Here is a 56,507-nt window from a genome sequence, read left to right as displayed (position 1 = left end):
CCTGGAGGACGGAGACGGCCCCGTAGGAGATGGTCAGTATCGCGATGACCCCTGCGACACCGAACCCGCGGCGCGGCGTGAGCGCGGCCATCACCAGGCCGAGTCCGCCGAAGAGGAGGGAGAGCACCGTCACCGACACGAGCCCCTGGCCGAACCCCTTGGTCTGCTCGACGAAGTCCATCGACGCCAGCAGAGAGCCGATGTAGAGGATGAGGATCGGTACGCCGGTCAGGATGAGCAGGGCGGAGGCCATCGCGCCGAACTTCGCGAGGACGTAGTCGCCGCGCTCGATGGGGCGCGAGAAGTAGAGCGGAATGGACTTGAAGCGCAGATCGCGGGAGACGGACTGGGGCGCCTGCGCGGCGAGAAAGAGACCGATCACCGCCTGGGTGAAGATCGCGTAGCGCGTGTAGTCCATGGGCAGGCTCTTGAGGTCCGTCGCGACGGCGACTGCCACGACGATCGCCGCGGGCAGGCACATCACCGCGAGGAGGATCATCGGCAGGACCTTGGACTTGGCCGACCGGCCGAGTCCGTACGCGCCGCGCAGGGACTGCGAGTAGAGGGAGCGGCGGGCGTAGGCGCGGCCGAGCCGGGACCCTTCGTACGCGCGGTATCCGATGTTGTGGATCCGGCTGGCACCGGTGTCGGTACCGCTGTGGGTGCCGGTGAGGGCGTCGGTCTCAGCGCTCATCGCGGGCGCCTCCCTTCTGCAGTGCGTACGCCGTCCGGTCGGCGCCCTGGGCCTGGCCGTGGCCCTGATCGGCGTCGTGGCCCTGGCCTTGGTGCGACTCGGCGGCGGAACGTGGGCGGAAGACCTCCGCGATGTGGTGGCGGCGCTGTTCCATCCGTACGAGGCCGAGGCCGAGCCCGGCGACGGTGTCGCGGACGATGTCGTACGTCTCCTCGCCCGTGGCCTCGATCAGCAGGATGTGACCCGCGCCCGGCAGCCCCTCCTCCGTGTCCGAGCGGAGCGTGACCCCGGCGGCGGTGAGGGAGTCGCGCAGCGCCCCCGTTCCATCGGGATGCGCGTCCGTGTCGGTGACCTCGACCGCGAGGGTCGTGGTGATCTGGGTGAAGTCGCTGGTGGAGCTGGAGCGCAGCAGCCGTCCGCCGTCGATGACGACGACGTGGTCACAGGTGCGTTCGAGTTCGCCCAGGAGATGCGAGGTGACCAGGACGGAGATGCCGAAGTCGGTGTGGACACGGCGGATCAGGCCCAGCATCTCGTCGCGGCCGACCGGGTCGAGGCCGTTGGTCGGTTCGTCGAGGAGGACGAGCTTCGGATCGTGGACGAGCGCCTGCGCGAGTTTGACGCGCTGCTTCATGCCGGTGGAGTAGCCGCCGATGGGGCGGTAGCGCTCTTCGTAGAGGCCGACATGGCGCAGGGTGTCGGCGGTCCGCTCGCGGGCCGCGGTCGGCGGCAGCCCGGACATGCGCGCCATGTGGACGACGAACTCGGTGGCCGAGACGTCCGGCGGCAGGCAGTCGTGTTCGGGCATGTATCCGACCTGCTCGCGGATGGCGCTGCCGCTGGTGGCGACGTCGAGCCCGAGCACGGTGGCCCGGCCCTCCGTCGCACGGGACAGGCCGAGCAGAATCTTGATCATGGTGGATTTACCGGCTCCGTTGGCACCCACGAGGCCGGTCACACCGGGCCCGATGTCCAGGGACAGCCGGTCGAGCGCGGTCACCCGGGGGTACCGCATGCTCAGGCTTTCGGTCGCGATCACAGTCGTCACCACTCGAAGGTAGTGGTGCGGGCCACAGCGGACGTCAGCCCTGGCGCCTGTATCCGTGTCCGTCTCCAGTCGTACGGACCCGTAGGGGCCCTGCCCGTAGGAGGAGAGACCGGAGAGGAAGGCCCCCCGGCCTCGTTGTCCACAGGGACGACAGGTCACTTGACGCGACCGCCGGTCCATTGCCACATTCATCGGTGTCACGGGACGAACACGTAGCGCACACGGGACGGAGGCGTGGCGGGGTGCCTATGCGCGAACAGGCCGCCGCGTCGCGGGGGTCCAAGAAGGTCCAGCGCCTGGTGTGCGCGTGCGCGGAGGAGGCCGTATGAAGGACGACGCCCCTGGGGGGAACGGGTACCGCGAGCGCTGGGTGCGCGCCCGCGAGGTCGACCTGTGCGTCGCCGAGCTGGGCGATCCGGCCCGTCCGACAGTGCTGTTCGTGCACGGCTATCCGGACAGCAAGGAGGTCTGGTCCGAGGTCGCCGAGCGGCTCCAGGACCGCTTCCACGTCGTGCTGTACGACGTACGGGGCCACGGCAGGTCCACGGCCCCGGCCCCGCTCCGCGGCGGCTTCACCCTGGAGAAGCTGACGGACGACTTCCTGGCGGTCGCCGACGCGGTGAGCCCGGACCGGCCGGTCCATCTCGTGGGCCACGACTGGGGGTCCGTGCAGTCCTGGGAGTTCGTCACCGTGGCCGGGACCGAAGGCCGTATCGCCTCGTTCACCTCGATGTCGGGTCCCTCCCTGGACCATCTCGGGCACTGGTTCAAGGAGCGGGCGGCGCACCCCACCCCGCGCCGGGTGGGGCAGCTCCTCGGCCAGAGCGCCAAGTCCTGGTACGTCTACGCGCTGCACACCCCGGTCCTGCCGGAGCTGGCCTGGCGCGGGCCGCTCGGCAGGCGGTGGCCGGGGGTGCTCCGGCGCACCGAGGGGCTGTCCGGGGAGGGCTACCCGACCTCCTCGCTGCCGCGGGACGCGGCACACGGGGCCTGGCTCTACCGGGACAACGTACGCCCCCGGCTGCGCCGGCCGCGTACGGACGCCTACGCGCACGCGCCGGTCCAGCTCATCACACCGACCGGGGACGCCTTCCTCTCCGAGCGGCTGTACGACGATCTGGAACGGTGGGCACCCGGACTCGTACGACGCTCACTGCCCGCCAAGCACTGGGTGCCCCGCACCCGCCCCGACCAACTGGCCTCATGGATCGGTTCCTTCGTCCTCGCCCAGGAGGAGGGTGTACCGCGGGCCGCGGCCGGCGCGCCGAGCGGCCCGTACGCCCAGCGTTTCGGCGGACAGCTCGTCCTGGTCACGGGCGCGGCCGGCGGCATCGGCCGGGCGGTGGCCTTCGCGTTCGCCGAGGCGGGCGCCCGGGTCGTGGCGGTGGACCGGGACGGGGACGGCGCGGCGAGAACGGCGGAGCTGGCCGGCCAGATCGGCGCACCGGACGCCTGGAGCGAGACCGTCGACGTCGGCGACGGACCGGCCATGGAGCGACTCGCCGCGAAGGTCGCGACGGAGTACGGCACGGTCGACGTCCTGGTCAACAACGCGGGAATCGGGCTGTCGGGAGCCTTCCTCGACACCACCGCCGAGGAGTGGAAGAGCGTTCTGGACACCCATCTGTGGGGGGTGATCCATGGCTGCCGGCTCTTCGGCGGACAGATGGTGGAGCGCGGCCAGGGCGGCCATATCGTCAACACCGCCTCCGCCGCGGCCTATCAGCCCTCCCGTGCGCTGAGCGCGTACGCCACGTCCAAGGCGGCCGTGCTGATGCTCAGCGAGTGCCTGCGCGCCGAACTGGCCGGGAGTTCCATCGGGGTGTCGGCCGTCTGTCCCGGCTTCGTCCATACCGGCATCGCCTCCACGGCGCACTTCACCGGTGTCTCCGCCGCGGAGGAGGACCGTCTCCGGAAGAAGACCGCCCGGCTGTACGGAATGCGCGGCTACCCGCCCGAGAAGGTCGCCGACGCCGTGCTGCGCGCCGTCGTCCGCAACCAGGCCGTCGTGCCCGTCACCGCGGAGGCGCGCGGCGCGTGGGTCCTGTCGCGGATCGCCTCGCGGGCGCGTCGTGCCGTCGCCCGGGTGGAGCCTCCGCTGTGAACGCCGGGTGCGAGGACATGCGGCTCCGCACAAGGGCCTTGCACGCCCTCACTTCAACATAAGGACGAGCGTGACAATGTGACCAAATGACGAGAAAATGCTTGACACTTGTCCACAGAATCGCCAAATAGCCTGTGGATAAGTCAAGTTGACTGTGGATCAAACCTATGTGCAACGACGAGTTCGAAATCCGGTGGCGACATTCCGCCACCTCCCGGCACTCTGGCCGGATGCACCACGACACCGACCGGACAGACCGACCCGAGCAACCCGAGCAACCCGACCAGCAGGACCGACCCGGCCCGCCCCACGCGCCCGAGCCGCCTCGCGCACCGGACGGGCGACGCACCCTGAAGGTGTCGAAGTACCTCTCCCGGCACCTGCGCCACCAGCCCGAACGGATCGGACTCGCCCTCGACCCGAACGGTTGGGTGACGGTCGACGAACTGCTCCGCGCGGCCTGTGCCCACGGCTTCCGGATCAGCCGCGCCGAACTCGACCATGTGGTCGCCGTCAACGACAAACGCCGTTTCACCATCGACAGCGGGCGCGGCCGGATACGGGCCAACCAGGGCCACACCGTCACCGTCGACCTGGAGCTGGCGGAGCCTCCCCGTACCTCTACCACGGCACCGTGGCCCGCGCCCTGGACGCGATCCGGACCGAGGGGCTGCGCCCCATGGCCCGGCACCACGTACATCTCTCACCGGACCGCGCGACCGCGACCCGGGTGGGGGCCCGCCGCGGCCGGCCCGTCGTGCTGTCGGTGGACGCGGGGGCGATGCACCACGCCGGACTGGTCTTCCACGTCAGCGCGAACGGCGTCTGGCTCACCGACTCCGTACCCCCACGCTACCTGCGCTTCCCCGGCTGACACGTCACGGACGGAGCTGGGCGAGCGCCTCCGCGCCGATCCGCTCGAAGACCCGCTGGTCGACGGCGAAGTCCGAGTCCGGGATGGGCGCGTGCACCGCGATCTCGGTGATCCCCAGCTCGAAGTGGCGGCCCGCGAAGTCCACGAACGCGTCCAGCGACTCCATCGGGCCGTTCCGGTCCGGCGTGAAGCCGGTCAGCAGGACTTTCTCCACCTCCGACACCTTCCGCCCGATCTCCGCGCACGCCGCGCCGAGCCGGTCGATCTGCCCGCTGATGGCCGCACGCGACTCCTCGGGCGTACCCGTCTCGAACAGCTTCGGGTCCCCCGTCGTCACCCACGCCTGCCCGTGCCGGGCGGCGAGCCTCAGCCCGCGCGGCCCGGTCGCCGCCACGGCGAACGGCAGCCGGGGCCGCTGCACGCACCCCGGGATGCCCCGGGCCTCGACCGCCGAGTAGAACGTCCCCTCGTACGTCACGGAGTCCTCGGTCAGCAACCGGTCCAGCAGCGGCACGAACTCCGCGAACCGGTCGGCACGCTCACGCGGCGACCACGCCTCCTGGCCCAGCGCCGTGGCGTCGAACCCCGTTCCGCCCGCGCCGATCCCCAGCGTGATCCGGCCGTCCGACACATCGTCGAGCGTGAGCAGATCCTTGGCGAGCGTCACCGGATGACGGAAGTTCGGCGAGGTCACGAGCGTGCCGAGGCGGATCCGTTCGGTCGCGGCGGCAGCGGCCGTCAGGGTCGGGACCGCCCCGAACCACGGGCCGTCACGGAAGGTCCGCCAGGACAGGTGGTCATAGGTGTACGCGGTGTGGAAGCCCAGCCGTTCGGCGCGCAGCCACTCGTCGCGACCACCGTCGTGCCAGCGACGGACAGGAAGAATCACGGTACTCAGACGCATGACCGCGACGATACGGGTACGGGCCCGCCCGGCGGACACCCGCGGACGGGGACGGGTGAGCGGCCGCCCCCAGTGACACCCGCGCCGGCACGCTGATACCCGCAGGCGGGCACGCCTATCCACGGGGCGGGCACGGGCACACCCCCGCAGATACCGGCGGGCGGCTCAAACGTGCGCCCCTCCGCCCGCCCGTGCGCGCCCGTACGTGAGAATGGGCCCGTGACCTCGCCCCGTGGATCCGTTCCCGCCCCCGACGCCTCTCCGCTCCCCGCCAGGCCCCGGCTGATCGCCACGGATCTGGACGGCACTCTGCTGCACGACGACAAGTCCGTCTCGGACCGTACGATCGCCGCGCTCGAACGCGCCGAGGAGGCCGGCATCGAGGTCTTCTTCGTCACCGGGCGCCCGGCCCGCTGGATGGAGGTCGTCAGCGCCCATGTGCACGGCCACGGCATGGCGATCTGCGCCAACGGCGCCGCGGTGGTCGATCTGCACTCCGGCGGCAAGCTGCTCATGGCCCGCCCGCTGGACCGGGCGGTCGCCCTGGACGTCGTGGGGGCGCTGCGCGCCGCCGCGCCCGGGACGACCTTCGCGGTCGAGCAGACCACCGGCATCAACTACGAGCCGGCGTATCCGGCCTTCGTCCAGGACCCGGGCGCGACCATCGCCACCGCCGAGAAGCTCCTCCGTACCGAGGAGACAGGGGAGACGGGGGAGGCGGACGACGGCACCCCTGCCCCCGTACTGAAGCTGCTCGCCCACCACCCCGAGCTGACCCCGGACGGCTTCCTCGCCCTGGCCCGTACGGTGGCGGGAGACCGCGCCACCCTCACCCGCTCCAGCCCGACCGCGCTCCTGGAGATCAGCGGCCTGGGAGTGAGCAAGGCGAGCACGCTCGCCCTCTGCTGCGCCGAACGCTCCATCTCCTCCGACGAGGTCGTCGCCTTCGGCGACATGCCCAACGACCTGGAGATGCTGACCTGGGCGGGCACGTCGTACGCGATGGGCAACGCCCACCCGGACGTACTGGCCGCCGCGTCCGGCCGCACCGTCACCAACAACGAGGACGGCGTCGCGGTCGTCATGGAAGAGATCCTGGCGCGGCTGTAGACCGCACGGGACGGCCCGCTCTCACAGCGGCACCTCCCAGATCACCGCCGCGCCTCCGGTGCTCTCCGCCGTTCCCGCGTCGCCGCCGAGCCCTGGTTCCGACCAGCTCGCGCCGCCCAGCGCCTCGGCCCGCCGCCGGAGGTTGCGCAGCCCGCTGCGCCGCCCGCCGGCCGGAATGCCCACCCCGTCGTCCGCGACGGTCAGCCGCACCGCCCTCCGGCCGTCGGCGAGCCGTACGGTCGCGTCCACCACCACCTCGATTCGGGACGCGCGCGCGTGCCGGAAGGCGTTGGACAGCGCCTCCCGGAGCGCGGCGATCAGGTTCTTCCCGTACGGCTCGCCCACGGCCGCGTCGACCGGGCCGACGAAGCGGTACGTGGGGGTGAAACCCAGCGGCACCGCCGCCATGTTGATCTCCCGCAGAACCCGCGTCCGTACCCCCGACGGGGCCTCGGCCGGCCCCTGCTGGAGCGCGAAGATGGCCGCCCGGATCTCCTGGATCGTCACGTCCAGCGCGTCGACGGCCTTGTCGATGCCCTGGTGGACCTCGGGCGCGGCCGTGCCGCGCTGGGCGCTCTCCAGCATCATCCCGGTGGCGTGCAGCCGCTGGATCACCAGGTCGTGGAGGTCGCGGGCGATCCGGTCGCGGTCCTCCAGAACGGCCAGCCGCTCCCGGTCGTGCTGCGCTCCGGCCATCATCAGCGCCAGCGCGGCCTGCGCGGCGAACTGTCCCGCCAGGGTGCGCTCCCGGTCCCCGAAGGCCCGGGCGCCCCGCTCGCGCGGCATGACCAGCGCGCCGAGCACCCGGCCGTCGGTACGCAGCGGCAGCAGCATGATCGGGCCGTACAGCGAGGCCATCTCGGTGATCACACGCGAGTCGGTGCGGGCGTCCTCCACGATGACGGCCTCGCCGGCCAGCAGGGCCGCGGCGGCGGGGCTCTCGGCGGGGATGAGATAGCCGGGGGCGATGCGGGGGTGGTCGGCGGAGACGGCGACGATCTCCAGTTCGCCGTTGGGTGTACGGAGCATCACCGAGGCCATCGCCGAGTCCGAGAGGCGGCGTGCCTGTTCCGCGACGACGCTGAGCGCGTCCTCGGTGGAGCCGCCGGAGAGGAGCGCGGTGGTGACGGCGACGGAGCCGTCGATCCACCGTTCGCGCTGCCGGGCCGCCTCGTACAGCCGGGCGTTGCCGATGGCGGCACCCGCCTCGGTGGCCAGGACGCGCACCATCTGCAGGTCGTGGTCACCGAAGGGCGTGCCGGCGGTCTTCTCCGCGAGATAGAAGTTGCCGACGATCTCGCCCTGGCCCGGCACCGGGACGCCGAGGAACGTACGCATCGGGGGGTGCCCCGGCGGGAATCCGGCCGCGCGCGGGTCGGTCGTCAGGTCGGTGAGCAGGATCGGGCCGGGGTGCCGGATCAGCGCGCCGAGGAGACCGGTGCGCCCGTCGGGCCGGTGGCCGATCCGCCGGGCCGTGTCCTCGTCGACCCCGTACGTGACGAAGTCGGAGAGGCCGTCGCCCTGTTCGTCGACGACACCGATCGCGGCGTACCGGGCGCCGACGAGTTCGGCGGCGGTCACGCAGATCCGGTCGAGCGTGGCACGCAGCCCGCGCCCCGCGCCGACGGAGCACATCGCCTCCAGGAGCTGGGGGACCCGCGCGGTGGTCTCGACGGAGAGCCCTTCCAGGCTGCCGGCCGCGAGGGTGGCCGCTTCCAGCGGATCGAGGGGATCCAACGGGTCCAGAGGTTCGGGCTCTTCCATGAATCCGAGAGTAGTAAGGGCTGTTTCACACCGAAAGTCGGATTCAGTCCTTCAAGAGGACGGCGGCGGGTGCCGTCGCCGCCGCGCCGAGCAGGTCGCCGGCCCGTTCCCGCTCCAGCATCCGCCGCAGCGGCCCTTCGGCGACGGCGAGTTCGGCGTACGGGCCACGCTGTACGGTGCGGCCCTCGTCGAGCACGATCACCTCGTCGACCGTGTCCACTCCCCGCAGCCGATGGGTGATGAGCAGCGTCGTCCGCCCCTCGGTCGCCGCCAGCAGATCGGCGGTCAGCGCGTCGGCGGTCGCCAGATCAAGGTGTTCGGCGGGCTCGTCCAGGATCAGCACGGGGAAGTCCGCGAGGAGCGCGCGGGCCAGCGCGAGCCGCTGGCGCTGGCCGCCGGAGAGCCGCGCGCCGTGCTCGCCGACGAGGGTGTCGAGCCCGTCGGGCAGCGCGTCGACCCAGTCGAGCAGCCGGGCCCGGCGCAGCGCGTCACGCAGCGCGTCCTCGTCGGCGTCCGTACGGGCGAGCCGCAGGTTCTCGCGTACGGAGCTGTCGAAGAGGTGGGCGTCCTGGGCACAGAGCCCGATGAGGCGCCGTACGGTGTCGCCGTCGAGGGCTGCGAGGTCCGTACCGCTCTCCGTACCCCCGACGCGGCAGCTTCCCTCGCGGGCGTCCAGGAAGCGCAGCAGCACCTGGGCGAGCGTGGTCTTGCCCGAGCCCGAGGGACCGACGACGGCGACGCGCTTCCCTGCGGTCAGTGTCAGGTCGAAGCCCGCGAGCGCGTCCCGGCGCTGCCCCGGATAGCGGGCGGACAGCCCGCGCACCTCCAACGGGAACGGCGACACGGGCGCCGGCGCGGGCCGCTCCGGCTCCTGTACGGGGACGGGCGCGTCCAGCACCTCGCACACCCGCTCGGCGCTGCGGCGGGCCCGCTGCCGGTGGAGCACGGCGAGCGGCAGCCCGGTGACTGCCTCGAACGCGGCGAGCGGGGTCAGCACGATCACGGCCAGTTCGATGCCCGCGAGCCGTCCCTCGTGCACGGCCTGGACACCCAGGAACGCGGCGACGGCCACGGTCATGCCGCAGATCAGGGCGGTGAGCCCGGCACCCAGCGCCTGGGCGGCCGCGCTGCGCGAGGCGATCGACGTCAGCGTCGCGTCGGCCGCCCGCACCCGGCGCAGCCGGCCGCGCAGCGCGCCCGCGACGGTCAGTTCGGCGGTACCCCTGAACAGATCGACGACCCGCGTGGCCAGCAGCCCGCGCGCCGGCGCCAGGTGTCGCTCGGCGTGGCGGGCGCACACACCGCTCACCAGCGGTACGCCCACTCCGGCGGCGAGCAGACCGACGGCCAGTGCGGCGCCCGCCTCCGGGAGCAGCCAGGCGGTGAAGCCGACGGCGCCCAGGGAGACGAGCAGCGCGGTGCCGGCCGGGAGCAGCCACCGGAGCCAGTAGTCCTGGAGTTCGTCCACGTCCGCGACGAGCCGTGAGAGCAGATCCCCGCGCCGTGCCGTGCGCAGCCCGGCGGGCGCGACGCGCTCCAGCCTCCGGTACACGGAGACCCTGAGGTCCGCGAGCATCCTGAGCACCGCGTCGTGCGAGACGAGCCGCTCGGCGTACCGGAACACGGCCCGGCCGATGCCGAAGGCGCGGGTCGCGGTGACCGCGATCATCAGATAGAGCACCGGGGGCTGCTCGGAGGCCCGGGAGATCAGCCAGCCCGAGACGGCCATGAGGCCGACGGCCGAGCCGAGGGCGCAGCTTCCGAGGACCAGAGCGAGGAGGAAACGCCCGCGCAGCGTCCCGGCGGCCTCCCGCATCCGCGCGAGCGGGCTCCGGGGCGCCGGGACGGTGCCCCCGCCGGCCGTCCCGGCGCGGTCGCCCCGGTCGGTCCCCCCGTCGGGAGGGGCGATCAGGGTGGCCTGCTCCGCTTCCACGAGCACCACCGTTCCCGTACGTTCCGATGTCCCCGTACGCTCCCGCGCTCCCGTACGTTCCGCCGCTTCCGTGCGCGCTTCCGTCGTCCGCTCAGGAAGCGCGATCACCCGGTCAGCCACCGCGAGGAGCGCCGGCCGGTGGACGACCAGCAGGACCGTACGGCCTGCCGCAAGTCGCCGTACCGCCTCGACGACGCCCGCCTCCGTCTCGCCGTCGAGCGCCGCGGTGGGCTCGTCCAGGAGCAGCAGCGGCCGGTCCGCGAGGAAGGCGCGGGCCAGCGCGAGCCGCTGGCGCTGACCGGCCGAGAGCCCGGCGCCGTCCTCGCCGAGCAGGGTGTCCGTGCCGTGCGGGAGGGCCGTCACGAAGTCGTACGCGCCCGCCTCGCGCAGCGCGGCGCCCAGGGCTGTGTCGTCCGCGTCGGGGCGGGCCAGCCGTACGTTCTCGGCGATCGTCCCGGCGAAGAGGTACGGCTGCTGGGGGACCCAGGCGATGGTCTCGTGCCAGCGCTCGCGGTCGAGGGAGGCGAGGTCCCGGCCGTCGATCCGTACCCGGCCCTCGTCCGGTACGGCGAATCCGAGCACCGTGTGGAGCAGCGTGGTCTTCCCGACGCCGCTCGGGCCGACCAGGGCGACGGTCTCCCCCGGCTCGACCGTCAGGGTGACCGCGTCCAGCGAGGGCTCCGCACGGCCCTCGTGGCGGACCGTCACTGCCTCCAGTTCCAGCCGGGGCCGGCCAGGCACCTCTCCGGTGCCGCGCTCCGCGGGCTCCGTCTCCAGGACCGCGAAGACCTCCTCGGCGGCGGAGAGTCCCTCGGCCGCCGCGTGGTACTGCGCTCCGACCTGCCGGATCGGCAGATATGCCTCGGGCGCGAGGACGAGGACCACCAGCCCGGTGTAGAGATCGAGATCCCCGTGGACGAGCCGCATCCCGATACCGACGGCGACGAGCGCCACCGAAAGCGTCGAGAGCAGTTCCAGCGCGAACGACGACAGGAAGGCGATCCGCAGGGTGCGCAGGGTGGCCTGGCGGTACTCGGAGGTGATCGTACGGATCGCCTCGGCCTGAGCCTTGGCCCGGCCGAAGACCTTGAGGGTCGGCAGCCCGGCGACCACGTCCAGGAAGTGGCCGGACAGCCGGGACAGCAGCCGCCACTGCCGGTCCATCCGGGACTGTGTGGCCCAGCCGATGAGGATCATGAACATCGGGATGAGCGGCAGGGTCACCACGATCACCGCGGCCGAGATCCAGTCCTCGGTGACGATCCGCGCGAGCACCGCCACGGGCACCACCACCGCGAGCCCGAGCTGTGGCAGATAGCGGGCGAAGTAGTCGTCCAGCGCGTCGACCCCCCGCGTGGCCAGCGCGACCAGCGAACCGGTACGCCGGCCGCCGAGCCAGCCGGGCCCCAGCTCGGCCGCCCGCTCCAGCAGCCGCCCGCGCAGTTCGGACTTGACCGCCGCGCTCGCCCGGTGCGCGGCCAGTTCGGTCAGCCAGGAGACCAGGGCGCGTCCGACGGCGACCGCGGCGAGCAGCAGCAGGGGGTGACGCAGGTCGGAGCCGTCGTACCCACGCTGGAACGCACCGACCACCACTTCGGCGATCAGCATCGCCTGGGCGATCACCAGTGCCGCTCCCGTCACCCCGAGCACCACCACGGCCACCAGGAAGAGACGGGTGGCGCGGGCGTACCGGAGCAGACGCGGATCGATTGGTTTCACGTGAAACACCCATTCCTGCCGCTACGGCCTACGGTCTACGACCACTGCTGCTGTGCGCTGCCGAACCGCAACATCCGAATCCGCTCCATCCGGATCCGCTACGCGTCGGCGATGTGCTGAGTCCCGATCCGCTTGCGGAACACCCAGTACGTCCAGCCCTGGTAGAGCAGCACGACGGGGGTCGCGATCCCCGCGCACCAGGTCATGATCGTCAAGGTGTACGGGGTGGAGGAGGCGTTCGTCACCGTGAGGTTCCACGCCTCGTTCAGCGAGGATGGCATGACGTTCGGGAACAGCGTCAGGAAGAGCATCGCGACCACGGCGACGACGGTCACCCCGGAGAAGACGAAGGACCAGCCCTCGCGTCCTGCCGCGACGGCCACGATCGCGACCAGCAGCGCGGCCACAGCGACGATCGCCGCGACCAGGCTCGCCCCATCACCGTTGTCGGCCTGGGTCCAGGCCAGGAACCCGAGGGCCAGCACGGCGGTGACGGCTCCCAGGGCGAGCGCCGTCCTCCGGGCCCTGGTCCGGATGTCCCCCACCGTCTTGAGCGCGGCGAAGACCGCGCCGTGGAAGGTGAAGAGGGCCAGCGTCACCAGCGCGCCGAGCAGCGCGTACGGGTTCAGCAGATCCGCGAGGCTGCCCACGTACTCCATTTCCGCGTCGATCTTCACCCCGTGCACGATGTTGGCGAAGACGAAGCCCCACATGAGGGCGGGGATCAGGGAGGTCCAGAAGATGGTGTGTTCCCAGTTGCGCTGCCACTTCTCCTCGGGCCGCTTGGAGCGGTACTCGAAGGCGACCCCGCGCAGGATCAGACAGACGAGGATGAGCAGGAACGGCAGGTAGAAGCCGGAGAAGAGCGTGGCGTACCAGTCGGGGAACGCCGCGAAGGTGGCTCCGGCGGCGCTCAGCAGCCAGACCTCGTTACCGTCCCAGACGGGCCCGATGGTGTTGATGAGGACCCGGCGCTCCTTGCGGTCGCGGGCCAGCAGCTTGGTCAGGACCCCGATGCCGAAGTCGAAGCCTTCGAGGAAGAAGTAGCCGGTCCAGAGAACGGCGATCAGCACGAACCAGACGTCGTGAAGGTGCATAGCTCCTCAACTCCTCAGTACGAGAAGGCCATCGGCCGGTCGGCGTCCGCATGGTCGCCGCCGATCTTGGTGGGCGGGTTGAGGTCGTCCTCGGTGAGCTCCGGCGGGCCGGCCTTCACGTACTTCAGGAGCAGCTTGACCTCGACGACCGCGAGGACCGCGTACAGCAGGGTGAAGACGATCATCGAAGCGATCACCTCGCCCTGGGAGACGCCGGGGGAAACGGCGTCGGCCGTGCGCAGCACTCCGTACACCACCCAGGGCTGGCGGCCCGTCTCGGTGAAGATCCAGCCCCAGGAGCTGGCGATCAGCGGGAAGAGCAGCGTCCAGAGGGCGGTGATCCAGTACCACCGGGCGAACTTGGGGCTGAGCGCCTTGTTACGGAAGAGGACGAGGTGCGGGACTTCGTCCTCGCCGGTCCGTAGGGCGGGCGGCAGCAGGAACTTCTTGCGAGTGAGCCAGAGTCCGAGCAGGCCGATGCCGAACGAGGCCATGCCGAAGCCGATCATCCAGCGGAAGGACCAGTAGGCGACGGGGATGTTGGGCCGGTAGTCGCCGGGGCCGTACTTCTCCTGTTCGGCCTTGTTCACGTCGTTGATGCCGGGGACGTGCGAGGTGAAGTCGTTGTTGGCGAGGAAGGAGAGGAGTCCGGGGATCTCGATGGCGACGTCGTTGTGGCCCTTGTCGACGTCCCCGTAGGCGAAGACGGAGAAAGGTGCGGGCCCCTCGCCGTCCCACAGGGCCTCGGCGGCGGCCATCTTCATCGGCTGCTGCTTGAACATGACCTTGCCGAGGGTGTCGCCGCTGACGGCGGTGAGCAGGCCCGCGACGACGACGGTGATCAGGCCGAGGCGCAGCGAGGTGCGCATCACGGGGATGTGCTTCTTGCGCAGAAGGTGGAAGGCCGCGATGCCGACCATGAAGGCGCCGCCGACGAGGAAGGCGGCGGTCAGGGTGTGGAAGAACTGGGTGAGCGCGGTGTCCTGGGTGAGAACCCGCCAGAAGTCGGTGAGCTCGGCCCGTCCCGCTTCCTTGTTGATCCGGTAGCCGACCGGGTGCTGCATCCAGGAATTGGCCGCCAGGATGAAGTACGCGGAGAGGATCGTGCCGATCGAGACCATCCAGATACAGGCCAGATGGATCTTCTTCGGCAGCTTGTCCCAGCCGAAGATCCACAGTCCGATGAAGGTGGACTCGAAGAAGAAGGCGATCAGCGCCTCGAAGGCGAGGGGGGCGCCGAAGACATCACCGACGAAGCGCGAGTAGTCGGACCAGTTCATGCCGAACTGGAACTCCTGCACGATGCCGGTGACCACACCCATCGCGATGTTGATCAGAAAAAGCTTGCCCCAGAACTTGGTGGCCCTGAGGTACTTCGGGTTCTCCGTGCGGACCCACGCGGTCTGCAACCCGGCGGTCAGCGCGGCGAGCGAGATCGTCAGGGGGACGAAGAGGAAGTGGTAGACGGTCGTGATGCCGAACTGCCAGCGCGCCAGGGTCTCCGGCGCCAGAGCGAGATCCACGTCTTCTCTCCTTACATCAAGCCTGTCCCTGCGACTGGGACGTAACGCCCGGTTTGACCGGGGCGTAACATCTGGAACCGGACTAGCTTGTGAACGCGTTCACATTCACAAGCATTATGTCGCACAAGACTTCCGGATCTTCGCGGGGGGGGTGCCTCATCGGAGCCATCCCCGGAACAGGGCCACGAAGCACGGCCCCGGCACCGGGTCGGGACATGCGTCAGGGGTGACCACACGGGGCCACCCCTGAAACGGACGTACGAATTGAACGAGAAAGCCCTGCGACTCCCTACAGCTCCTTGCGGAACGCCGCCGCGGCCTGGAGGAAGAGGTCATTGGCCTCGTGCTCGCCGATCGTGACCCGTACTCCCTCGCCCGCGAAGGGCCGTACGACCACACCCGCCGCCTCGCACGCCGCCGCGAAGTCCAGCGTGCGCTCCCCGAGCCGCAGCCAGACGAAGTTGGCCTGCGACACGGGCACGGTCCACCCCTGGTCGGCCAGGCCCCCGTACACCCGCTCGCGCTCGGCGACCAGCGAGCCGACGCGCCCCAGCAGCTCGTCCTCGGCGCGCAGCGAGGCGACCGCCGCCTCCTGTGCGATCTGGCTCACACCGAAGGGGACCGCCGTCTTGCGCAGCGCGGCGGCGACCGGCTCGTGCGCGACGGCGAACCCGATCCGCAGCCCGGCCAGCCCGTACGCCTTCGAGAAGGTGCGCAGCACGGCCACGTTCGGGCGGTCCCGATACAGCTCGACACCGTCCGGTACGGCCGCGTCCCGGATGAACTCGCGATACGCCTCGTCGAGCACCACCAGGACATCGCCCGGCACCCGGTCGAGGAATCGTTCCAGCTCGGCCCGGCGCACCACCGTGCCGGTCGGGTTGTTCGGGTTGCAGACGAAGATCAGCCGGGTCCGGTCGGTGATCGCCTCGGCCATCGCGTCCAGATCGTGCACCTCGCCCGCCGTCAGCGGCACCTGGACGGCTGTCGCCCCTGAGATCTGTGTGATGATCGGGTATGCCTCGAAGGAGCGCCAGGCGTAGATGACCTCGTCCCCAGGGCCCGCGGTGGCCTGAAGAAGCTGCTGGGCGACGCCCACGGAACCGGTCCCGGTCGCCAGGTGCGAGACGGGCACGCCGAACCGGTCGGCCAGCTCGTTCATCAGCCCGGTGCAGGCCATGTCGGGGTAGCGGTTGAAGACCCCGGCCGCCGAGATCGCCTGCTCCATCACCCCGGGCAGCGGGGGGTAGGGGTTCTCGTTGGAGGACAGCTTGTACGCGACGGGCCCGCCCGACGCGGCCGGCCTGCCCGGCTTGTACGTCGGAATGCCGTCCAGCTCGGCACGCAGCTTGGGGCTCGTCTCGCTCACCGCGGGTCCTCCTCGGCCGTTCGTCGGTCGGTCGCCCGGTCCGGCACCGTCCATGCCGTCCCCGCGCCGTCAATCCCGCTCACCCTACGAGGACGGACGGTCGGCGCGTACTCCGGGCGTCGCGAAAAAATAGGGGGGAGCACTTCCGTTCCTGGCGTGCGCCGGTGGCTCGCGCCGTGGCGCGCATCCCTCGTAGAGGTGAGTTGAGACCTCTTCGAAACATGGACCTCTCAACAGGTCCAGACCGCTCCTTGCACAGGAGACCATGGCAGAAACGATTAACTCCCTCTCCTTCCAAGGAGTTTGACCCCGATCCAGCTTGCAGAAACGTGCCTGCTGCCGGGTGCATATGCGACCGGCCACACCGCCCGCCCGAGCCCTACTATCGGCTCGCCATGACAGCAGCAGGGAAACACCAGGTGAGCCGGACGGACACAACCCGCCGGGGAAGCCGGCAGAGTCGGGCGGGCATCCGGGACGTCGCCGCCGCAGCCGGTGTCTCCATCACGACTGTCTCGGACGCGCTCAACGGCAAGGGCCGGTTACCCGACGCCACCCGAAGCCATGTCCGAGAAGTAGCGGAGCGCCTCGGCTACCGGCCGTCCGCCGCCGCCCGAACCCTCCGTACCGGCAAGTCAGGGCTCATCGGCCTGACCGTGACCACGTACGGGGATGAACCTTTCACCTTCACCGAGTTCGCCTACTTCGCCGAGATGGCCAGGGCCGCCACCTCCGCCGCGCTCGCCCGCGGCTACGCCCTCGTCATCCTCCCCGCCACCTCCCGCCACGACGTCTGGGCGAACGTCGCCCTCGACGGCACCGTGGTCATCGACCCCTCCGACCAGGATCCCGTCGTCGCCGAACTCGTCCGCCAGGGCCTTCCCGTCGTCTCCGACGGCCGGCCCGCGGGCACCCTCCCCGTCACCGCCTGGGTCGACAACGACCACGAGGCGGCCGTCCTCGACCTGCTCGACCATCTCGCCGACGCCGGGGCCCGCCGTATCGGGCTGCTCACCGGCACCACCACGGACACGTACACCCGGCTCTCCACCACGGCGTACCTGCGCTGGTGCGAGCGCGTCGGCCAGGATCCGGTCTACGAGTCCTACCCCGCCCACGACCCGTGCGCCGGGGCCGTCGCCGCCGACCGGCTGCTGGCCCGCCCGGACCGCCCCGACGCCGTCTACGGCCTCTTCGACCCCAACGGCACCGATCTGCTCGCCGCCGCCCGTCGGTACGGGCTGCGGGTCCCGGAGGACCTGCTGATCGTCTGCTGCAGCGAGTCCACGGTGTACGCCTCCACCGAACCTCCCGTCACCACGCTCTCGCTGAAGCCGCGCCGTATCGGCACCGCCGTCATCCAGCTCCTCATCGACGCCATCGAGGGGATCGAGACGGATGGGCCGGTCGAGCAGGTGATACCGACCGAGCTGATCATCCGGACCTCCTCGCAGCGCCGCCCGCCGCGCACCACGGTCAGCGCGCCCCGCTCCCCGGCGGGCGACTGAACGGCGCCGTACGCGACGCGGATCCGGGGCCGTACACGACGGCGGGTTCCGTACGGGACGCTCCACCGGTTCCGTACGGGGCGCTCCACCAGTTCCCCGTACGGGGCCCGGTTCCGCACAGAACCGGCCGGTCGGCCGGAACGCCTCCGTACCAGCGCCGTGCGGAACCGGTACGGAGGCGGTACGAAAGCGGGACGCGCCCGCCGACGGCCCCGAGTTCGCGGCCGTCCGACGCCACGTGACCCGCGGATCCCCGCGACCGGCCGAACGGCCGGACCTTCCGCATTTCGGGCGATCAGCGAGAAAACAGCCGCCGAACCGGCGGTACGATCGGATTCACCACCCCTGGTGCGTCACAGAGGCCCGAGGTCATTCCTATGATGGGCGCACGACACCACGGACCTTCCCTTTTCCACCGACGGGCTCGACCCGTCCGGCGGCGCGGCGGGGCCGAGAGGTGTACGGCGGCACGATGGTGGTGGAGGGGTCGATGACACAGGGGGCCGGTCAGGGACCCGCGGTGCGGACGGCGACGTTGCGCGACTTCCGCGTACCGCCGTACGCGCAGGTTCCCGTGCAGTCCGGAGAGCCGGGACAGCCCGCACCGGCCGGCCCCGCGCCGGGCAGCCCCTCGGGGCCCCCCGGTGGCGCACCGGAGCAGCCCGGCACCGTCCGGGACCGGCCGAGCGCCGTACGGGACCAGTCGGGCACCGTCCCCGCGCAGGGGACCGCAAGCCCTGACGCCTTCGCCGCGACCGCGGCGCAGACCGCGGAACACCCGCCCGGTGCCCCCGGGCGCCCCGCGGCCGACGCCTCTGTGCACCCCGGCGACGCGGTACCCGCCGACGACATGCCGGAGGGGTACACCCCCACCGAGCGCGACCTCCCGGTGATCACCAGGGTCAACCGGGGCGACACCGCGCAGGTCGGCGTCGCCCCCGCCGAGGACACCGAATCCGACGGGCCGGGCCCGCTCTACGTCGTCGGTGACGTGCACGGCTACCTCGACGAACTCGTCGCCGCACTCGCCGAACAGGGCCTCATCGACACCGAGGGCCGGTGGGCGGCCGACAACGCCCGCCTCTGGTTCCTCGGCGACTTCACCGACCGGGGCCCCGACGGCATCGGCGTCATCGACCTCGTCATGCGGCTCTCCGCGGAGGCCGCGGCGGCCGGCGGTTACTGCAAGGCCCTGATGGGCAATCACGAACTGCTCCTCATCGGCGCCAGGCGCTTCGGCGACACGCCCGTCAACTCCGGTGCGGGCACCGCCACCTTCCAGGCCGCCTGGATCCTCAACGGCGGCCAGCGCACCGACATGGAGCGCCTCCAGGACGTCCACCTCCAGTGGATGTCCCGGCTCGACGCGGTCGTCGAGGAGGACGGGCATCTGCTGATGCACTCCGACACCACGGCCTATCTCGACTACGGCTCCTCCATCGACGACGTCAACGACACCGTCCACCAGATCCTCACGCGCAATGACGCCGACGAATGCTGGGACCTCTTCCGCAAACTCACCAAACGCTTCGCGTTCCGTGACGAAGGCGGCCCCGAGGCGGTCCAGGAACTCCTCTCCCAGTACGGCGGAGGACGTGTCGTCCACGGACACAGCCCGATTCCCTATCTGCTCGGCGAAGTCGGCACAGAAGACGCGTCGGACGACGAAGACGACACCGGACCGGTGGTGGAAGGGCCACACGTATATGCCGACGGTCTGGCGATCGCCATGGACGGCGGAGTGACGATGGCAGGAAAACTGCTGGTCGTACAGCTTCCATTGGCCAACTCTTCAATGTAGGACAGGTGTTTTCCGGAAACCCCCTGTCACGCCACGCCAAAACCGCTCTACCATCGGCTTATCCGTAGCAGGCTCTCCTCCGTTTCCGCCGACTGCGGCTCGTTCCACACGGGCGCTACGGCCCCACGGAGTATCGGGGGATGCACATGAAAAGCGCTCCGCACCTGCTGAGCGAGGATCGCGCGGATTTCGAGCGGATCCTTGGCGATGTGCTGCGCAATGCGCACGAACGTCCGGACCTCGCCACGGTCGGGCAGCGGCTCAACGCTGAGCAGTTGCGCACCATGGCGCTGAACGCGACGGAACGGATCACCACGCCGGCGGCGGCCGAGTACGAGCACTACGCCAAGATCCGCGGGGAGTTCCGCTCGCCGAGCACCGCCGCGTCGGTACGCGACTCGGTGCTCGACCCGGCGGAGGACGACACGACGGACTCCGGCGCCGGGATCACGGCGGTCATCACGGTCCTGGTCCCGGTCCTCGGCGGCACCGCGGCGGTGATCTTCCTGCTGGTGGGCTTCCTCCTCAAGGCGCTCGACCCGGCACCCGCTTTCGCGGACAGCATGCTCGCCGTGGGCTGGTTCTTCGCGGCCGTCACCGCGCTGGGGATCGTGGCCGCCGCGGTAGGTCTGGTGGTCACCGCGCTGCGCAACAGCTCGACGCAGCTCCCCGCCGACGAGACGGCCGGCCGAGAGCTGCCCGACGAGGTCGCCCGCGCGCGCGAGGCCTGGCGCCACGCCCTGCTGGAGCGCGGCATCCTGCCCTTCCTGCGGGCGGCCCTGGCCGACCCGAGCGCGGACCCGGCGGCGCCGAGCCCGCCCCGTTCGGTCAAGCAGCTCCCCAAGATCGGCTACAGCAGGCCGGACTTCAGCAGCCCCCACGAAGGCTCCACCGCCGGGCAGCGGCCGAACTTCAGCAGCCCGGACTTCAGCGGCCCCGACTTCACCAGCCCCGACTTCGGCGGCCCGGAGCACCGGCCGGAATGACCCGGCCGGGCGCCCCGGGCCTGCCGGCGCCCGCCGTCGGGCCGCCCCCGGGACCGTGGGGGCCTCGGGTGGGTCCGTAACAGGCGAGCGGCCCCGGCGCCGTAACGGTCAGTCGACCAGCGGCAGATAGACCCGGTTGCCGGCCGCGGCGAACTCCTTGGACTTCTCCGCCATGCCCGCCTCGATCTCGTCGGCCGGCACCCCGTCCGAGCCATCCGCAACGGCCTCGCCCGCACCGTCCGAGCCAGCGCCGGCCTCGCCCGCGCCGCCCGTCATCTCGCCGCCGTGCCTGCGCCGGATGTCCTGCGAGATCTTCATCGAGCAGAATTTGGGGCCGCACATCGAGCAGAAGTGCGCCGTCTTCGCGGGTTCCGCCGGCAGCGTCTCGTCGTGGAACTCCCGTGCCGTGTCCGGATCGAGCGCCAGATTGAACTGGTCCTCCCACCGGAACTCGAACCGGGCGTCCGACAGCGCGTCGTCCCACTCCTGCGCCCCCGGGTGCCCCTTGGCGAGATCCGCCGCATGAGCCGCGATCTTGTACGTGATCACGCCCGTCTTCACGTCGTCGCGGTCCGGGAGGCCGAGGTGTTCCTTGGGGGTGACGTAGCAGAGCATCGCCGTACCCCACCACGCGATCATCGCCGCGCCGATCCCGGAGGTGATGTGGTCGTACGCCGGGGCCACATCGGTGGTCAGCGGGCCGAGCGTGTAGAACGGCGCCTCCTCGCAGATCTCCTGCTGGAGGTCGATGTTCTCCTTGATCTTGTGCATCGGGACATGGCCCGGGCCCTCGATCATCGTCTGTACGTGGTGGCTCTTGGCGATCGTGTTCAGCTCGCCCAGCGTGCGCAACTCGGCGAACTGCGCCTCGTCGTTGGCGTCCGCGATGGAGCCCGGCCGCAGGCCGTCGCCGAGGGAGTACGTCACGTCGTACGCGGCGAGGATCTCGCACAGCTCGTCGAAGTTCTCGTACAGGAACGACTCCTTGTGGTGCGCGAGGCACCAGGCGGCCATGATCGAGCCGCCGCGCGAGACGATGCCGGTCTTGCGACGGGCGGTGAGCGGTACATAGCGCAGCAGGACACCGGCGTGGACCGTCATGTAGTCGACGCCCTGCTCGGCCTGTTCGATCACCGTGTCCTTGTAGATCTCCCAGGTCAGCTCCTCGGCCTTGCCGTCGACCTTTTCGAGCGCCTGGTAGAGCGGCACGGTGCCGATGGGCACGGGGGAGTTGCGCAGCACCCACTCGCGGGTGGTGTGGATGTTGCGGCCGGTGGAGAGATCCATGACGGTGTCCGCGCCCCAGCGGGTCGCCCATGTCATCTTCTCCACCTCCTCCTCGATGGAGGAGGTGACCGCGGAGTTGCCGATGTTGGCGTTGACCTTCACCAGGAACCGCTTGCCGATGATCATCGGCTCGATCTCCGGGTGATTGACATTGGCCGGCAGCACGGCGCGGCCGGCGGCGATCTCCTCGCGGACGACCTCGGGGGAGACGTTCTCGCGGATCGCGACGTACTCCATCTCCGGGGAGATCTCCCCCCGGCGGGCGTACGCGAGCTGGGTGACCGCCCGGCCCTCGCGGCCCCGGCGCGGCTGGCGTGGCCGCCCCGGGAAGACCGCGTCGAGACCCCGCAGATCGGCCGCCCCGCTCCGGAGCAGCCCCCCGCGCGGGGAGGTGTGCTTGAGCCCGTCGTCCTCGGGGCGTGGCGGACGACCCGCGTACTCCTCGGTGTCGCCGCGGCCGATGATCCAGTTCTCCCGCAGCGGCGCGAGGCCGCGGCGCACGTCGGTGTCGACGGTGGGGTCGGTGTACGGCCCCGAGGTGTCGTACAGCGTGACGTCCTCGCCGTTGGTGAGGTGGACCTGGCGGACCGGCACCCGGAGATCGGGGCGGGAGCCCTCGATGTATCCCTTGTGCCAGCCGATGGACCGCCCGTCCGCGGTCCCGCCCGAAGGGGCCGGGTCCGCGCTGGTGTCCTCCGAGCCGGAGGCAGGCGTGTGTGCGTCCTGAATGGTCATGAGACCTACTCCCTACGCCGGCATTACCCGGTAACAGGTTCAGCGGTCGGCGCAGCGCAGGTGTCCGGGGAATCGTCCCCGGGACTACACGTCAGCGCCCTCTCAGCCCGGTGCTCCGAGCTCCCGCGTGTGCAAAGGTGGCTCCACGCTAGCGTCATATCGGGCACGCTGAACAGAGGGCCCCCCGCTTCCTCCGGCTTCTTGGGATGATCGGTCGGTGACCCCACCCACACAGACTCACGAGCCGCACGGCCACTCGCACAGTCATGGCCCCGCCATGCCGGTCTCCCGGCACCTCCGCAAGGTGATCGCGGCGGTGCTGATTCCGTTCGCGGCCGCTGTGGTGGTCGGGCTTGCCGTGCTCTGGCCGGGCGGTGCGCCCGCGCACGAGCGGACCGGTGTGGGCTTCGACCGGCAGACCTTCGAGGGCCAGGTCGTCCAGATCGAGCGGGTCGCCTGCAAGGACGTGAACGCCTCCCAGGTGCCGTCGACAGGTGACACCTCGACGCCCCAGGGCCGCGAGGCGGTGCGGGAGGAGACCGGCGAGTGCAAGAAGGCGACGGTTGAGCTGAAGAACGGCAAGGAGAAGGGTCACACTTTCGTCGAGATCGTCCAGCCGGACGCGCCGCGGCAGTTTCACGTGAAACAGGGCGTTGTGGTCGCCTATGCGCCGGACGCGCCCCGGGATCTTCAGTACTCGGTGTCCGATGTGGACCGCCAGTTCCCGTTGACGCTGCTGGCCGGGATTTTCGCGCTCGCGGTGATCGTGGTGGGACGGATGCGGGGGGTCATGGCGCTGGTCGCGCTCGTCGTCTCGTTCGCGATCCTGACGCTGTTCATCCTGCCGGCGATCCTCCAGGGCTCGAATCCGCTGGTGGTAGCGGTGGTGGGGGCGAGCGCGATCATGCTGGTCGCGCTGTATCTGTGCCACGGCCTGACGGCCCGTACCTCGGTGGCGGTGCTCGGCACCCTGATCTCGCTGCTGCTGATCGGCTTGCTGGGGTCGCTCTTCATCGGCTGGGCGAGCCTGACCGGGAACACCGATGACAACACGGGGCTGATCCATGGCCTCTACCCGGAGATCGACATGAGCGGCCTCCTGCTGGCCGGGGTGATCATCGGCTCGCTCGGTGTGCTCGACGATGTGACGGTGACGCAGACCTCGGCGGTGTGGGAGCTGCGCCAGGCGGATCCGACGATGGGCCCGCGGGCGCTGTACCGGGCGGGCATCCGGATCGGCCGGGACCACATCGCGTCCGTGGTCAATACGCTCGTGCTGGCGTACGCGGGTGCCGCGCTGCCGCTTCTGCTGCTCTTCTCGATCGCGCAGTCGAGCGTGGGGTCGGTCGCCAACAGTGAGCTGGTGGCGGAGGAGATCGTACGGACGCTGGTCGGGTCGATCGGTCTGGTCGCGTCGGTGCCGGTGACGACGGCACTGGCGGCGCTGGTGGTCTCCGCAGACCGGTCCGCGCCGGAGAATCCCGCGGCCCCGACCTCGCCGCCCGCCCCGCCCGGACCGGGGGCGGGGCCCGGGACGGGGCCGGGCTGGGAGCCTCAGGAGTCCCCTGGGCTGCTGGTGACGACCCCGCCGGTGCGCGGACCGGGCGGCCGGGGCCGCCGCCGCAAGAAGTAGCCCGCGCGGGACGGGGAGGATCCGGGACCGCCCGGCACACCAGAATCACCCGGACGGCCCCCTCGACGGGCCGTCAGCCGGCGTTCTCCTCGGCGAGGATGCGGCCCAGCTCCTCCTCAAGACTGCCTTCGAAGTCACTGAGCGTGCACTCCTGGCCGAGCGGAACCAACCGGTCCGTACGGTCCAGGAAGGCCACCAGCGGCGCGGCGCTGACGCGGAAGAGCGCATGGTCGTCGCCGACCTGGAGCCGCATATGGACGTCCGAGAGGTCCTCGGGCGTCGTCGGGGAGATGTGCACATCACCGTCCCCGCTGGGTGTGTTGATGCCGTCGAGCAGCAGTTCGCGACCGAAAGTCCAGGTCACAGGCGCATCGCCGGGCAAATGGAATGTCATCCGTACCGCGTAGGGATCCGCCACCTTGTAGTGGAGTTCGACCGGGATACGGAACGACAGCTCCTCGGAGACGAGGAAGCTCATCAGGACCTCGGCCTGGACCGACTCGCGCATCGTTGTACTCCGGAGTAGATGGAACAGTGGCTGGTAATGATCCCCGTTGACCCTCTTGACGCAATCGTCCTGTAAGCGCTAGCAGATCACAAGGAGTAATTTTTCAGATACTGATAGAGAGGATTTGCGAGGTCAGTAGCGATCCAATCTCTCTGCGTAACCGTTCGACCGTCGGAAGCAGTCGTTTCTGTTGACAGAGCGGTATAGAAATGGCCACGGCGGCCGCCGTGGAGCCGACCGTGATCGGTACGGCGGCGCAGACCGTGCCGAGCCGGTACTCCTGGCGGGAGAGGACCGGTTCCATCCGCCCCAGCGCGTCGAGGCGCTCCAGCAGGGTGCTCCGGTCCGGCACCGAGTGCGGCGTGAGCGGACGGACGGGATAGCGGTCCAGATGATCGCGGCGGGACGCCTCGTCGAGCTGGCTCAGCAGGCACTGGCCGATCGCGTGGGCATGGGCCGTCGCGCGGAAGTCGGCCCTCATGTCGACCGCCGGGCACCCGGGGCTCTCGGCAACGGAGACCAGGTCCAGCTCGCCCTCGTGATAGACCGCGAAGTACACGGGGACGCCCAGCGCGTCGCGCAGTCGAGCGAGGATGTCGGTGAGGCCGGCGCGGCGGCCGCGGACGGCTCCGACGTGCACCAGCCGCTGGGCGGCGTCCCCGAGAACGAAGACGCCCCTCTCCCGGCGGAGATAGCCCTCGTAGGTGAGGGTGCGCAGCAGGTGGTAGGCCGTGGGGAGAGGGAGCCCCGTCTCGCGTGCGAGCTGCTTGGCGGTGGCTCCGTCGGGATGCGACCCCACCGACTCCAGCAACCGCAGCGCCCGCCGCACCGATCCGATCAGCGTGGGAGCCGCGGCGGATGTAGCTGTGACCAAAGATCACCCCCAGGCGTGCGGACGGGCCCAAGCCCGCCGGGTGCGGCAGAGGTGAGTCACTCTAGAGGCAGGTCACAGCGAGGGTTGGTTTCCTCTTCACCTTTCCCTCTGGCGGGCTAACAGCCCTATGGACTGACAGCCCTACCAGTCACCCCGCGAGGACGACGAGGACGCCGTGAACTTCCGGACGACGTAGATCAGTCCGCCGACCAGCGCGACGAATATCAGCACCTTGAACAGCACACCGATCACGAAGGCGAGCACGCTGATGATCAGTCCGCCGAAGACCACGATGGCGATCGCGGGAACCGCGATCCACTTCACCCACCACGGCAACCCCGTGAAAATCTCCTGAACCGCCATCGTCCTTACCTCGCTTCACCGAGTTCCTGATGTGACCGCTGTACGCCTTCGATGCTAGAGCCGCGCCGACCTCCGTGGTGGCCCCGCAGCCCCCGCTCTCCCCTGATCCGACCCTGAGACGCGCCTGAGGGTCAGCCCTCGGGCGGCGAGAACACGACCATCACCCGCAGATCCTCCGTGATGTGGTGGAACTTGTGCGCGGCCCCGGCCGGTACGTAGACCACACTGCCGCGACCGACCTGCGTCGTCTCCGTCCCGACCGTGATCGACGCCCGGCCGCTCACGACGAAGTACACCTCGTCCTGCCGGTGCGGCTGCTGCGGGTCGCTCGCGCCGGCGTCCAGCGCGTAAAGCCCCACAGACATGGCGCGTTCCCGTACAAACTGCAGATACGCGCCGTCGTTGGCGGCACGCTCCGCCTCCAGCTCATCCAGTCGAAATGCCTTCATGCCACGATCAGACCATGAAGAATTTCCTAGTCAAGACGATCGCCAACGCAGCCGCCCTGGCGGTGGCGATCTGGCTGATCCAGAACATCACCTTGACCGGCGAGAACACCGGCAAGAAGGCGCTCACGCTGGTCCTGGTGGCGCTGCTCTTCGGGCTGGTCAACTTCCTCGTCAAGCCGTTGCTGAAGCTGCTGACCCTGCCGTTGTTCATCCTCACCCTCGGGCTGTTCACCCTGGTGGTCAACGCCCTGATGCTGCTGCTGACCTCCTGGCTCGCGGACAAACTGAGCCTGAGCTTCCACGTCGAGGGCTTCTGGACGGCCGTGCTCGGCGGTCTGGTCATCTCCGTGGTGTCATGGGCACTGAACGTCGCGCTCCCCGACGACAACGACTGAGGCCGGCGATGAACCACTCCCCGGACATCGGTGACGGCACCCGCGCCGTACGGGCCGGGCTGCCCGAACCGGTGAAGCACGAACCGACCCTCCCCGGGCCGGTCTTCGCCGCCCACTTCCACCTGCCGGGCGACCCGACCGGACCGTACACCTACGGCCGTGACGAGAACCCGACCTGGACCCGCCTCGAACAGGCCATCAGCGAGCTGGAAGCACCTGGCAGGACCGTCGAGACCGTCGCCTTCGCCTCCGGGATGGCCGCGATCTCCGCGGTGGCCTTCTCCCAGCTCCGGGCAGGCGACGCGGTGGTCCTGCCCGACGACGGCTACCAGGCACTCCCCCTGCTGCGCGAACGGCTGGAGGCGTACGGCGTGGAGGTGCGGACCGCGCCCACCGGCGGGGACGCCCAGCTCCGCGTCCTGGCCGGGGCGCGCCTCCTGTGGATCGAGACGCCGTCCAACCCCGGACTCGACGTCTGCGACATCCGCCGACTCGTGCGCGAGGCGCACGCCGGCGGCACCCTTGTCGCCGTCGACAACACCCTCGCCACCCCGCTCGGCCAGCGCCCGATCGAACTCGGCGCGGACTTCTCGGTGGCCAGCGACACCAAGGGCATGACCGGCCACGGCGACCTGCTCCTCGGCCATGTGACCAGCAGCGACCCGGAACTCGCGGCCGGGGTACGGCGCTGGCGCAAGGTCGTCGGAGCGATCCCGGGGCCGATGGAGGCATGGCTCGCGCACCGCTCGCTGGCCACCCTCCACCTCCGTATCGAGCGCCAGTGCGCCAACGCGCTGGTCCTCGCCCGCGCGCTCGCGGAACGCGACGACGTGAGCGGGTTGCGCCACCCCGGGCTGCCCGACGACCCCTCGCACGCCGTCGCCGCACGCCAGATGCGCCGCTTCGGCTCCGTGGTCTCCTTCGTCCTGCCCGACCGTGACAAGGCGGAACGTTTCCTCAGCGAGCTGCGATTCGTGGAGGACGCGACGAGCTTCGGCAGCGTACGGTCCACCGCCGAGCGGCGCGGACGCTGGGGCGGCGACGCCGTACCGGAAGGCTTCATCCGCTTCTCCGTAGGCGCCGAGGACCCCGAGGACCTGCTCACGGACGTCCTGCACGCCCTCGACACGGTGCGCTGACCACCCACCGGCGGCGGCCCTCAACGGCCGGCACACCGACCGGCGCCGTATACGGAAGGGACGGTCCGAGCCTCCCCCCTCGTGGCTCGGACCGTCCTAGGTTCCACGCGCGGAGAACCATTCAACCAAGGCTAGTTGACTCTGCGTCAGTGTCCAATCACAGTAGCGACAGCGGCCTATCGACTTATTTATAGTTGGCATCACGGGGTGCCGCGGGGCGAGACCCCGTCCGGACAGGGCGCGGGCGCGGTTCAAGACGGGAGAGCGGGACATGGACCTGGCTCTGCTGCGCACGTTCGTCACCGTGCACCGCGCCGGATCCTTCACCCGCGCCGCAGCCCTCCTCGGCCTCTCCCAGCCCGCCGTGACCGGCCAGATCAGAACCCTGGAACGGCAGCTCGGACGCCCCCTCTTCCTCCGCCAGGCCCGCGGCGTCACCCCCACCACCATCGGCGACGAACTCGCGCACCGCGCCGCACCCCACCTCGACGCGCTGGTGGAGATCGCCGAGACCGGACTCGACGAGGAATCCGGCGTACGCACCCTCCATCTCGCCGGACCCCCCGAATTCACCTCCCTGCGCGCCCTGCCCGCGCTCACCCCGCTCACCGCCCAAGGCCTCGCACTACGCACCTCGTTCTTCGGAAACTCCGAGGAAACCTTGGAGGGACTGGCCGCCGGACATCATGATCTGGCCATCACCACCGCCCAGCCACGCGGCGGACTGCTCACCGCGACTCCGCTCTGCGACGAGGAACATGTCCTGATCGCGGCCCCCCGCTGGGCGTCCCGCCTCGGCCACGAGGTGCTGCGCGAAGGGGTCGTGGTGCTCGAACAGCTCCCGGTGGTCGAGGTGCACGAATCCCTGCCGTTCGTCTCCCGCTACTGGGCCACCGTGTTCGAGACCCGGCCCGCGGCGGCGGGCACCGTGATCGCCCCCGACCTGCGGGCCGTCCTGGAGTGCGCGGCGGCGGGCGCCGGACTCGCCGTCCTGCCCCGCTACCTCTGCGAGGCGGCCCTGGAGCGCGGCGAGGTCATCGCCCTGCTCGACCCTCCCGTACCCCCGCTGCGCACCTACTTCCTGGCCGTACGCACCGGCACGCTCGCCCTCCCGCCGGTCGCACGGGCACACGAGTGGCTGCTGCGGGCCGCCGTGGAGTGGTGACCGGAGAAGACCGACCGGGGACAGACGCGACCGGGAGCCGATGGGCCGCCAGGAGTTTCAGAAGGGGCAGGACGGGCGAACCTCTTCCCATGACCGAACGGCCCGTGGTCAAGCGCACCGCCCGCGCCATCCTGCTGGACGGCGACGACCTGATCCTGATCAAACGGACCAAGCCAGGCGTGGACCCGTACTGGCTCACACCCGGTGGCGGGGTCGAGAGAACGGACGCCACCGTCGTCGACGCCCTCCACCGCGAAGTGGACGAGGAACTCGGCGCCAAGATCATCGACGTGGTGCCGTGCTTCGTCGACACCGTGGAGCACATCGCCGACGGCGGCGTCACCGGCGTGAAGGTGCAGCACTTCTTCGTCTGCCGACTCGACTCGATGGACACCTCCCTGCGCCACGGCCCCGAGATCGACGAACCGTCCGGGGAGTACGAGATCGTCCGGGTGCCGTTCAGCCGGGTCGGCATCGCCGCCGTCCATCTCGTACCCCTGTCCCTGCGCCACTACCTGGACGGCAACATCGAGGGCGTACGCGCGATGCACGCCCCCGACCTGGGATGACGCCGGGGTGCCGGCCAACACTCCCCGGCCGGCACCCCGGCAGACGCCACACGGCGGCCGCGACCGCCGACGCTACGTGGCGGCCGCGACCAGCGCGTCCAGGGAGTCGTGGCGGATCCGCTCCGAGGGGATCCCAGAGCCCCGCAGCGCGTCCAGGCTGCTGCGGATCATCCCGGGCGGCCCCGACAGATACGCGTCGAACTCATGCCACGGACCGTGGTCGCGCACTGCCTCGGGGAGCTGCCCCGCCAGCCCCGCCGTAGGGCCTTCCGCGACCACCGGACGCACCGACAGCCACGGATGGGCGCTCTCCAGCTCCAGCATCGTCTCCATGTCGTACAGATCGTGGTCGCTGCGCGCGCCGTAGAACACCTCCACCGGACGCCGGTGACCGTGCTCGGCGACATCCTCGATGAGCGCCTTGATCGGCGCGATACCGGTGCCCCCGCCCAGACAGAGCAGACCGTTGTCCGTGCTGTGGTCGACGGTCATCGAACCGGCCGGGGGCCCCAGGCGCAGGACATCACCGGGGCGGGCGTGGTGGACCAGCGCGTTGGACACCCAGCCGGCCGGCACCGCCTTGACGTGGAACGACAGCAGACCGTCCGGCCGAGGCGCCGACGCGAAGGAGTAATGCCGCCAGACCCGCGGCCACCACGGCGTCTCCAGACTCGTGTACTGACCCGCGAGGAAGGGGTACGGCTGGTCGGGACGGACCGTGACCACCGCGATGTCCGAGGTCCGCGACTCGTGCGAGACCACCTCGGCCTGCCACCACGCCGGAGCGTGCTGCTCGTTCTCGGCCGCCGCGTCGATCATGATCTGGGAGATGGTCGTGTACGTCCGTACCCAGGCACCCTCGGTGTCCTCGTCCCAACTGGCCGAGGCATAACGCGCCAGCGCACCCATGAGCGCCTCACCGACAGCGGGGTAGTGCACGGACTGGGTGCCGTACTTGCGGTGCCCCCGACCGAGCTGCCGCAGATAGTCCGTGAGAACGGCCGGCGAGTCCATGTGCTCGGCGGCCGTCAGCAGCGCCTTGAGCAGCCGGTCGCGCTGCGCGTCCATCGCCACGGGAAACAGCCCGCGCAGCTCGGGATGGCGCACGAAGAGCAGCGAGTAGAAGTACGAGGTGAGCTGTTTCGACACCGGGCCGATCTCGGCCAGCGTGCGGCGGACGAGGATCGCGTCCGGCGAGGCGTTCGGATCGGGCGCGGCGGGAGCGGGCGGCACGACGGACGGCTGCCCCGCCGGGGCCGCCTGGGCGACGACCGGCGCCTCGGGCGGCAGCGCCGCCGACACCGGCGCCTGCGGCGGCAGTGCGCCCCCCGAGCGCTGCTCACCACCGGGCCACTCGGCGGCCTGCTCAGCGACGGCAGGCGACCCACCGGCGCCCTCCGCGCCCGGAGCCCGCTCGTACTCCGGCTGAACGGGGTGGTGCCGTACGGCGTCCACCGAGTCCGGCGGTACGGGACCGGGGCGCGCGGCGGCCGACCGTACGGCTGCCTCCGCGGCGACTGCGGAATCGGGCCCGACGGGCCCGCTGCCCGCCGTCTCCGGCCCCTCGGACACCTGCGGATGCGCCGCGGGCCCCTCTGCTGCGCGCGCCCCCTTGGCGCGCGGCCGGAACGCGTCGGGAACACCGTCGTCCACGGGCGACGGCGCTACAGGAACAGGGTGCTCCGCACCCGGCCCCTGCCCCGGGGCCGTGGGGCCCTCACGGCGCGGCGGTGCGGAGCGGGTCCCACCGGGTCCCACCGGGCGTATCGAGGCAAAGGTGCGGCCCTGGACCGGTATTCGGTCCCGGCCCGCTTCCCCGGCATCACCCGAAGCCTCCGGGTCCGGCCGGCCCTCACCGCTCGGTGCCCGGCGCGGGGCGAACCAGCCGCCGCCCGCGGGCTCTCCGGGGCCACCGCCGTCCCCGGAAGTGCCGTTATCAGCCGACGTGGTGGTCGGAGCGTCCATGATGTGCCTCGCCTCGAACATCTTTCGGTCGGGCTGCGCACTTCCGCTGATCCGGAATACGCAAGCGATTCCCCGTTCTGACTCGAACTGCCACAGCCCGCCTCAACCCCCGCCACAACCCCCACGGGGACACGAGGCGCAGGAATGCGACATAGCGCGCAACGCCCGTCGTCGCAGCATGGCAGGCCATGCCACCGCGGCGGACAAAGAGCGCGAAGACCGGGCATCCGTACTGGATTTACCGTTAGGGTGCATCGCTCCCGCACTCAATCGCCCGGATCCCTGCCGCGTTTCCACGGCGCCTCCGGGTCAGAGTATTACTGCTGGAGGCGCACCAGTTCATAGACCTCACGCAGATCGCCTCCCGAGTACGTGTGCGTGGCGAGCCCCGCCAGGTGATGATCGGCATTCACGGCCACCGCACAGGGCACCACCGCGAAGATCTCCGCATCGGACATCGAATCACCATAGGCAACACAGCGGTCCAGCCCCACCCCGAACTCCGCACACAGCCGGTTCGCGATCTTCACCTTCGCAGCCGGATTGAGAATGCCGGCCCGGTCCACCGGCTCAGCGAAAGGCGGAGCCGGCCACCGCGAACCATGAGCGGCGTGCACACCCCACTCCAGCAGCCGCGAAACAAAGAAATCAGGCGAGAGGGAGATAACAGCACAGTAATCACCTCTCTTCCGGATCTCCGCCCAGACCTCACGGATTCCCGACAGCCACGGAGCACTCTCGAAAGCCGCCGTCACCTGCTCCACCGTCAGCTCGGCCCACAACTCCCTTGCCCGCACCGCGAACTCGTCCGGCGCCAGCCCCCGCGAGATGTACCTCCGCTCCAGCTCCGCGATCTCACGGTCCAGCCCCAACTGCCGGGAGATCTCCACCGCGGCGGCCGAACCACGGATGAGCGTGCCGTCGAGGTCGAAGAGATGAAGCCTGTGTCCGCTCACCGTGCTCGCCATACTCGCCATGTTCACCGAGGTTAGTACGCCCCGTCACTCCCGGGGCAGACGCCCACCGGCCGCCCGGCGGCACCATGTTTCACGTGAAACAACTCCAGCGGCCCACACGTCGGCCCTCCTCGTCCTCCACACCACCGGCTCCGCGAGTTGGCTGAGACTCGCCCACGCCACGCTCGCCCTCGGCCCCCTGAAATCCGGCACGCCACCACCAGACCCGGATCAAGCCCCGGCCGGCCCTCGCCTCGCCTCGCCTCGCCTAAAGCGCTGGACGGACGAGCACCGAGTCGGACAGCCTGCCTCTCATGCCGACACCGCTCTCCGCACTGCCCATCCGACGCCTGACCATGAGAGACCTCACCGACTGCGCGGACCTCGCCGAAGACCGTGACTGGGCACGCGAAGAACACCGATGGAGCCTGCTCCTGTCGGCCGGCACCGGACACGGCATCGACGACCCGGACGGCAAAGGCCTGGCCGCCACCTGCGTCGTCACCTCCTACGGCAGAGCTCCCCACGGCGGAGAACTCTCCGCCGTCGGCATGCTCCTCATCGCCGGACGACACGCCCGCCAGGGCCTCGGACGACGCCTGATGACCCACGTCCTGCACGAGGCAGGCACCACCCCGCTCGTCCTCCACGCCACACCCCAGGGCAGGCCGCTTTACGAACGGCTCGGCTTCACCGGCACCGGCACCACCGAGACCGTCCTCGGCGCCCTACGGCTCCCGGACCCCACCGCGTCTCCCGTGGCCACGAGGCCCGCGACCGCGGCCGACCTGCCCGCCATCGTCCGCCTCGACAACGAAGTCTTCGGTGCGGACCGCACCCACATCCTCACTCGTCTCCCCGCCTTCGCCGACCGCCTCAGAGTCGCCGAGGAAGCCTCCACGATCACCGGCTACGCCGCCGCCTGGCCCACCCCTGCGACCGACGTCATCGGTCCCCTCGTCGCCCGCGACACCGACACCGCGAAAGCCCTGGTCACCGCCCTCGCTCCCGGACCGGACCGACCGCTGCGCACCTCCGTCGACGTACGCCATGAAGAGTTGCTGAGCTGGCTCAAGGAGCACGGTCTGGAACCGTCCGCCCTCACCACACTCATGACCTACGGCATCCCCGAACTGCCAGGTGACCGGACCCGGCAGTTCGCACCACTGAGCCTGGCCACGGACTGACCCGCTGCCCCTCCGGCCCCGTGCGCCCGCAGCGCCCCCGCGGCGTACTCTGCCGATCATGAGCGACCTGGAGATACGGCCCGCGGTCCCCGACGACATCCCCGCCATCGTGGCCCTGCTGGCGGACGACGCGCTCGGCGCACAGCGCGAGTCCCCCGACGATCTCGCCCCCTACACCGCGGCCTTCGAGCGTCTGGCCACCGATCCGAACCAGCACCTCGTCGTGGCCGTACGCGACCACCGGGTGGTCGGAACGCTCCAGCTCACCATCGTCCCCGGGCTCTCCCGCCGGGGCGCCACCCGCTCCCTCATCGAAGGCGTACGGGTCCACTCCGACGAACGCGGCAGCGGCCTCGGCACCCGGTTCATCGAATGGGCGATCGACGCATCACGCCGCCAGGGCTGCCAACTGGTCCAACTGACCTCCGACGCCACCCGCACCGACGCCCACCGCTTCTACGAGCGGCTCGGCTTCACCGCCTCCCACGTCGGATTCAAACTGAGTATCTGAAGAACCGCATCCTTATCCGATCCGGCTCGTTGCCCCCGGCAAGGGGGCAGGACGTATGCCCATCAGGATTCCGCCCCCACCCACGGACCACACGGCCCCCGGAGGAGACGGATCACATGCTCGACGAGATAGTTCTGCTGGAGTCCAGTTCCCTGCGCGCGAGCGTCGCCGAACGCGACGAAGTCCTCGACAAGGTCAAAGAGCTGGCCCTGTCACCGGACGGCCTCCACGCCACGACCAAGGACGTCGCCGCCTACTTCGAGGTGAGCGAGTCGGTCATCCGCGCTGTCATTCACGACCACCGGAGCGAACTCCAGTCGAACGGATACCGCGTTCTCAGCGGCGAGGAACTGAGTTGCTTCAAGCAACTCAGTGGCATCCAGTCCCGCAGTCGCTCGATCGGGATCTTCTCCCGACGCGCCGTCCTGAACACCGCGATGCTGCTCCGTGACAGCATCGTCGCACGTCAGGTGCGTACATACCTGCTCGACAGCGAGCGGAAACAGTCCATCGAGCCTGTGGATAACTTAATCCACAGGCTGAAGGAATGGATCGACACCCGCATCACCGACGCCCTCGCCCAGCACCCCGCCACGCTCGCTGACGCGGCGCGCATCGCCGAGGACATCATCCGCACCACCATCGGCACAGCCGTCGTCCCGTTGCTCAACACCGCCATCCGCAACGACGACGACCAGCGCGCCCGGATCGAAGGCCTCGAAAGCGAGGTGACCCGCCTCAAACGCATCCTGCGCGAGCGCGAGGCAGCCGGCTCGATGGGCGCACTCGACGTCATGAACGCGCGCCAGTTCGAGCAGCCCATCGCCTGGCTCTGCCGCCGCGACGGATGCGATCCGGTCACCGTGACCCGTGGCCACGACGACACCGGAGCCGACATCGTCGCCTACACCCCCGACGGGCGCCGTGTTGTCGTCCAGTGCACAGCTCGCACCTCTGCGGCGACCATCACCAGCGGCGACGTACAGCAGTTCATCGACATGGCCAAGCTCGATCACAAGGCCGACATCGCCCTGCTCGTCGCCACCTGTCCCTTCACCCGCGACGCCCTGCTGCTCGCCGCGCGGCACGACATGACGGCGGTCCACCGCGGCCTGCTGGAGGCGTGGAACGGAGGCGTGAAGCTCCAGGCGTTCCGCCACTGATCCGCCCCTGGCCAGAGATCCGCCCCAACAGACGGGCCTGAAGCCGCAATTCACGCTTGCGGCTTCAGGCCCAGTCGCACTTTACCGCCCGTCGGTCATCGCGCCCGGTTTCACGTGAAACATCACCACCGGTCCTACTCCCCGAGCCCGCGCCAGCCCGCCTCGTCCACCCCGCCGGGAACCGCCTCCCCCGGCTCGTACGGCCCCCGGGTGAGGACGAACGAGCCGAGGTCAAGATGGCTCACAGCTCCGTCCGGCCGCCGCACCACCCGCAGGGTCTCCCCCGCGTAGTAACCGTCGAGCCCCGTCCAGCCGCCGTCCGCCGCCGCGGCAAAGGCCGAGCCCCGCCCGCCGCCGCGCAACGGGCGCAGCTCCAGCCCGCCGTCCGCCGTCAGCTTCAGCACCAGGGGCTGTGTCCCCCAGTACCACGGCCCGGTGAGCGCCAGCAGGTCCTGGTCCACCTCGGGCAGCGGCTTCCAGGGCTCCGGGATCCGCGGCTCCGCGTCCGCCACGATCCCCACCAACTCCGCCGCGACCGATCCAGCTGCCAGCCCCGACGTGACATTGGCCAGCACCGCCGCCGCCACTCCATCCTCCACGCTCACCCACAGGCCGGCGACAAAGCCAGGCAGTGACCCCGTATGGCCCACAAGCGTCCGGCCGCTTTGGCGGATCACCTGCGTTCCGAAGCCGTAGACGCCATCCCACTGTCCCGACTCAGGCGCCGCCGCCGGCGTCCTCAGCTCCGCCACGGACGCCGCGCTCAGGACATTCTCGTCGCCTTCCACGAGAAAGCCCCCGAATCGGCAGAGGTCGGCGGCGGTCGACCAGAGCTGCCCCGCCGGCGCCATCAGCCCGAGGTCCTCGACCGGCTCCGGCAGCAGAGCGTCGGCCCACGGATGCACGGCCCAGCCATCGGCAGCCGGCGCGACCGGCCGCGCCGTCGTACGGTCCATCGCCAGCGGCTCAAGAACCTCGCGCCGCAGCACCTCCTCCCAGGACGCGCCCCGTACCGCCTCGATCAGCGAACCCAGCAGGGTGAAACCCGGGTTGGAGTAGTGGTGCCGCCTCCCCGTGGGGTGCAGCACCGGCCGCTCTCCCAGCACGTCCACGAGCTCCGGGCGCAGCGCAGCCGGCGTCCGCTCCCACCACGGCGCCGGACTCTCCGCGGCGAGCCCCGCGCTGTGACCGAGAAGCTGCGCGACGGTGACCTCACCGACGCCCGTCCCCGGAAGATGCTTCTCCAGCGGATCCGAGAGGTCGATCAGCCCCTCGTCGCGCAGTCGCAACACCAGCACGGCGGTGAACGTCTTCGTGATCGACCCGATCCGGTACTGCGTATCGGCATCCGGAGCCGGCCCGTTCCCGCCGCTCCGCGCTCCCGACCACACCGTCCGCCCCTCACGCGCCACCGCCGCGACCACCGAAGGCACCCGCGCCTCCGCCTGCGCGACAGCAATACGGTGGAACAGGGCCCGTCGCGTACCGGGCAGCAAGTCTTCCCAAGGTTCGGTCATGAACCACATCTACCCACACGGCACCACGCCGTCGACCGCATTTCACGCTGCGCCGAAACCCCCGCCCTCTCCACGCAGCCAGGAACCCGACACCGCGTCAAAATCCGCTGGACAAGAACCGCCGCCGGTCACCACTGTGACCCGCATGACCTCTCTCGTGCACCACATATCGATCGATTGCAGCGACACCTATGCTCTCGGCACCTTCTGGGGCAAGGTCCTCGGCGCCTCCCTCGCCGACGACGACCTGCCCGGGGACTCGGAAGCCCTCCTCGAAGCGCGAGGCGTCACGCTGCTGTTCATCGCCGTCCCTGACGAAAAGATCACAAAGAACCGGGTCCACTTCGACCTCCAGCCCCAGGAACGCACCCGTAACGAAGAGGTGGAACGCATCCTCGCCCTGGGCGCCACCCTGGTGGCGGACCGCCGCCGCCCCGACGGCGGGGGCTGGGTGACCCTCGCAGACCCCGAGGGCAACGAATTCTGCGTGGAACGCAACGCGGCCGAACGAGCGGCCTGACCACCGGCGGGCCGCGGGCGTCCGAAGAACTCCTCCCCGCCTGCCCGACCGATCTCGAACCTGATCCCCACCTCTAACGAGGGGTGCCGCTCCCGCACGCGTACTCAGGGGCGCTCCGTCGCGTGGGGAAGCAGGGGGAACAGCCGGGTGATGAGGGCCACCGGTCGCGCCCCGTCCGGCCGCGCCAGGGGGCGCTGTTCGCGGTCCTGGTAGGGCGCGAGCGCCCGCCGGATCGTGTCCGCGACCCGGCCCATCTCCTCAGGGGTCAGATAGGCGACGGCGCTGAAGGCTTCATCGTGACGCCACTCGGCCGGCGCTTGGTCGCGCCGGGCCAGCCACCGCTGCCAGCTCTCGTCCTCCAGCCCCCGGGCCAAGTCGCCGAAGGATTCCTCCGAAGGCGCTCCAGCAGCGGTGTTGTGCCGGATCAGCCGCCAGGGGCGTGCGCGGCCCCCGCCACGGGGGGCTTCTTCGATGTACCCGTGGCGTGCGAGCTGCCGCAGGTGAAATGAGCAGAGACCGGAGCTGTGACCCAGCCGGAAGGCGGCTTCGGTCGCCGTGACCGTGCCCACTTCGGCGAGCAGGTCCAGCAGGGCCGTGCGGACCTCGTGCTCGCGCAGTCCGCCGCCGCTGTCGCGTGCCCGGTCGCGGGGGGTGTTGACGTCATCTTCAGTCACTTTGCAAACTCTGCTACTTTGCAAAGAACTTGGCAAGTGGCCCTCGCGGCACACACCGGACCGCGGCGGCGTCCGCGGCGCCCGTGGCCCGCGCGGAAGCAGAAGGAGAGACAGTGATGTCTGTTCGTCACGAGCGGTCCCGACCCGTCGACCGGCGAGTCCGTGTACAGGGCCGCCCCGTCGACGCCTGTCCGGCCTGGTCACCGGAGGCGGAACGAGGATCGGTACGGCGGGTCACGGTGGTGGGTGAGGAGATCCTGAGCCGCCCCTGCCAGGAGGTGACCGAATTCGGCACCCCCGAGCTGTCGGCGCTGATCGACGACATGTTCGTGACGATGTACGTGGCCGACGGCGCCGGCCTGGCCGCCAACCAGGTGGATGTCGACCTCCGGCTGTTCGTGTACGACTGCCTCGACGACCACGGGGTCCGGCATGTCGGCCATCTCGTCAACCCGGTTCTGAAACTCCCCCCTCCACCCAGCCGCAGCCTCCTGGACGACCTCGAAGGCTGCCTGTCCGTGCCCGGCGCCACCATGGAAGTCCCCCGTACCGATCGTGCCGTCGTTCGCGGACTCGACAAGGACGGCAACCCCCTCGTCATCGAAGGAACGGGCTACTTCGCGCGCTGCCTCCAGCACGAAACCGACCACCTCCTCGGTCACACGTATCTCGACCGGCTCTCCACACGGGACCGCAGGGAAGCGCTGCGCACGATGGCAGAGCGCCGCGAGGACGTCCTCGCCCAACGCGCTGCCAAAGCCGCACACCTGGGCAGAGTCCACTGACCGGTTCGCCACCCGAGACGGCGAAAACACCACGTCAGAGGTGAGACCCGAGATCACCCCCACATCACCTGTCTGCGAAGCCGCTTGGAATATTCGCTCCGTACGGGAAGTTCCGAAGGTGTGCCCCGCGCAGGCCGGCGCGCCCCACCGGACGCCGGCCGACCGATCCCCAGGGGCCAGCGAAAGACAGGTGAAAGATGAAGTCCGTCGTCCGGACGGCCGCCGGCGGCCCCGAGGTCCTCCAGTTCGTCGAACGCCCGATGCCCGAGCCCGGCCCGGGCGAGGTACGGGTCCGCGTGTACGTCTCGGGCGTCAACCCCACCGACTGGCGCAGCCGCAGACGAGCGCTGCCGCCGGCCATGGACGAACAGGTGCCCCACCAGGACGGCGCCGGGGTGATCGACGCTGTCGGCCCGCAGGTCGACCCGGCACGGGTCGAACAGCGGGTGTGGCTCTGGGAGGCCGCGTGGGAGCGCCCCTGGGGAACCGCACAGGAGTACACGCTCGTACGCGACCATCATGCCGTCGCCCTGCCCGACCACGCTTCGTTCGAACTCGGCGCCGCCCTGGGCATCCCTGCCCTCACCGCCCACCGCGCGCTGACCGTTCACGACGGCGGACCGGGGCGTATCGCACCCGGCACCCTGCGGGACACAACCGTACTGGTGGCGGGCGGCGCAGGCGCGGTCGGCAACGCGGCCATTCAACTCGCCCGCTGGGCCGGGGCGCGCGTGGTGACCACCGTCAGCAGCCCCGCAAAGGCCGCGCTGGCGAGCGCGGCCGGCGCCCACCGGGTGGTCGACTACCGCACGCAGGACGCGACAGCGAAGATCCTGGCCTTCGCTCCCGAGGGCGTCGACATCGTCGTGGAGGTCGCACCGGGCACCAACGCCGCCCTCGACATCGCAGTCGCCGCTCCGGGAGCCGTGGTGGCCTACTACTCGGGCGGCGAGGACGAGCACCTCTCCGTCCCGGTGCTCTCCTCGCTGCAGTCGAACCTGCGCTGGCAGAGCGTCTTCGTCTACACCGTGCCGGCCAAGGCGAAGCAGCAGGCGGTCACCGACATCGCGGCAGCCGTCAACGTGGGCGCGCTGCGCGTGGGCGAGGAGGCCGGCCTGCCGTTGCACCGCTTCACGCTGGAACGCGCCGCCGACGCCCACACCGCGCTCGAACACGGCCTGATCGGGAAGGTCCTGCTCGACATCCCGTGACCGGGCCGCCGCTCAGGTCTGCGCCATGTCCACGAAACGCGAGTAGTGCCCCTGGAACGCCACCGTGATCGTCGCCGTCGGACCGTTACGGTGCTTCGCCACGATGAGGTCCGCCTCGCCCGCGCGCGGCGACTCCTTCTCGTACGCGTCCTCGCGGTGCAGCAGGATGACCATGTCCGCGTCCTGCTCGATCGAGCCCGACTCACGCAGGTCCGAGACCATCGGCTTCTTGTCCGTACGCTGCTCAGGACCACGGTTGAGCTGTGACAGCGCGATCACCGGCAGCTCCAACTCCTTGGCCAGCAGCTTCAGGTTTCGCGACATGTCCGAGACCTCCTGCTGACGGCTCTCGGCACGCTTCGAACCACCCGACTGCATGAGCTGCAAGTAGTCGATGACCACCAGTCGGATGTCATTGCGCTGCTTGAGACGACGGCACTTCGCCCGGATCTCCATCATCGACAGGTTCGGCGAATCGTCGATGTACAGCGGCGCCTGCGAGATGTCCGGCATCCGGCGGGCCAGCCGCGTCCAGTCCTCGTCCGTCATGGTGCCCGACCGCATGTGGTGCAGCGCCACCCGCGCCTCCGCCGACAGCAGTCGCATCGCGATCTCGTTCCGCCCCATCTCCAGGGAGAAGATCACGCTCGGCAGATTGTTCTTGATGGACGCCGCACGCGCGAAGTCCAGCGCCAGCGTGGACTTACCCATGGCAGGGCGGGCCGCGATGACGATCATCTGGCCAGGGTGAAGACCGTTCGTGAGCGAGTCGAAGTCCGTGAAGCCGGTCGGCACACCCGTCATCTCGCCGCTGCGCGAACCGATCGCCTCGATCTCGTCGAGCGCGCCCTCCATGATGTCGCCCAGCGGCAGATAGTCCTCGCTCGTCCGCTGCTCCGTGACGGCGTAGATCTCGGCCTGCGCGGAGTTGACGATGTCATCGACGTCCCCGTCGGCGGCATACCCCATCTGTGTGATCTTCGTACCCGCCTCGACGAGCCGGCGCAGCACCGCCCGCTCGTGCACGATCTCCGCGTAGTACGACGCGTTCGCCGCCGTGGGCACCGACTGGACGAGGGTGTGCAGATACGAGGCCCCGCCGACCCGGCCGATCTCACCGCGCTTGACCAGCTCGGCCGCCACCGTGATCGGGTCGGCCGGCTCGCCCTTGGCGTAGAGGTCGAGAATCGCCTGAAAGACCGTCTCGTGGGCCGGCCGGTAGAAGTCATGGCCCTTGATGATCTCCACGACGTCGGCGATCGCGTCCTTCGACAGCAGCATGCCGCCGAGAACCGACTGCTCCGCGTCGAGATCCTGCGGGGGCACCCGCTCGAACCCCCCGGAGCCGCCGTCCCAGGGGCCGCTCTCGCTGCCCCGCTCGTGCTGCTCCTCACGGCCCCTGCCTTCGCCACGGCGCTGCCGGGAGACAGGCAGACGGTCACTGGGACCGGTATCGGTCCAGGGGTCGTCCAACGGCTCGGGAATGCTCACCGGCCACCTCCTCATGTCCGCCCAGCGGACCTCGCCGTGCCACTCTTTGTACGGCACGACACTGACAAAACGAGAGGCCTGACTCCGGTTCCGGCGCGTCGGACGCCGGTCCACGGTAGGCCCGCCGGCGACGTCAGCCAATCTTGTTATCCACAGGCCATGTGGACGAGAGACCAGATGCTGTGGAGAACATGGGCGAACCTGTGCACGGACCGGGGGACAGCGCTGTGGACAAAGTCATACTGCCCTCCGTGCACCACCATTGACCTGGCCTTTCTCCGTCCACCGGCTGTGGGGGAGAAAAACTTTCCGGACTGGGTCAAGATCAACGGAACCGGCGCACAACCGATCCTTCATCGACGTCGAAAGTAAGGATCACACCACTCTTGCATCACTTACCTGTGGAAGATTAGGTTGACCGCATGACACAGGCCCCTTCGGCATCCAGGACAGGACGGCGACGGCACGATCGCGAGATCGTCGCACTTGCCGTTCCGGCCTTCGGCGCCCTCGTGGCCGAGCCGCTCTTCGTGATGTTCGACAGCGCGGTCGTCGGCCATCTCGGCACTCCCCAACTCGCCGGACTGGGCATCGCGGCGGCCCTGCTGACAACCGCCGTCTCCGTCTTCGTCTTTCTCGCCTACGCCACCACCGCGGCCGTCGCCCGGCGGGTCGGCTCGGGCGATCTCCCGGCCGCCATCCGCCAGGGCATGGACGGCATCTGGCTGGCTCTGCTGCTCGGCGCCGTCGTCGTCGCGGTGGCCCTGCCCACCGCGCCGTGGCTCGTCGGCCTCTTCGGCGCGTCGGACACCGCCGCTCCGTACGCCATCACCTATCTGCGGATCTCCAGCCTCGGCATCCCGGCCATGCTGGTGGTTCTGGCCGCCACCGGCGTGCTGCGCGGGCTCCAGGACACGCGTACGCCGCTGTACGTCGCCATCGGCGGGTTCGGCGCCAACGCGGCGCTCAATGTCGCACTCGTCTACGGCGCCGGCCTCGGCATCGCCGGCTCCGCCTGGGGCACGGTGATCGCCCAGTGCGCCATGGCCGCCGTCTACCTGGTCGTCGTCGTGCGAGGGGCGCGTCGGCACGGCGCGTCGTTGCGGCCCGACGCGGCGGGGATACGGGCCAGCGCGCGGGCCGGTGCGCCGCTGCTGGTCCGTACGCTCTCGCTGCGGGCGGTTCTGATGATCGCCACGGCGGTCGCCGCGCGACTGGGGGACGCGGACATCGCCGCGCATCAGATCCTTCTGTCGCTGTGGAGTCTGATGGCTTTCGCGCTCGACGCGATCGCCATCGCGGGGCAGGCCATCATCGGCCGCTATCTCGGCGCGGGGGACATCAAGGGGGCCCGGGAGGTGTGCCGGCGCATGGTGCAGTGGGGGATCGCGTCAGGTGTGCTGCTGGGCGTGCTGATCGTGGTCGCGCGCCCATTGTTCATTCCGCTGTTCACGGGGGACCCGGTGGTGCGGGAGACGCTGTTGCCGGCTCTGCTGGTGGTGGCGGTGACGCAGCCGCTCGCGGGGATCGTCTTCGTGCTGGACGGTGTGCTGATGGGCGCGGGGGACGGTCCGTATCTCGCCGGGGCCATGTTGGTGACGTTGGTGGTCTTCGCACCGGTCGCTCTGCTGGTGCCGGTTCTGGGGGGCGGGTTGACGGCACTCTGGTGGGCGATGGGGCTGATGATGGCGGTCCGCATGTTGACTCTCTGGCTGCGGTCCCGTTCGGGTCAGTGGCTGGTCACCGGCGCCACGCGCTGACGTGCAGCCACACTGACACACCCATGTCCCGAGTTGCCGTTTCACGTGAAACACCCGGTGTGCCCGTTTCACGTGAAACGTGGTCGTGGAGACCAAGCCGTGGTGACAGGGAAGAGGGCCGCATCCCGGTGGGGATACGGCCCTCTTCCTGCTTGCTCTGCTGAGCGTGTCGCCTAGGCGGCGACGACCTCGATGCCGAGCTTCGCGGCGACCTCGGGGTGCAGACGCACAGACACCTGGTGCGAGCCCAGGGTCTTGATCGGCGAACCGAGCTCGATGCGGCGCTTGTCGACCTCCGGGCCACCGGCGGACTTGATCGCCGAGGCGAGGTCGGCCGGGGTGACGGAGCCGAAGAGGCGGCCGGCGTCGCCGGAGCGAACGGCCAGACTCACCTTCACGCCTTCGAGGCGGGCCTTGATCTCGTTGGCCTGCTCGATGGTCGCGATCTCGTGGATCTTGCGGGCGCGGCGGATCTGCGCCACGTCCTTCTCGCCGCCCTTGGTCCAGCGGATCGCGAAACCGCGCGGGACCAGGTAGTTGCGAGCGTAGCCGTCCTTGACGTCGACGACGTCGCCGGCGGCGCCGAGGCCGGAGACCTCGTGAGTGAGGATGATCTTCATGATTCGGTCACCCTCCCTTTATCGCGCGGTGGACGTGTAGGGCAGCAGCGCCATCTCACGGCTGTTCTTGACTGCCGTGGCGACGTCACGCTGGTGCTGAGTGCAGTTGCCGGTGACGCGGCGGGCACGGATCTTGCCACGGTCGGAAATGAACTTCCGCAGCATGTTCGTGTCCTTGTAGTCCACGTACTGGGTCTTGTCCTTGCAGAATGCGCAGACCTTCTTCTTAGGCTTGCGCACAGGCGGCTTCGCCATGGTGTTTCTCCTGTGTGATCAAGAAGTGGGGTACGAGCCGCCCTTAGAAGGGCGGCTCGTCCGAGTAGCCGCCGCCGGAGCTTCCGCCGGAGCTTCCGCCCCAGCTGCCACCGCTGCCCCCGCCGCTCTGCGGCTGCTGGCCGCCGGCCGGCGCGCTGGTCGCCCACGGGTCGTCGGCGGGAGCACCGCCGCCGCCCTGCTGGCCACCACCACCGGGGCCGCCGCCCCAGTTTCCGCCGCCGCCCTGCTGGCCGCCGCCGCCGTAGCCACCCTGGCCACCGCGACCGGTGGTCTTGGTGACCTTGGCCGTGGCGTTCTTCAGGCTGGGGCCGACTTCCTCGACATCCAGCTCGTAGACCGTGCGCTTGACGCCCTCGCGGTCGTCGTAGGACCGCTGCTTCAGCCGGCCCTGCACGACGACGCGCATGCCGCGCTGGAGCGACTCGGCGACGTTCTCCGCCGCCTGCCGCCAGACCGAGCAGGTGAGGAACAGGCTTTCGCCGTCCTTCCACTCATTGGTCTGCCGGTCGAAGGTGCGGGGAGTGGACGCGACGCGGAACTTCGCGACCGCCGCACCGGACGGGGTGAAGCGCAGCTCGGGGTCGTCGACGAGATTGCCGACGACCGTGATGACGGTCTCGCCTGCCATGGGTGAACCTCTCGGCGGGGATTGCTTCTGGCTGCTTGCTGCTACTCGGACCCGATGACGCTGAGCCGGTGGCTCAGTGGGTCTCGGGGCGGAGGACCTTGGTCCGGAGGACCGACTCGTTCAGGTTCATCTGTCGGTCGAGCTCCTTGACGACCGCAGGCTCGGCCTGGAGGTCGATGACCGAGTAGATGCCCTCGGGCTTCTTCTTGATCTCGTAAGAGAGACGACGACGGCCCCAGGTGTCGACCTTCTCAACCTTTCCGTTGCCCTCACGGACGACGGAGAGGAAGTTCTCGATCAGCGGGGAGACAGCGCGCTCCTCGAGATCGGGGTCGAGGATGACCATCACCTCGTAGTGACGCATGTGGAACCCACCTCCTTTGGACTCAGCGGCCACGGTCGTTCCGTGGCAGGAGGGTCGTGATGCGTGAGCAACGGTATCGGCCGCCACTGACAATCCGGCTCGTCGGACGAGGGGATCGCGTTCTGGCCAGGGCAGACACCGGTGCAGACCGTACAGACTACCCGCATGGTGGCTTCCTGTTGAAATCCTGCTGGCTGCGGGCGCAATCTGTACACATCGGGTGTGCGCGGCGCTACGATGCGCCGCCTCCGGCAAGGCCAGGAGGTGCCAGATGGCACAGGCAATGCGACCGAACCCCTCCACGTCCCTTTTCTCGACGGACGGGAAGTCCCATCCGCTTCAGGACACGCTGATGGTGGTGACGCTGGCACTGGGGCTTCTCGCGTTCGTCACGGCGTTCTTCCACCAGTTGCATCTGATCAGTTCGTGGGCGGGGCTGGTGGGGATCCTGACGGGTGCGTACGGGCAGTTCGTCTCCGTGACGACACGCGAGCGGTTCCTGATCATCATCGGGCTGGGCGCCTCGGCGGTCGGCTTCTTCCTCGGCATGGCGCACGGCGGCCTGTTCGGCGGGGTGATCGGTTAGAGCCGCCCGCTCGGATCCGGCGTGCATCCCGCGCGATCCGGACGAGCGGCGCCGGGGCCCGTCCAGCGGGTCGGGCCCCGGACATCCCCGTCGGCTCGCCCGACGGCCAGACGGGGCGCTCCATCGGCGCAGTAGGCTTCGGCGCGAGAGCCGGAGCCCCTGTATCGATGGGGACACACCTGCCGAGGAGCGCCCCGTATGAGTCTGACCCTGAGGACCATCAGCCGTGAGCAGCATCTGGCGTATATCCAGAGCCTGCCCGCGGCGAGTCATTGCCAGGTCCCGGCGTGGGCTGATGTGAAGACGGAGTGGCGCTCCGAGAACCTGGGCTGGTTCGACAAGAACGATGAGCTGGTCGGTGCGGGGCTGGTGCTGTACCGCCAGTTGCCGAAGATCAAGCGCTATCTGGCGTATCTGCCCGAGGGGCCGGTGCTGAATTGGTATGCGCCGAATCTGGACGAGTGGATGCAGCCGATGCTGGCGCATCTGAAGCATCAGGGTGCTTTCTCGGTGAAGATGGGGCCTCCGGTGGTGATCCGGCGGTGGAATGCGACGGCGATCAAGTCGGGTATTCAGGATCCGGATGTGAAGCGGCTGCGTGATGTCGAGGCGTCGCACATCGAGCCGCGCGCTTTCGAGGTGTCGGACCGGCTGCGCAAGATGGGGTGGCAGCAGGGGGAGGACGGCGGCGCGGGTTTCGGTGACGTCCAGCCGCGTTATGTCTTCCAAGTGCCTTTGGCCAATCGTTCCCTGGATGACGTGCTGAAGGGTTTCAATCAGCTTTGGCGGCGTAACATCAAGAAGGCCGAGAAGGCCGGCGTCGATGTGGTGCAGGGGAGTTACGGGGATCTCGCGGAGTGGCAGCGGTTGTACGAGATCACGGCGGAGCGGGATCATTTCCGGCCGCGACCGTTGTCGTACTTCGAGCGTATGTGGAGTGTGCTGAACGCCGAGGACCCGAATCGGATGCGGTTGTATTTCGCGCGTCATGAGGGTGAGAACGTGGCGGCGGCGACGATGCTGATCGTCGGTGGTCATGTCTGGTATTCGTACGGCGCTTCGGCGAATCACAAGCGCGAGGTGCGGCCTTCGAACGCGATGCAGTGGCGGATGCTGCGCGACGCGTATGCCATGGGTGCGACGGTGTACGACCTCCGGGGTATCTCCGATTCACTCGACGAGACCGATCACCTTTTCGGCCTGATTCAGTTCAAGGTGGGTACGGGTGGCGAGGCCGTCGAGTACATCGGCGAGTGGGATTTCCCGCTGAACAAGCTGCTCCACAAGGCGCTGGACATGTACATGTCGCGCCGCTGACCGATTGGCGGGCCGCCGGAGGTTTCCGGCGGCGGCACGGGGTGGATCCTTTCGGTAAGGCCGTCCCGATCCGCAAGCAATTCATATTCTTATACAACGCAGCACTCTGATACACCGCAGCCGAGAGAAAGGTTCCGGACCGGCAATGGCGCTCTCCCTCTACGTCGACACCGCGCGCTGGCGGGCGCACCAGAAGTCGGTCATCGAGCAGTTCCCGGGGCTTGTCCCGGTCTGCAAGGGCAATGGGTACGGCTTCAGTCATGAACGGCTCTCCGACGAGACCACGCGTTTCGGTTCCGACATGCTGGCTGTGGGCACGATTTATGAGGCCGCGCGCATAAAGGACTGGTTCAGCGGTGATCTGCTGGTGCTCACTCCGTTCCGGCGGGGCGAGGAGCCGGTGCCGCTGCCGGACCGGGTGGTGCGCTCGGTGTCGTCCGTCGACGGCGTGTACGCCCTGGTGGGCGCCCGGGTCGTCATCGAGTGCATGAGCTCGATGAAGCGGCACGGGGTGAAGGAGGAGGAGCTGGGCCAGCTCCACGCCGCCATAGAGGACGTGCGGCTGGAGGGCTTCGCCCTGCACCTTCCGCTGGACCGTACGGACGGTTCCGACGCGGTCGAGGAAGTCATCGCGTGGATGGACCGGCTGCGCGCGGCGCGGCTTCCGCTGCACACGATGTTCGTGAGCCATCTCGCCGCGTCCGAGCTGGCGCGGCTCCAGCAGCAGTTCCCGCAGACCCGGTTCCGGGCGCGGATCGGCACACGGCTGTGGCTGGGTGACCACGAGGCGACCGAGTACCGGGGTTCGGTGCTGGACGTGACACGGGTCGCCAAGAACGACCGGTTCGGTTACCGGCAGCAGAAGGCCGCCTCTGACGGCTGGCTGGTGGTCGTGGCGGGCGGTACGTCCCACGGTGTGGGGCTGGAGGCCCCGAAGGCGCTGCACGGGGTGATGCCGCGGGCGAAGGGGGTCGCGCGGGCGGGTCTGGCGACGGTGAACCGGAATCTTTCGCCGTTCGTCTGGGACGGCAAACAGCGCTGGTTCGCGGAGCCGCCGCACATGCAGGTGTCGATCCTGTTCGTGCCGTCGGACGCGCAGGAGCCGAGGGTCGGGGACGAGCTGGTGGCGCATCTGCGCCATACGACGACGCAGTTCGACCGGCTCGTGGACCGCTGACACGCCGGCACTCCCGCCGTGCCGCCACTCTGCCGGGCCGGCAGAGTGGCGTCCGTAACTCCGAAGGCTCCCCCCGCGTCCGCGCGCGAGGGGAGCCTTCAGCCGTTTCCCGGAGGTCCGGGGTGGTCAGCCGAAGTCGGGTGATCGCTCCTGCGCGGGCGGCAGGCCCTTGCGGACCCCCCATTCGAGCCTGACGCCGCCGAAGTGGGTGGCGGGCGTACCGGCGGGCTCCGGTGCGGCCCTGCCGAGCACGAAGCGGTCCTCCGCGCCGTCCAGAACGCCACCGGAGGGGTCGTCGGTGCCGTCGGTGCGTACGCCGTCCCGTTCGGGCAGGAGGATGTCCCGTACGACCAGGGCACACAGGTAGAGCGTGCCGAGCAGGTGCAGGGCGATGGCGAGCTGGTAGCCCTCGGTGGGCAGTCCCTTGTGGGCGTCACCGCTGGTCGTGTACGCGAGGTACATCCAGATGCCGAGGTAGTACATGACCTCGCACGCCTGCCAGACCAGGAAGTCGCGCCAGCGGGGGCGGGCCAGGGCGGCGAGCGGGATGAGCCAGAGGACGTACTGCGGCGAGTAGACCTTGTTGGTGAGGATGAACGCGGCGACGACGAGGAAGGCGAGCTGGGCGAAGCGCGGCCGGCGGGGCGCGGTGAGGGCGAGGGCGGCGATGCCCGCGCAGGCCAGCACCATGAGGATCATGGCGTACGTGTTGACAGTGCTGACGTCGATGGACCGGCCGGTGCGCTGGGTGATGATCAGCCAGAAGGAGCCGAAGTCGATCTGCCGTTCCTGGCTGAAGGTGTAGAACTTCTTCCAGCCCTCGGGGGCCAGCAGCATCACGGGCAGGTTCACCGCCAGCCAGGAGGTGGCGGCTCCCAGGAGGGCCGTGCCGTACGCGCGGTAGCGGCCGGCGCGCCAGCACAGGACGAGCAGGGGCCCCAGCAGGAGTGCGGGGTAGAGCTTGGCGGCGGTGGCGAGCCCGATGAGGATGCCGAAGGCGAGGGCCCGCCCGCGGGACCACATCAGCATGGCGGCGGCGGTGAGGGCGACGGCCAGCAGGTCCCAGTTGATGGTGGCGGTGAGGGCGAGGGCGGGCGCCAGGGCGACCAGGAGGGCGTCCCAGGGGCGGCGGCGGTGGGTGCGGGCGACGCAGACGGCGATGACAGCGGCGCAGATCATGAGCATGCCCGCGTTGACCATCCAGTACATCTGCTCGCGGTACTGGAGGGAGCCGCCGGGGGTGAGCCAGGAGGCCACCTCCATGAAGAGGCCGGTCAGGACGGGGTACTCCAGGTACTGCATGTCGCCGCTGAGCCGGTCGAAGTACGGCACGAGGTTGTCGGCGAAGCCGCGCCCGATGAAGAGGTGCGGGATGTCCGAGTAGCAGGCGTGGGTGTACTGGGAGCTGGCTCCGCGGAACCAGGCCCAGTTGTAGCAGGGCATCTTCTGCACCATGCCGAGTGCGAACATGCCGATCGCCACCAGTGCGACGGCGCGTACGGGGGAGAGCCGGCCACTGCCCGGCCAGGCCCAGCGTCCGGCCGGTCCGCCGATCAGCTCGCTGCCGGCCGCGGCGATCTCGTCCCGCCGGGTGGGCGCGACGTCCGGCGGGTCATGGTGCACGGTTTCCTCTTCTGCGCTCGGCATGGCGTCCATCCTGCCGTATGCCGCTGTGGGCGGGGCGGGGCTGTGGACAGGGCGAGGGCCGCCGCACCGTCCGTACGGGTGTCCGTACGGGTCCGGTGCGACGGCCCTCACTGGTGGAGCGGGCGGCCCCTCGGCCCGGGAAGGCGGCCTGTGCGGCGGCCTGCGGCGGTTTCGGGGGCCGGAGGTGTCCGGCGTGTCAGCCGAAGATTCCTCCGCCTCCCCCGTCGTCGGACTCCTCGCTGGTGGGCGTGGGCGAGGTGGTTTCGTCGTCGCCGCCCCCTCCGCCGGGGCCGCCGTTGCCGTTGCCCTGGTTGCCGTTCCCCTGGTTGCTGTTGCCCTGGTTGGCGCAGCCGAAGATGTTGTTGCAGGTCTCGCCGGAGCTGGAGGGGGTCTGCGACGGCGTCTCCTTGCTCTCGCTCTCGCTCACGGTCGGCGACGGGCTGTCGGACAGCGACGCGGACGGGCTGTCGGACGGGGTCGGGGTCGGGGACGCGGCGCCGCCTCCGTAGACCGCCTCGCCGATGGGCTCGGGCTTGGGGAACTTCTCGATGGGCTTCCCCTTGAGCGCCTGCGCCATGTAGTCCTGCCAGATGTCGGCGGGGAACGAGGCGCCGTGGATCTTCGCCTGGCCTCCCGTGCCGAACATCTTCTCGAACTGACGCTTGGTGTTCTTCGCGTCGTCGTCCATCCGGTACATGTCGATGGCCGTGGAGAGCTGCGGGGTGTAGCCCACGAACCAGGCCGACTTGTTGCCGTCGGTGGTACCGGTCTTGCCGGCGACCTCACGGCCGGGAAGCTGTGCGCTGCTTCCCGTACCGCCGTCCTTCACGACTTCCTTCAGCACGTCGGTGACGTTGTCCGCGACATTGGAGGGGAAGGCGTTCGTCGCCGTCGCCTTGTGCTGGTAGATGACCTTGCCCTCCTTCAGCACCCTGTCGACGGAGTACGGGTCGCGCTGCTTGCCGCTGGCGGCGAAGGTGGCGTAGGAGCCGGCCATCCGGATGGCGCTGGGGTCGGAGATGCCGAGCGAGAACGAGGGCACATTGGACTTGCTGAGCGAGTCGGGGCGCAGACCGGCGTTGATGGCCGCCTGGCGCACCTGGTCGATGCCGACGTCCATGCCGAGCTGAACGAAGGGCGAGTTGGCGGACCTCTTCATTGCCTTACGCAGGTTGATGTCGCCGAAGTTCTCGCCGCCGTCGTTGGTCTGGAGCCACTCCTTGTCCTCTTCGTTGGTCCAGATCGAGCCGTCGTAGTTCTTGATCTTCAGCTTGTTGTCGCCGTTGTAGATGGCCTTGTCGGGCGAGACCGGGGTGCGCTGCTCGTCGGTCTGCTGCTCGGAGAGACCGGGGTCGCGCTTGCCGTGTTCCATGGCCGCGGCGAGGACGAACGGCTTGAAGGTCGATCCGACCTGGGCGCCGGTCTGGTCGGCGTTGTTGGTGAAGTGCTTGGTGGCATCCTCACCGCCGTAGATGGCGATGATCTTTCCGCTGGACGGCTCGACCGAGGCGCCACCGAACTGGACGTGCGTGTCCTTGTCGGGACGCTTCTTGGGGTCGATGTTGGCGTCGTAGATCTTCTTGACCGACTTCTCCAGCATGTCGACCCTCTTCTTGTTGAAGGTCGTGTGGATCTCGTAACCGCCCGCGTTGAGGTCGTCCGCCGTGATGCCCCGGTCGTTGTTGTTGATGAAGTTCGCCTTGGCGAGGTCGACCAGGTACCCGACCTGACCGCCGAGTTCGTCGGACTTCTTCGGCGGGTCGGGCATCGGGAACTCGGTGTACCTGGCGCGCTCGGACGCGTCGAGCCGCTTGTCCTTCACCATGCCGTTGAGGATCGACTCCCAACGGATCTTGGCGCGCCGCGTGTTGCCCTCGGGGGTGGCGTTCGGGTTGAGCTCGGTGGCGCCGGCCGGGTCGTAGAGGGTCGCGCCCTTGAGCAGCGAGGCGAGGAAGGCGCACTCGCTCGCGTTGAGGTCCTTGGCGTCCTTGCCGTAGTACGTACGGGAGGCGGCCTGGATGCCCCAGGCGCCGCGTCCGTAGTACGACGTGTTCAGGTACCCCTGCATGATCTTGTCTTTGTCCATGTCGGTGCCGACCCGCATGGCGATGAAGAGTTCCTTGAACTTGCGGCTGAAGGTCTGGCTCTGGTCACCCAGCCGGGCGTTCTTGACGTACTGCTGGGTGATGGTGGAGCCACCCTGCGTGTCGCCGCCCATGGCCATGTTGAACACGGCGCGGCCCATGCCCATGAAGTCGACACCGGGGTCGTCGTAGAAGGACTTGTTCTCCGCCGAGACGACCGCGTTCTGCATCGCCCTGGGAATCTCGGAGATGTCGATGATCTGCCGATTGATCGCACCGTCGGCGGAGGCCATCTGAGTGTTGTCGTCCCAGTAGTAGACGTTCTTCTGGGCCAGCGACGCCTTCTGCTCGTCAGGGACCTCGACCATGGCGTACGCGATGGTCCCGGCGGCCAGGACGGATCCGACGAAGGCGATGGAGAGCCCGGTGGTCTGCTTCCAGGACGGCACCCAGCGGCGCCAGCCGTACTTGTTGTACCGCGGGTAGTCGATGAACCGCTTCTTGCGCGGCTCGCCGTGCCCGTCGTCCCCGCCGCCTCCGCGTCGGCCGCCGCCGCCTCCGCCGGGGCCCGCGCCACCGCCGTCGGCCCCGCGGCGGCGTCCGCCGCGCTGGGCCGCGCGTCTGGCCTCGGCACGCCCTCCGTAGACGGGCTCTTCCTCGTACCCCTCGGCATGGGAGACCGTGGTCTCCCGCGACGGGGCTGCACGGCGACCGGACGGCTGCTGGGCCGCACGCCTGGACGCGGCACGGCCGTCACCTGGTGGCTGCGGCATTTTACGACGGTGCTCGCTCATCGAACGACTACTCCTCGGGCAGGCGCGTACGCCTGGAAGCGGCAGTTGGGTTCCGGTCCCCCGAAATGAATACGGACCGGCCCGGCATAGGGCTCATCCGACATGCATCCGGCGAACCGACAGTGCTGACGTCCCTGGACGTCGCTGGGATCCCGGTGGTCTGCATGCCGCACAGACTACGCACGGTCAAAACCCTCCGAGAGCTGAAGTTCACCCTAAATCAGGCAAGTTGCATCATGAGAATCGGGGATGTGACGCCGTTCACTAAAGCCACCCTTGTCGCCACCGCCTCTCCGATCTATCGTCGGGATGTATCGAGTCGATACATCGGTTCGGAATAAGAGTCCGGGACGGGTCCTGGACCGTGGAGGAGGCGAGGGTGAGCAGACGCTCGGGCATCCTTGAGTTCGCCGTCCTCGGCCTGCTCCGCGAGTCCCCCATGCACGGCTATGAGCTGCGGAAACGGCTCAACACCTCGCTGGGTATCTTCCGTGCTTTCAGTTACGGAACGCTCTACCCGTGCCTCAAGACGCTGGTTGCCAACGGCTGGTTGATCGAGGAACCGGGCAGTGCCCCGGAGGACGCGCTCGCCGCCTCGCTCGCGGGGCGCCGGGCCAAGATCGTTTATCGGCTGACGGCCGACGGCAAGGAGCACTTCGAGGAGCTGCTGTCGCACACCGGTCCCGATGCCTGGGAGGACGAGCACTTCGCTGCTCGGTTCGCCTTCTTCGGGCAGACGGAGCGCGATGTGCGCATGCGGGTGCTGGAGGGCCGCCGGAGCAGGCTGGAGGAGCGTCTGGAGAAGATGCGCGCCTCTCTGGCCCGGACCCGTGAGCGGCTCGACGACTACACGCTGGAGCTGCAGCGCCACGGCATGGAGTCCGTGGAGCGCGAGGTGCGCTGGCTGAACGAGCTGATCGAGAGTGAGCGGTCGGGGCGGGATCAGATGCGGTCCGGCCCCGAGGAACCCGCCGAGCAGGAAGCCGGAGAAGCGGACGGCCTGCCCCGGCACCGGGACGCCGCGTCTCCCGGGGGTACGCCCCCGGGACGTCCAGGACCGCCGGATCCGTCCGCGGACCCCACCAAGTGAGGCCTTGCACCTCCGCAAGGTTTCATCACGAACGCTGAGATCACACAGGGAGCAACCGCAATGGGTTCGGTTCGCGTAGCCATCGTCGGTGTGGGCAACTGCGCCGCCTCGCTGGTGCAGGGTGTCGAGTACTACAAGGACGCCGACCCGGCGGGCAAGGTACCGGGTCTGATGCACGTCCAGTTCGGCGATTACCACGTACGGGACATCGAGTTCGTGGCCGCGTTCGACGTGGACGCGAAGAAGGTCGGCCTCGACCTCTCGGACGCCATCGGTGCCAGCGAGAACAACACCATCAAGATCTGTGACGTGCCCTCGGCGGGCGTCACCGTCCAGCGTGGTCACACCCTCGACGGTCTGGGCAAGTACTACCGCCAGACGATCGAGGAGTCCCCCGAGGCCCCCGCGGACATCGTCCAGACCCTCAAGGACAAGCAGGTCGACGTCCTGGTCTGCTACCTGCCCGTGGGCTCCGAGGCCGCCGCGAAGTACTACGCGCAGTGCGCCATCGACGCCAAGGTCGCCTTCGTCAATGCCCTCCCGGTCTTCATCGCCGGCACGAAGGAGTGGGCGGACAAGTTCACCGAGGCCGGTGTCCCGATCATCGGTGACGACATCAAGTCGCAGGTCGGCGCCACGATCACACACCGCGTCATGGCGAAGCTCTTCGAGGACCGGGGCGTCGTCCTGGACCGCACGATGCAGCTCAACGTCGGCGGCAACATGGACTTCAAGAACATGCTGGAGCGCGAGCGCCTGGAGTCCAAGAAGATCTCCAAGACGCAGGCCGTCACCTCCCAGATCCCCGACCGCGACCTGGGCGCCGACAACGTGCACATCGGCCCGTCGGACTACGTGGCCTGGCTCGACGACCGCAAGTGGGCCTACGTCCGCCTTGAGGGCCGCGCCTTCGGCGACGTCCCGCTGAACCTGGAGTACAAGCTGGAGGTCTGGGACTCCCCGAACTCCGCAGGTGTCATCATCGACGCCGTGCGCGCCGCGAAGATCGCCAAGGACCGCGGCATCGGCGGCCCGATCCTCTCCGCCTCGTCCTACTTCATGAAGTCCCCGCCCGTGCAGTACTTCGACGACCAGGCGCGCGAGAACGTCGAGAAGTTCATCGCCGGCGAGGTCGATCACTAACACCCGCACCAGCCGCGGCAGTCACGGCAACTGCGGCAGCCGCGCTCCGCGCGACGGGCCGTACGAGAAGGGGCACCGGGCCACCAGGTCCGGTGCCCCTCTCGCGTATGCCCCGCTCCCGTGCGCCGCCGGCACGTATGTGACGCTGGCCCACATGCCTGTCGTACGGGATCTGCGCGTGCTCCTGCGTCTCAGGGACTTCCGCCGGCTGTTCGCGGTCCGGCTGCTCTCCCAGGCGGCCGACGGTGTCTTCCAGGTCGCGCTCGCCGCGTACGTCGTCTTCTCCCCCGAGAAACAGACCTCGCCCGGCGCCATCGCCTCCGCGATGGCCGTACTGCTGCTTCCCTACTCCCTGGTCGGCCCGTTCGCCGGAGTGCTCCTCGACCGCTGGCAGCGCCGCCAGGTCTTCCTGTACGGGAACCTGCTGCGCGCCTTCCTGGCCGGGTGCACGGCCCTGCTGATCCTGGTGTCGGTACCCGACTGGCTCTTCTACGTCTCGGCGCTCTCCGTGACCGCCGTCAACCGGTTCGTCCTCGCCGGGCTCTCGGCCGCTCTGCCCCGCGTCGTCGACGACGAGCGCCTCGTCCTGGCGAACTCGCTCTCCCCCACCGCCGGCACCCTCGCCGCGACCGCGGGCGGCGGACTCGCCCTCGTCGTACGGCTGACCGCGTCCGGCTCGGACGCCGCCGTGATGCTGCTGGGCGCTGTCCTTTACATCTCTTCGGCGCTCGCCTCACTGCTCCTGGCGCGCGAACTGCTCGGCCCCGAGCACGCGCCCGCGAGGCCCCGGTTGGGAGCCGCGCTCACCTCCACCGCGCAGGGGCTCACCGACGGACTGCGTCATCTCGCCGAGCGGCGCGCGGCGGCGTCCGCGCTGGCCGCCATGACGGTGATGCGCTTCTGCTACGGGGCGCTGACGGTGATGGTGCTGATGCTCTGCCGCTACGCGTGGACGGACCGGGAGTCCGACGGCCTGGCGCTGCTCGGGCTCGCCCTCGGAATCTCCGGGGCGGGGTTCTTCGCGGCGGCGCTCCTCACCCCGTGGGCGGTGGGCCGGCTCGGGGCGCGGGGATGGATGGCGCTCTGCGCCGCTGCGGCGGCCGTGCTCGAACCGGCACTCGGGTTGACCTTCGCACCCGTACCGCTGATGGCCGCCGCGTTCCTTCTCGGCCTGATCACCCAGGGCGCGAAGATCGCCACTGACACCGTGGTGCAGACGACGGTGGACGACGACTTCCGCGGCCGGGTCTTCTCCCTCTACGACGTTCTGTTCAATGTCGCCTTCGTGAGTGCCGCCGGGGTGGCCGCGCTGATGCTGCCGCCGGACGGCCGGTCCGCGCCGCTGGTGGTGATGGTCGCGCTTCTCTACGCGACCGTCGCGGTGGGGCTGACGCGCGGGAGGCGGTGTTTCACGTGAAACACCCCCTCCGGAGGGTTCGCGTCCGGGGCATGTTTCACGTGAAAAATGCCCCGGACGCCGCGATCAGTTC

46 protein-coding genes, 2 pseudogenes and 1 riboswitch (1 of these 49 running past the window's edge) are annotated in these 56,507 nt (G+C 69.6%); of the genes and pseudogenes, 24 read left to right on the top strand and 24 right to left on the bottom strand.

What is annotated here, in order from left to right:
* Both ACFXPL_RS06580 and ACFXPL_RS06575 read right to left on the bottom strand, forming a co-directional pair.
* Positions 1-694: the 5' portion of an ABC transporter permease subunit gene (locus ACFXPL_RS06580; RefSeq protein ID WP_384913478.1), read on the bottom strand. 230 nt of this gene lie to the left of the window's left edge; only the first 694 of its 924 coding nucleotides appear in the window; the start codon lies at positions 692-694; its stop codon lies beyond the left edge, outside the window.
* Complete coding sequence (locus tag ACFXPL_RS06575; protein ID WP_384913773.1) at positions 684-1,709, bottom strand: ABC transporter ATP-binding protein; 1,026 nt, start codon at positions 1,707-1,709, stop codon at positions 684-686. Before ACFXPL_RS06575 ends, ACFXPL_RS06580 begins: the two co-directional genes overlap by 11 nt.
* A gap of 358 nt (positions 1,710-2,067) precedes the next feature.
* Here ACFXPL_RS06575 and ACFXPL_RS06570 point away from each other — a divergent pair, with 358 nt between their 5' ends.
* Together ACFXPL_RS06570 and ACFXPL_RS06565 are read left to right on the top strand one after the other, a co-directional pair.
* Positions 2,068-3,846: an SDR family oxidoreductase gene (locus ACFXPL_RS06570; protein WP_384913475.1), complete on the top strand. Its 1,779-nt coding sequence runs from the start codon at positions 2,068-2,070 to the stop codon at positions 3,844-3,846.
* 350 nt (positions 3,847-4,196) lie between these two features.
* Positions 4,197-4,720: pseudogene (locus tag ACFXPL_RS06565) on the top strand (RNA 2'-phosphotransferase).
* A 4-nt stretch (positions 4,721-4,724) separates the two neighbouring features.
* Here the strand turns inward: ACFXPL_RS06565 and ACFXPL_RS06560 are convergent.
* Positions 4,725-5,624, bottom strand: coding sequence for an LLM class flavin-dependent oxidoreductase (locus tag ACFXPL_RS06560; RefSeq protein WP_384913472.1), 900 nt, complete (start codon positions 5,622-5,624; stop codon positions 4,725-4,727).
* A 219-nt stretch (positions 5,625-5,843) separates the two neighbouring features.
* Between ACFXPL_RS06560 and ACFXPL_RS06555 the strand changes: the two genes are divergently transcribed.
* The gene (locus ACFXPL_RS06555) at positions 5,844-6,734 is read left to right on the top strand and encodes a Cof-type HAD-IIB family hydrolase (RefSeq protein ID WP_384913469.1); all 891 of its coding nucleotides are present in this window, start codon (positions 5,844-5,846) and stop codon (positions 6,732-6,734) included.
* A 21-nt stretch (positions 6,735-6,755) separates the two neighbouring features.
* On the opposite strand, the gene ACFXPL_RS06550 is transcribed toward ACFXPL_RS06555, so the two are convergent.
* From ACFXPL_RS06550 to hisC, 5 genes are all read right to left on the bottom strand, one after another.
* Positions 6,756-8,498, bottom strand: a complete 1,743-nt coding sequence (locus ACFXPL_RS06550; RefSeq protein WP_384913466.1) for a GAF domain-containing sensor histidine kinase — start codon at positions 8,496-8,498, stop codon at positions 6,756-6,758.
* Positions 8,499-8,541: 43 nt separating this feature from the next.
* Positions 8,542-12,150, bottom strand: coding sequence for a thiol reductant ABC exporter subunit CydD (gene cydD, locus ACFXPL_RS06545; RefSeq protein WP_384913463.1), 3,609 nt, complete (start codon positions 12,148-12,150; stop codon positions 8,542-8,544).
* A gap of 98 nt (positions 12,151-12,248) precedes the next feature.
* Complete coding sequence (gene cydB / locus ACFXPL_RS06540; protein ID WP_384913460.1) at positions 12,249-13,247, bottom strand: cytochrome d ubiquinol oxidase subunit II; 999 nt, start codon at positions 13,245-13,247, stop codon at positions 12,249-12,251.
* A gap of 14 nt (positions 13,248-13,261) precedes the next feature.
* Positions 13,262-14,770, bottom strand: a complete 1,509-nt coding sequence (locus ACFXPL_RS06535; protein ID WP_384913457.1) for a cytochrome ubiquinol oxidase subunit I — start codon at positions 14,768-14,770, stop codon at positions 13,262-13,264.
* A 289-nt stretch (positions 14,771-15,059) separates the two neighbouring features.
* Positions 15,060-16,139, bottom strand: coding sequence for a histidinol-phosphate transaminase (hisC, locus tag ACFXPL_RS06530; protein ID WP_384913454.1), 1,080 nt, complete (start codon positions 16,137-16,139; stop codon positions 15,060-15,062).
* A gap of 395 nt (positions 16,140-16,534) precedes the next feature.
* Here hisC and ACFXPL_RS06525 point away from each other — a divergent pair, with 395 nt between their 5' ends.
* The 3 genes from ACFXPL_RS06525 (at position 16,535) to ACFXPL_RS06515 (ending at position 20,434) form a co-directional block, all read left to right on the top strand.
* The gene (locus tag ACFXPL_RS06525) at positions 16,535-17,647 is read left to right on the top strand and encodes a LacI family DNA-binding transcriptional regulator (protein WP_384913451.1); all 1,113 of its coding nucleotides are present in this window, start codon (positions 16,535-16,537) and stop codon (positions 17,645-17,647) included.
* A gap of 490 nt (positions 17,648-18,137) precedes the next feature.
* Entirely contained in the window at positions 18,138-19,448 is a 1,311-nt protein-coding gene (locus ACFXPL_RS06520; protein WP_384913448.1) for a metallophosphoesterase, read from the top strand.
* Between the two features lie 140 nt (positions 19,449-19,588).
* Positions 19,589-20,434, top strand: a complete 846-nt coding sequence (locus ACFXPL_RS06515) for a hypothetical protein (protein WP_384913445.1) — start codon at positions 19,589-19,591, stop codon at positions 20,432-20,434.
* 108 nt (positions 20,435-20,542) lie between these two features.
* Here the strand turns inward: ACFXPL_RS06515 and thiC are convergent, their stop codons facing one another.
* Positions 20,543-22,456: a phosphomethylpyrimidine synthase ThiC gene (thiC, locus tag ACFXPL_RS06510; protein WP_384913442.1), complete on the bottom strand. Its 1,914-nt coding sequence runs from the start codon at positions 22,454-22,456 to the stop codon at positions 20,543-20,545.
* Positions 22,449-22,593: riboswitch (TPP riboswitch) on the bottom strand. It overlaps the preceding gene by 8 nt.
* A 140-nt stretch (positions 22,594-22,733) precedes the next feature.
* On the opposite strand from thiC, the gene ACFXPL_RS06505 reads away from it, so the two are divergent.
* Positions 22,734-24,089, top strand: coding sequence for a YibE/F family protein (locus ACFXPL_RS06505; RefSeq protein ID WP_384913770.1), 1,356 nt, complete (start codon positions 22,734-22,736; stop codon positions 24,087-24,089).
* A 73-nt stretch (positions 24,090-24,162) separates the two neighbouring features.
* Here the strand turns inward: ACFXPL_RS06505 and ACFXPL_RS06500 are convergent, their stop codons facing one another.
* The 4 genes from ACFXPL_RS06500 to ACFXPL_RS06485 form a co-directional block, all read right to left on the bottom strand.
* On the bottom strand, positions 24,163-24,597 hold the full coding sequence (locus ACFXPL_RS06500) for an SsgA family sporulation/cell division regulator (protein ID WP_384913439.1): 435 nt from the start codon (positions 24,595-24,597) through the stop codon (positions 24,163-24,165).
* A gap of 103 nt (positions 24,598-24,700) precedes the next feature.
* Entirely contained in the window at positions 24,701-25,471 is a 771-nt protein-coding gene (locus tag ACFXPL_RS06495) for an IclR family transcriptional regulator (RefSeq protein ID WP_384913436.1), read from the bottom strand.
* Between the two features lie 141 nt (positions 25,472-25,612).
* A complete protein-coding gene (locus ACFXPL_RS06490; RefSeq protein ID WP_384913433.1) occupies positions 25,613-25,834 on the bottom strand; it encodes a DUF5326 family protein in 222 nt (73 codons plus the stop codon).
* Between the two features lie 131 nt (positions 25,835-25,965).
* Positions 25,966-26,283, bottom strand: coding sequence for a cupin domain-containing protein (locus tag ACFXPL_RS06485; RefSeq protein ID WP_384913430.1), 318 nt, complete (start codon positions 26,281-26,283; stop codon positions 25,966-25,968).
* Between the two features lie 14 nt (positions 26,284-26,297).
* Here ACFXPL_RS06485 and ACFXPL_RS06480 point away from each other — a divergent pair, with 14 nt between their 5' ends.
* The 4 genes from ACFXPL_RS06480 (at position 26,298) to ACFXPL_RS06465 (ending at position 29,551) form a co-directional block, all read left to right on the top strand.
* On the top strand, positions 26,298-26,678 hold the full coding sequence (locus ACFXPL_RS06480; protein ID WP_384913427.1) for a phage holin family protein: 381 nt from the start codon (positions 26,298-26,300) through the stop codon (positions 26,676-26,678).
* An 8-nt stretch (positions 26,679-26,686) separates the two neighbouring features.
* Entirely contained in the window at positions 26,687-27,817 is a 1,131-nt protein-coding gene (locus ACFXPL_RS06475) for a cystathionine gamma-lyase (protein ID WP_384913424.1), read from the top strand.
* Between the two features lie 271 nt (positions 27,818-28,088).
* Positions 28,089-28,982: a LysR family transcriptional regulator gene (locus tag ACFXPL_RS06470; RefSeq protein WP_384913421.1), complete on the top strand. Its 894-nt coding sequence runs from the start codon at positions 28,089-28,091 to the stop codon at positions 28,980-28,982.
* Between the two features lie 89 nt (positions 28,983-29,071).
* Positions 29,072-29,551, top strand: coding sequence for an NUDIX domain-containing protein (locus tag ACFXPL_RS06465; RefSeq protein ID WP_384913418.1), 480 nt, complete (start codon positions 29,072-29,074; stop codon positions 29,549-29,551).
* 72 nt (positions 29,552-29,623) lie between these two features.
* On the opposite strand, the gene ACFXPL_RS06460 is transcribed toward ACFXPL_RS06465, so the two are convergent.
* Complete coding sequence (locus ACFXPL_RS06460; RefSeq protein ID WP_384913415.1) at positions 29,624-31,516, bottom strand: globin domain-containing protein; 1,893 nt, start codon at positions 31,514-31,516, stop codon at positions 29,624-29,626.
* A gap of 317 nt (positions 31,517-31,833) precedes the next feature.
* Positions 31,834-32,484 carry an HAD family hydrolase gene (locus ACFXPL_RS06455; RefSeq protein ID WP_384913412.1) on the bottom strand — a complete coding sequence of 217 codons (651 nt, stop codon included), beginning with the start codon at positions 32,482-32,484 and terminating at the stop codon, positions 31,834-31,836.
* A 302-nt stretch (positions 32,485-32,786) separates the two neighbouring features.
* Between ACFXPL_RS06455 and ACFXPL_RS06450 the strand changes: the two genes are divergently transcribed.
* The 3 genes from ACFXPL_RS06450 (at position 32,787) to ACFXPL_RS06440 (ending at position 35,333) form a co-directional block, all read left to right on the top strand.
* Positions 32,787-33,659, top strand: a complete 873-nt coding sequence (locus tag ACFXPL_RS06450) for a GNAT family N-acetyltransferase (protein ID WP_384913409.1) — start codon at positions 32,787-32,789, stop codon at positions 33,657-33,659.
* Between the two features lie 58 nt (positions 33,660-33,717).
* Positions 33,718-34,170 carry a GNAT family N-acetyltransferase gene (locus ACFXPL_RS06445; RefSeq protein ID WP_384913406.1) on the top strand — a complete coding sequence of 151 codons (453 nt, stop codon included), beginning with the start codon at positions 33,718-33,720 and terminating at the stop codon, positions 34,168-34,170.
* A 116-nt stretch (positions 34,171-34,286) separates the two neighbouring features.
* The gene (locus ACFXPL_RS06440; RefSeq protein ID WP_384913404.1) at positions 34,287-35,333 is read left to right on the top strand and encodes a restriction endonuclease; all 1,047 of its coding nucleotides are present in this window, start codon (positions 34,287-34,289) and stop codon (positions 35,331-35,333) included.
* A gap of 134 nt (positions 35,334-35,467) precedes the next feature.
* Here the strand turns inward: ACFXPL_RS06440 and ACFXPL_RS06435 are convergent, their stop codons facing one another.
* Positions 35,468-36,850 carry a serine hydrolase domain-containing protein gene (locus ACFXPL_RS06435; protein ID WP_384913402.1) on the bottom strand — a complete coding sequence of 461 codons (1,383 nt, stop codon included), beginning with the start codon at positions 36,848-36,850 and terminating at the stop codon, positions 35,468-35,470.
* 145 nt (positions 36,851-36,995) lie between these two features.
* Between ACFXPL_RS06435 and ACFXPL_RS06430 the strand changes: the two are divergent.
* Positions 36,996-37,367: pseudogene (locus ACFXPL_RS06430) on the top strand (VOC family protein); the annotation flags it as partial.
* A gap of 107 nt (positions 37,368-37,474) precedes the next feature.
* On the opposite strand, the gene ACFXPL_RS06425 reads toward ACFXPL_RS06430, so the two are convergent.
* On the bottom strand, positions 37,475-38,044 hold the full coding sequence (locus ACFXPL_RS06425) for a winged helix-turn-helix domain-containing protein (RefSeq protein WP_384913399.1): 570 nt from the start codon (positions 38,042-38,044) through the stop codon (positions 37,475-37,477).
* A gap of 116 nt (positions 38,045-38,160) precedes the next feature.
* Between ACFXPL_RS06425 and def the strand changes: the two genes are divergently transcribed.
* Both def and ACFXPL_RS06415 read left to right on the top strand, forming a co-directional pair.
* Positions 38,161-38,829 (top strand): peptide deformylase, encoded by a 669-nt coding sequence (gene def / locus ACFXPL_RS06420; protein WP_384913396.1) that lies wholly within the window; start codon positions 38,161-38,163, stop codon positions 38,827-38,829.
* Between the two features lie 197 nt (positions 38,830-39,026).
* Positions 39,027-40,040, top strand: coding sequence for an NADPH:quinone reductase (locus ACFXPL_RS06415; RefSeq protein ID WP_384913392.1), 1,014 nt, complete (start codon positions 39,027-39,029; stop codon positions 40,038-40,040).
* Positions 40,041-40,052: 12 nt separating this feature from the next.
* Here ACFXPL_RS06415 and dnaB read toward each other — a convergent pair whose 3' ends face one another.
* Positions 40,053-41,513 (bottom strand): replicative DNA helicase, encoded by a 1,461-nt coding sequence (gene dnaB / locus ACFXPL_RS06410; protein ID WP_384913767.1) that lies wholly within the window; start codon positions 41,511-41,513, stop codon positions 40,053-40,055.
* Positions 41,514-41,953: 440 nt separating this feature from the next.
* Here dnaB and ACFXPL_RS06405 point away from each other — a divergent pair, with 440 nt between their 5' ends.
* Positions 41,954-43,291 carry an MATE family efflux transporter gene (locus tag ACFXPL_RS06405; RefSeq protein ID WP_384913389.1) on the top strand — a complete coding sequence of 446 codons (1,338 nt, stop codon included), beginning with the start codon at positions 41,954-41,956 and terminating at the stop codon, positions 43,289-43,291.
* Positions 43,292-43,464: 173 nt separating this feature from the next.
* Here ACFXPL_RS06405 and rplI read toward each other — a convergent pair whose 3' ends face one another.
* The 4 genes from rplI to rpsF form a co-directional block, all read right to left on the bottom strand.
* Positions 43,465-43,911, bottom strand: coding sequence for a 50S ribosomal protein L9 (gene rplI / locus ACFXPL_RS06400; RefSeq protein ID WP_384913386.1), 447 nt, complete (start codon positions 43,909-43,911; stop codon positions 43,465-43,467).
* Between the two features lie 18 nt (positions 43,912-43,929).
* Positions 43,930-44,166: a 30S ribosomal protein S18 gene (rpsR, locus tag ACFXPL_RS06395; RefSeq protein WP_003967857.1), complete on the bottom strand. Its 237-nt coding sequence runs from the start codon at positions 44,164-44,166 to the stop codon at positions 43,930-43,932.
* Between the two features lie 43 nt (positions 44,167-44,209).
* On the bottom strand, positions 44,210-44,815 hold the full coding sequence (locus tag ACFXPL_RS06390; protein ID WP_384913381.1) for a single-stranded DNA-binding protein: 606 nt from the start codon (positions 44,813-44,815) through the stop codon (positions 44,210-44,212).
* 73 nt (positions 44,816-44,888) lie between these two features.
* Complete coding sequence (rpsF, locus tag ACFXPL_RS06385) at positions 44,889-45,179, bottom strand: 30S ribosomal protein S6 (protein WP_006604399.1); 291 nt, start codon at positions 45,177-45,179, stop codon at positions 44,889-44,891.
* Between the two features lie 271 nt (positions 45,180-45,450).
* Between rpsF and ACFXPL_RS06380 the strand changes: the two genes are divergently transcribed.
* The 3 genes from ACFXPL_RS06380 (at position 45,451) to ACFXPL_RS06370 (ending at position 48,259) form a co-directional block, all read left to right on the top strand.
* Positions 45,451-45,765 carry a hypothetical protein gene (locus ACFXPL_RS06380; RefSeq protein ID WP_384913378.1) on the top strand — a complete coding sequence of 105 codons (315 nt, stop codon included), beginning with the start codon at positions 45,451-45,453 and terminating at the stop codon, positions 45,763-45,765.
* Between the two features lie 198 nt (positions 45,766-45,963).
* Positions 45,964-47,082, top strand: coding sequence for a lipid II:glycine glycyltransferase FemX (locus ACFXPL_RS06375; protein ID WP_384913375.1), 1,119 nt, complete (start codon positions 45,964-45,966; stop codon positions 47,080-47,082).
* A gap of 145 nt (positions 47,083-47,227) precedes the next feature.
* Positions 47,228-48,259 carry an alanine racemase gene (locus tag ACFXPL_RS06370; RefSeq protein WP_384913372.1) on the top strand — a complete coding sequence of 344 codons (1,032 nt, stop codon included), beginning with the start codon at positions 47,228-47,230 and terminating at the stop codon, positions 48,257-48,259.
* Positions 48,260-48,385: 126 nt separating this feature from the next.
* Here ACFXPL_RS06370 and ACFXPL_RS06365 read toward each other — a convergent pair whose 3' ends face one another.
* Both ACFXPL_RS06365 and ACFXPL_RS06360 read right to left on the bottom strand, forming a co-directional pair.
* Entirely contained in the window at positions 48,386-49,906 is a 1,521-nt protein-coding gene (locus ACFXPL_RS06365) for a glycosyltransferase family 87 protein (RefSeq protein ID WP_384913369.1), read from the bottom strand.
* Between the two features lie 196 nt (positions 49,907-50,102).
* The gene (locus tag ACFXPL_RS06360) at positions 50,103-52,784 is read right to left on the bottom strand and encodes a transglycosylase domain-containing protein (protein ID WP_384913366.1); all 2,682 of its coding nucleotides are present in this window, start codon (positions 52,782-52,784) and stop codon (positions 50,103-50,105) included.
* A 379-nt stretch (positions 52,785-53,163) separates the two neighbouring features.
* On the opposite strand from ACFXPL_RS06360, the gene ACFXPL_RS06355 reads away from it, so the two are divergent.
* The 3 genes from ACFXPL_RS06355 to ACFXPL_RS06345 all read left to right on the top strand — a co-directional run bounded on the left by ACFXPL_RS06355 (position 53,164) and on the right by ACFXPL_RS06345 (position 56,434).
* Positions 53,164-53,874, top strand: coding sequence for a helix-turn-helix transcriptional regulator (locus ACFXPL_RS06355; RefSeq protein WP_384913363.1), 711 nt, complete (start codon positions 53,164-53,166; stop codon positions 53,872-53,874).
* Positions 53,875-53,934: 60 nt separating this feature from the next.
* A complete protein-coding gene (locus ACFXPL_RS06350) occupies positions 53,935-55,017 on the top strand; it encodes an inositol-3-phosphate synthase (protein WP_384913360.1) in 1,083 nt (360 codons plus the stop codon).
* Between the two features lie 154 nt (positions 55,018-55,171).
* Positions 55,172-56,434: an MFS transporter gene (locus ACFXPL_RS06345; protein WP_384913357.1), complete on the top strand. Its 1,263-nt coding sequence runs from the start codon at positions 55,172-55,174 to the stop codon at positions 56,432-56,434.
* Positions 56,435-56,507 lie beyond the last annotated feature (73 nt).

The sequence above is a fragment of the Streptomyces sp. NPDC059092 genome, assembly GCF_042756365.1.
GTDB lineage: Bacteria > Actinomycetota > Actinomycetes > Streptomycetales > Streptomycetaceae > Streptomyces.
This window is presented reverse-complemented; position numbering and strand designations above follow the sequence as displayed.

What these genes read in the sequence shown, in the direction of transcription:
- ACFXPL_RS06575 (WP_384913773.1), bottom strand. Translation starts at nt 1,709, where the DNA reads ATGCGGTACCCCCGGGTGACCGCGCTCGACCGGCTGTCCCTGGACATC.
- ACFXPL_RS06570 (WP_384913475.1), top strand. Translation starts at nt 2,068, where the DNA reads ATGAAGGACGACGCCCCTGGGGGGAACGGGTACCGCGAGCGCTGGGTG.
- ACFXPL_RS06560 (WP_384913472.1), bottom strand. Translation starts at nt 5,624, where the DNA reads ATGCGTCTGAGTACCGTGATTCTTCCTGTCCGTCGCTGGCACGACGGT.
- ACFXPL_RS06550 (WP_384913466.1), bottom strand. Translation starts at nt 8,498, where the DNA reads ATGGAAGAGCCCGAACCTCTGGACCCGTTGGATCCCCTCGATCCGCTG.
- cydB (WP_384913460.1), bottom strand. Translation starts at nt 13,247, where the DNA reads ATGCACCTTCACGACGTCTGGTTCGTGCTGATCGCCGTTCTCTGGACC.
- ACFXPL_RS06525 (WP_384913451.1), top strand. Translation starts at nt 16,535, where the DNA reads ATGACAGCAGCAGGGAAACACCAGGTGAGCCGGACGGACACAACCCGC.
- ACFXPL_RS06520 (WP_384913448.1), top strand. Translation starts at nt 18,138, where the DNA reads ATGACACAGGGGGCCGGTCAGGGACCCGCGGTGCGGACGGCGACGTTG.
- ACFXPL_RS06515 (WP_384913445.1), top strand. Translation starts at nt 19,589, where the DNA reads ATGCACATGAAAAGCGCTCCGCACCTGCTGAGCGAGGATCGCGCGGAT.
- thiC (WP_384913442.1), bottom strand. Translation starts at nt 22,456, where the DNA reads ATGACCATTCAGGACGCACACACGCCTGCCTCCGGCTCGGAGGACACC.
- ACFXPL_RS06505 (WP_384913770.1), top strand. Translation starts at nt 22,734, where the DNA reads ATGCCGGTCTCCCGGCACCTCCGCAAGGTGATCGCGGCGGTGCTGATT.
- ACFXPL_RS06500 (WP_384913439.1), bottom strand. Translation starts at nt 24,597, where the DNA reads ATGCGCGAGTCGGTCCAGGCCGAGGTCCTGATGAGCTTCCTCGTCTCC.
- ACFXPL_RS06490 (WP_384913433.1), bottom strand. Translation starts at nt 25,834, where the DNA reads ATGGCGGTTCAGGAGATTTTCACGGGGTTGCCGTGGTGGGTGAAGTGG.
- ACFXPL_RS06485 (WP_384913430.1), bottom strand. Translation starts at nt 26,283, where the DNA reads ATGAAGGCATTTCGACTGGATGAGCTGGAGGCGGAGCGTGCCGCCAAC.
- ACFXPL_RS06480 (WP_384913427.1), top strand. Translation starts at nt 26,298, where the DNA reads ATGAAGAATTTCCTAGTCAAGACGATCGCCAACGCAGCCGCCCTGGCG.
- ACFXPL_RS06475 (WP_384913424.1), top strand. Translation starts at nt 26,687, where the DNA reads ATGAACCACTCCCCGGACATCGGTGACGGCACCCGCGCCGTACGGGCC.
- ACFXPL_RS06470 (WP_384913421.1), top strand. Translation starts at nt 28,089, where the DNA reads ATGGACCTGGCTCTGCTGCGCACGTTCGTCACCGTGCACCGCGCCGGA.
- ACFXPL_RS06465 (WP_384913418.1), top strand. Translation starts at nt 29,072, where the DNA reads ATGACCGAACGGCCCGTGGTCAAGCGCACCGCCCGCGCCATCCTGCTG.
- ACFXPL_RS06460 (WP_384913415.1), bottom strand. Translation starts at nt 31,516, where the DNA reads ATGGACGCTCCGACCACCACGTCGGCTGATAACGGCACTTCCGGGGAC.
- ACFXPL_RS06455 (WP_384913412.1), bottom strand. Translation starts at nt 32,484, where the DNA reads ATGGCGAGCACGGTGAGCGGACACAGGCTTCATCTCTTCGACCTCGAC.
- ACFXPL_RS06450 (WP_384913409.1), top strand. Translation starts at nt 32,787, where the DNA reads ATGCCGACACCGCTCTCCGCACTGCCCATCCGACGCCTGACCATGAGA.
- ACFXPL_RS06445 (WP_384913406.1), top strand. Translation starts at nt 33,718, where the DNA reads ATGAGCGACCTGGAGATACGGCCCGCGGTCCCCGACGACATCCCCGCC.
- ACFXPL_RS06440 (WP_384913404.1), top strand. Translation starts at nt 34,287, where the DNA reads ATGCTCGACGAGATAGTTCTGCTGGAGTCCAGTTCCCTGCGCGCGAGC.
- ACFXPL_RS06435 (WP_384913402.1), bottom strand. Translation starts at nt 36,850, where the DNA reads ATGACCGAACCTTGGGAAGACTTGCTGCCCGGTACGCGACGGGCCCTG.
- def (WP_384913396.1), top strand. Translation starts at nt 38,161, where the DNA reads ATGTCTGTTCGTCACGAGCGGTCCCGACCCGTCGACCGGCGAGTCCGT.
- ACFXPL_RS06415 (WP_384913392.1), top strand. Translation starts at nt 39,027, where the DNA reads ATGAAGTCCGTCGTCCGGACGGCCGCCGGCGGCCCCGAGGTCCTCCAG.
- ACFXPL_RS06405 (WP_384913389.1), top strand. Translation starts at nt 41,954, where the DNA reads ATGACACAGGCCCCTTCGGCATCCAGGACAGGACGGCGACGGCACGAT.
- rplI (WP_384913386.1), bottom strand. Translation starts at nt 43,911, where the DNA reads ATGAAGATCATCCTCACTCACGAGGTCTCCGGCCTCGGCGCCGCCGGC.
- rpsR (WP_003967857.1), bottom strand. Translation starts at nt 44,166, where the DNA reads ATGGCGAAGCCGCCTGTGCGCAAGCCTAAGAAGAAGGTCTGCGCATTC.
- ACFXPL_RS06390 (WP_384913381.1), bottom strand. Translation starts at nt 44,815, where the DNA reads ATGGCAGGCGAGACCGTCATCACGGTCGTCGGCAATCTCGTCGACGAC.
- rpsF (WP_006604399.1), bottom strand. Translation starts at nt 45,179, where the DNA reads ATGCGTCACTACGAGGTGATGGTCATCCTCGACCCCGATCTCGAGGAG.
- ACFXPL_RS06380 (WP_384913378.1), top strand. Translation starts at nt 45,451, where the DNA reads ATGGCACAGGCAATGCGACCGAACCCCTCCACGTCCCTTTTCTCGACG.
- ACFXPL_RS06375 (WP_384913375.1), top strand. Translation starts at nt 45,964, where the DNA reads ATGAGTCTGACCCTGAGGACCATCAGCCGTGAGCAGCATCTGGCGTAT.
- ACFXPL_RS06370 (WP_384913372.1), top strand. Translation starts at nt 47,228, where the DNA reads ATGGCGCTCTCCCTCTACGTCGACACCGCGCGCTGGCGGGCGCACCAG.
- ACFXPL_RS06365 (WP_384913369.1), bottom strand. Translation starts at nt 49,906, where the DNA reads ATGCCGAGCGCAGAAGAGGAAACCGTGCACCATGACCCGCCGGACGTC.
- ACFXPL_RS06360 (WP_384913366.1), bottom strand. Translation starts at nt 52,784, where the DNA reads ATGAGCGAGCACCGTCGTAAAATGCCGCAGCCACCAGGTGACGGCCGT.
- ACFXPL_RS06350 (WP_384913360.1), top strand. Translation starts at nt 53,935, where the DNA reads ATGGGTTCGGTTCGCGTAGCCATCGTCGGTGTGGGCAACTGCGCCGCC.
- ACFXPL_RS06345 (WP_384913357.1), top strand. Translation starts at nt 55,172, where the DNA reads ATGCCTGTCGTACGGGATCTGCGCGTGCTCCTGCGTCTCAGGGACTTC.